Source organism: Marinobacter shunpengi, from assembly GCF_045449715.1.
In the GTDB taxonomy this organism is placed as follows: domain Bacteria; phylum Pseudomonadota; class Gammaproteobacteria; order Pseudomonadales; family Oleiphilaceae; genus Marinobacter.
The window spans coordinates 1-52,725 of sequence record NZ_JBJJLA010000004.1; the positions used below are offsets into that span (position 1 = coordinate 1).

The 52,725-nt window shown below is 60.0% G+C and carries 65 protein-coding genes and 1 tRNA gene (1 of these 66 only partly in view); 41 read left to right on the top strand and 25 right to left on the bottom strand.

Going from position 1 to position 52,725, the window contains the following annotated elements; all coding sequences use genetic code 11:
* The 29 genes from tuf to rplQ all read left to right on the top strand — a co-directional run.
* On the top strand, positions 1–1,196 hold a 1,196-nt coding region (tuf, locus tag ACJO3T_RS01385), incomplete at its 5' end, for an elongation factor Tu (RefSeq protein ID WP_406960789.1).
* 185 nt (positions 1,197–1,381) lie between these two features.
* A complete protein-coding gene (gene rpsJ / locus ACJO3T_RS01390; RefSeq protein ID WP_004580743.1) occupies positions 1,382–1,693 on the top strand; it encodes a 30S ribosomal protein S10 in 312 nt (103 codons plus the stop codon).
* A 76-nt stretch (positions 1,694–1,769) separates the two neighbouring features.
* Complete coding sequence (gene rplC, locus ACJO3T_RS01395) at positions 1,770–2,408, top strand: 50S ribosomal protein L3 (protein WP_406960792.1); 639 nt, start codon at positions 1,770–1,772, stop codon at positions 2,406–2,408.
* An 11-nt stretch (positions 2,409–2,419) separates the two neighbouring features.
* Positions 2,420–3,025, top strand: a complete 606-nt coding sequence (gene rplD / locus ACJO3T_RS01400) for a 50S ribosomal protein L4 (protein WP_328187350.1) — start codon at positions 2,420–2,422, stop codon at positions 3,023–3,025.
* On the top strand, positions 3,022–3,315 hold the full coding sequence (gene rplW / locus ACJO3T_RS01405) for a 50S ribosomal protein L23 (protein ID WP_328187351.1): 294 nt from the start codon (positions 3,022–3,024) through the stop codon (positions 3,313–3,315). Before rplD ends, rplW begins: the two co-directional genes overlap by 4 nt.
* Positions 3,316–3,332: 17 nt before the next feature.
* On the top strand, positions 3,333–4,160 hold the full coding sequence (gene rplB, locus ACJO3T_RS01410) for a 50S ribosomal protein L2 (RefSeq protein WP_406960795.1): 828 nt from the start codon (positions 3,333–3,335) through the stop codon (positions 4,158–4,160).
* A 23-nt stretch (positions 4,161–4,183) separates the two neighbouring features.
* Entirely contained in the window at positions 4,184–4,459 is a 276-nt protein-coding gene (gene rpsS, locus ACJO3T_RS01415) for a 30S ribosomal protein S19 (protein WP_406960797.1), read from the top strand.
* 17 nt (positions 4,460–4,476) lie between these two features.
* Positions 4,477–4,809, top strand: coding sequence for a 50S ribosomal protein L22 (gene rplV / locus ACJO3T_RS01420; protein WP_248236470.1), 333 nt, complete (start codon positions 4,477–4,479; stop codon positions 4,807–4,809).
* An 11-nt stretch (positions 4,810–4,820) separates the two neighbouring features.
* The gene (gene rpsC / locus ACJO3T_RS01425) at positions 4,821–5,504 is read left to right on the top strand and encodes a 30S ribosomal protein S3 (RefSeq protein WP_328187357.1); all 684 of its coding nucleotides are present in this window, start codon (positions 4,821–4,823) and stop codon (positions 5,502–5,504) included.
* Between the two features lie 12 nt (positions 5,505–5,516).
* The gene (gene rplP / locus ACJO3T_RS01430; RefSeq protein ID WP_328187359.1) at positions 5,517–5,930 is read left to right on the top strand and encodes a 50S ribosomal protein L16; all 414 of its coding nucleotides are present in this window, start codon (positions 5,517–5,519) and stop codon (positions 5,928–5,930) included.
* Complete coding sequence (rpmC, locus tag ACJO3T_RS01435; protein ID WP_406960801.1) at positions 5,930–6,121, top strand: 50S ribosomal protein L29; 192 nt, start codon at positions 5,930–5,932, stop codon at positions 6,119–6,121. The genes rplP and rpmC overlap by 1 nt, the downstream gene beginning before the upstream one ends.
* A gap of 1 nt (position 6,122) precedes the next feature.
* Positions 6,123–6,389, top strand: coding sequence for a 30S ribosomal protein S17 (gene rpsQ, locus ACJO3T_RS01440; RefSeq protein WP_328187361.1), 267 nt, complete (start codon positions 6,123–6,125; stop codon positions 6,387–6,389).
* 59 nt (positions 6,390–6,448) lie between these two features.
* Complete coding sequence (gene rplN, locus ACJO3T_RS01445; RefSeq protein ID WP_091854882.1) at positions 6,449–6,817, top strand: 50S ribosomal protein L14; 369 nt, start codon at positions 6,449–6,451, stop codon at positions 6,815–6,817.
* Positions 6,818–6,833: 16 nt separating this feature from the next.
* A complete protein-coding gene (gene rplX / locus ACJO3T_RS01450) occupies positions 6,834–7,154 on the top strand; it encodes a 50S ribosomal protein L24 (RefSeq protein ID WP_092016129.1) in 321 nt (106 codons plus the stop codon).
* A 14-nt stretch (positions 7,155–7,168) separates the two neighbouring features.
* Complete coding sequence (rplE, locus tag ACJO3T_RS01455) at positions 7,169–7,708, top strand: 50S ribosomal protein L5 (RefSeq protein ID WP_406960805.1); 540 nt, start codon at positions 7,169–7,171, stop codon at positions 7,706–7,708.
* A gap of 12 nt (positions 7,709–7,720) precedes the next feature.
* Positions 7,721–8,026: a 30S ribosomal protein S14 gene (gene rpsN, locus ACJO3T_RS01460; protein WP_406960807.1), complete on the top strand. Its 306-nt coding sequence runs from the start codon at positions 7,721–7,723 to the stop codon at positions 8,024–8,026.
* 85 nt (positions 8,027–8,111) lie between these two features.
* On the top strand, positions 8,112–8,504 hold the full coding sequence (gene rpsH, locus ACJO3T_RS01465) for a 30S ribosomal protein S8 (RefSeq protein ID WP_406960809.1): 393 nt from the start codon (positions 8,112–8,114) through the stop codon (positions 8,502–8,504).
* Positions 8,505–8,513: 9 nt separating this feature from the next.
* Positions 8,514–9,047 carry a 50S ribosomal protein L6 gene (gene rplF, locus ACJO3T_RS01470; RefSeq protein ID WP_328187367.1) on the top strand — a complete coding sequence of 178 codons (534 nt, stop codon included), beginning with the start codon at positions 8,514–8,516 and terminating at the stop codon, positions 9,045–9,047.
* A gap of 9 nt (positions 9,048–9,056) precedes the next feature.
* On the top strand, positions 9,057–9,404 hold the full coding sequence (gene rplR / locus ACJO3T_RS01475; RefSeq protein ID WP_328187369.1) for a 50S ribosomal protein L18: 348 nt from the start codon (positions 9,057–9,059) through the stop codon (positions 9,402–9,404).
* Positions 9,405–9,416: 12 nt separating this feature from the next.
* Entirely contained in the window at positions 9,417–9,917 is a 501-nt protein-coding gene (rpsE, locus tag ACJO3T_RS01480) for a 30S ribosomal protein S5 (protein ID WP_328187370.1), read from the top strand.
* 4 nt (positions 9,918–9,921) lie between these two features.
* Entirely contained in the window at positions 9,922–10,107 is a 186-nt protein-coding gene (rpmD, locus tag ACJO3T_RS01485; protein ID WP_092016150.1) for a 50S ribosomal protein L30, read from the top strand.
* Position 10,108: 1 nt separating this feature from the next.
* On the top strand, positions 10,109–10,543 hold the full coding sequence (gene rplO / locus ACJO3T_RS01490; protein ID WP_406960812.1) for a 50S ribosomal protein L15: 435 nt from the start codon (positions 10,109–10,111) through the stop codon (positions 10,541–10,543).
* Positions 10,544–10,560: 17 nt separating this feature from the next.
* On the top strand, positions 10,561–11,880 hold the full coding sequence (gene secY, locus ACJO3T_RS01495; protein WP_328187374.1) for a preprotein translocase subunit SecY: 1,320 nt from the start codon (positions 10,561–10,563) through the stop codon (positions 11,878–11,880).
* 33 nt (positions 11,881–11,913) lie between these two features.
* Complete coding sequence (gene rpmJ, locus ACJO3T_RS01500; protein WP_004580765.1) at positions 11,914–12,027, top strand: 50S ribosomal protein L36; 114 nt, start codon at positions 11,914–11,916, stop codon at positions 12,025–12,027.
* 140 nt (positions 12,028–12,167) lie between these two features.
* On the top strand, positions 12,168–12,524 hold the full coding sequence (gene rpsM / locus ACJO3T_RS01505) for a 30S ribosomal protein S13 (RefSeq protein WP_406960815.1): 357 nt from the start codon (positions 12,168–12,170) through the stop codon (positions 12,522–12,524).
* A 14-nt stretch (positions 12,525–12,538) separates the two neighbouring features.
* Positions 12,539–12,928: a 30S ribosomal protein S11 gene (gene rpsK / locus ACJO3T_RS01510; RefSeq protein WP_007153992.1), complete on the top strand. Its 390-nt coding sequence runs from the start codon at positions 12,539–12,541 to the stop codon at positions 12,926–12,928.
* A gap of 15 nt (positions 12,929–12,943) precedes the next feature.
* Positions 12,944–13,564: a 30S ribosomal protein S4 gene (gene rpsD / locus ACJO3T_RS01515; RefSeq protein ID WP_406960818.1), complete on the top strand. Its 621-nt coding sequence runs from the start codon at positions 12,944–12,946 to the stop codon at positions 13,562–13,564.
* A 34-nt stretch (positions 13,565–13,598) separates the two neighbouring features.
* Positions 13,599–14,603: a DNA-directed RNA polymerase subunit alpha gene (locus tag ACJO3T_RS01520; RefSeq protein ID WP_406960820.1), complete on the top strand. Its 1,005-nt coding sequence runs from the start codon at positions 13,599–13,601 to the stop codon at positions 14,601–14,603.
* A 37-nt stretch (positions 14,604–14,640) separates the two neighbouring features.
* On the top strand, positions 14,641–15,036 hold the full coding sequence (gene rplQ, locus ACJO3T_RS01525) for a 50S ribosomal protein L17 (RefSeq protein ID WP_406960822.1): 396 nt from the start codon (positions 14,641–14,643) through the stop codon (positions 15,034–15,036).
* 122 nt (positions 15,037–15,158) lie between these two features.
* Here rplQ and ACJO3T_RS01530 read toward each other — a convergent pair whose 3' ends face one another.
* The 9 genes from ACJO3T_RS01530 to ACJO3T_RS01570 form a co-directional block, all read right to left on the bottom strand.
* Positions 15,159–16,028 carry an alpha/beta hydrolase gene (locus tag ACJO3T_RS01530; RefSeq protein ID WP_406960824.1) on the bottom strand — a complete coding sequence of 290 codons (870 nt, stop codon included), beginning with the start codon at positions 16,026–16,028 and terminating at the stop codon, positions 15,159–15,161.
* Positions 15,998–17,881, bottom strand: coding sequence for an Lnb N-terminal periplasmic domain-containing protein (locus ACJO3T_RS01535; RefSeq protein ID WP_406960825.1), 1,884 nt, complete (start codon positions 17,879–17,881; stop codon positions 15,998–16,000). The genes ACJO3T_RS01530 and ACJO3T_RS01535 overlap by 31 nt, the downstream gene beginning before the upstream one ends.
* A gap of 98 nt (positions 17,882–17,979) precedes the next feature.
* Positions 17,980–18,441: a DUF3015 domain-containing protein gene (locus tag ACJO3T_RS01540; RefSeq protein WP_406960827.1), complete on the bottom strand. Its 462-nt coding sequence runs from the start codon at positions 18,439–18,441 to the stop codon at positions 17,980–17,982.
* A gap of 242 nt (positions 18,442–18,683) precedes the next feature.
* Positions 18,684–19,385, bottom strand: a complete 702-nt coding sequence (locus tag ACJO3T_RS01545) for an ABC transporter ATP-binding protein (protein WP_406960829.1) — start codon at positions 19,383–19,385, stop codon at positions 18,684–18,686.
* A gap of 3 nt (positions 19,386–19,388) precedes the next feature.
* The gene (livG, locus tag ACJO3T_RS01550) at positions 19,389–20,144 is read right to left on the bottom strand and encodes a high-affinity branched-chain amino acid ABC transporter ATP-binding protein LivG (protein WP_406960831.1); all 756 of its coding nucleotides are present in this window, start codon (positions 20,142–20,144) and stop codon (positions 19,389–19,391) included.
* A 3-nt stretch (positions 20,145–20,147) separates the two neighbouring features.
* Complete coding sequence (locus ACJO3T_RS01555) at positions 20,148–21,419, bottom strand: high-affinity branched-chain amino acid ABC transporter permease LivM (RefSeq protein WP_406977612.1); 1,272 nt, start codon at positions 21,417–21,419, stop codon at positions 20,148–20,150.
* Positions 21,419–22,345 carry a high-affinity branched-chain amino acid ABC transporter permease LivH gene (livH, locus tag ACJO3T_RS01560; RefSeq protein ID WP_406960835.1) on the bottom strand — a complete coding sequence of 309 codons (927 nt, stop codon included), beginning with the start codon at positions 22,343–22,345 and terminating at the stop codon, positions 21,419–21,421. The genes ACJO3T_RS01555 and livH overlap by 1 nt, the downstream gene beginning before the upstream one ends.
* Positions 22,346–22,429: 84 nt before the next feature.
* Positions 22,430–23,545 carry a branched-chain amino acid ABC transporter substrate-binding protein gene (locus tag ACJO3T_RS01565; protein ID WP_406960837.1) on the bottom strand — a complete coding sequence of 372 codons (1,116 nt, stop codon included), beginning with the start codon at positions 23,543–23,545 and terminating at the stop codon, positions 22,430–22,432.
* Positions 23,546–23,830: 285 nt separating this feature from the next.
* Positions 23,831–24,691 (bottom strand): TPR end-of-group domain-containing protein, encoded by an 861-nt coding sequence (locus ACJO3T_RS01570; protein WP_406961207.1) that lies wholly within the window; start codon positions 24,689–24,691, stop codon positions 23,831–23,833.
* 293 nt (positions 24,692–24,984) lie between these two features.
* On the opposite strand from ACJO3T_RS01570, the gene ACJO3T_RS01575 reads away from it, so the two are divergent.
* A complete protein-coding gene (locus ACJO3T_RS01575) occupies positions 24,985–25,530 on the top strand; it encodes a MarR family winged helix-turn-helix transcriptional regulator (protein WP_406960839.1) in 546 nt (181 codons plus the stop codon).
* A gap of 57 nt (positions 25,531–25,587) precedes the next feature.
* On the opposite strand, the gene ACJO3T_RS01580 is transcribed toward ACJO3T_RS01575, so the two are convergent.
* From ACJO3T_RS01580 to sufB, 7 genes are all read right to left on the bottom strand, one after another.
* Entirely contained in the window at positions 25,588–26,046 is a 459-nt protein-coding gene (locus ACJO3T_RS01580; protein ID WP_406960841.1) for a SufE family protein, read from the bottom strand.
* Entirely contained in the window at positions 26,043–26,585 is a 543-nt protein-coding gene (gene sufT, locus ACJO3T_RS01585; protein WP_406960843.1) for a putative Fe-S cluster assembly protein SufT, read from the bottom strand. The genes ACJO3T_RS01580 and sufT overlap by 4 nt, the downstream gene beginning before the upstream one ends.
* 81 nt (positions 26,586–26,666) lie before the next feature.
* Positions 26,667–27,020, bottom strand: a complete 354-nt coding sequence (locus tag ACJO3T_RS01590; protein WP_406960845.1) for a HesB/IscA family protein — start codon at positions 27,018–27,020, stop codon at positions 26,667–26,669.
* A gap of 13 nt (positions 27,021–27,033) precedes the next feature.
* Positions 27,034–28,287: an aminotransferase class V-fold PLP-dependent enzyme gene (locus ACJO3T_RS01595; RefSeq protein WP_406960847.1), complete on the bottom strand. Its 1,254-nt coding sequence runs from the start codon at positions 28,285–28,287 to the stop codon at positions 27,034–27,036.
* 6 nt (positions 28,288–28,293) lie between these two features.
* Entirely contained in the window at positions 28,294–29,577 is a 1,284-nt protein-coding gene (sufD, locus tag ACJO3T_RS01600; protein ID WP_406977613.1) for a Fe-S cluster assembly protein SufD, read from the bottom strand.
* 16 nt (positions 29,578–29,593) lie between these two features.
* Complete coding sequence (sufC, locus tag ACJO3T_RS01605; RefSeq protein ID WP_406960851.1) at positions 29,594–30,358, bottom strand: Fe-S cluster assembly ATPase SufC; 765 nt, start codon at positions 30,356–30,358, stop codon at positions 29,594–29,596.
* Positions 30,359–30,598: 240 nt separating this feature from the next.
* Positions 30,599–32,047 carry a Fe-S cluster assembly protein SufB gene (sufB, locus tag ACJO3T_RS01610; protein WP_406960852.1) on the bottom strand — a complete coding sequence of 483 codons (1,449 nt, stop codon included), beginning with the start codon at positions 32,045–32,047 and terminating at the stop codon, positions 30,599–30,601.
* A gap of 439 nt (positions 32,048–32,486) precedes the next feature.
* Between sufB and ACJO3T_RS01615 the strand changes: the two genes are divergently transcribed.
* Positions 32,487–32,957, top strand: coding sequence for a helix-turn-helix transcriptional regulator (locus tag ACJO3T_RS01615; RefSeq protein ID WP_406960854.1), 471 nt, complete (start codon positions 32,487–32,489; stop codon positions 32,955–32,957).
* A gap of 67 nt (positions 32,958–33,024) precedes the next feature.
* Here the strand turns inward: ACJO3T_RS01615 and fabB are convergent, their stop codons facing one another.
* The 3 genes from fabB to ACJO3T_RS01630 all read right to left on the bottom strand — a co-directional run bounded on the left by fabB (position 33,025) and on the right by ACJO3T_RS01630 (position 36,128).
* Positions 33,025–34,239 (bottom strand): beta-ketoacyl-ACP synthase I, encoded by a 1,215-nt coding sequence (gene fabB / locus ACJO3T_RS01620; protein ID WP_406960856.1) that lies wholly within the window; start codon positions 34,237–34,239, stop codon positions 33,025–33,027.
* 11 nt (positions 34,240–34,250) lie between these two features.
* Complete coding sequence (fabA, locus tag ACJO3T_RS01625; protein ID WP_406960858.1) at positions 34,251–34,760, bottom strand: bifunctional 3-hydroxydecanoyl-ACP dehydratase/trans-2-decenoyl-ACP isomerase; 510 nt, start codon at positions 34,758–34,760, stop codon at positions 34,251–34,253.
* Positions 34,761–34,937: 177 nt separating this feature from the next.
* A complete protein-coding gene (locus tag ACJO3T_RS01630; RefSeq protein ID WP_406960860.1) occupies positions 34,938–36,128 on the bottom strand; it encodes an NnrS family protein in 1,191 nt (396 codons plus the stop codon).
* A gap of 140 nt (positions 36,129–36,268) precedes the next feature.
* Here ACJO3T_RS01630 and ACJO3T_RS01635 point away from each other — a divergent pair, with 140 nt between their 5' ends.
* Positions 36,269–36,643 carry a SirB2 family protein gene (locus tag ACJO3T_RS01635; RefSeq protein WP_406960862.1) on the top strand — a complete coding sequence of 125 codons (375 nt, stop codon included), beginning with the start codon at positions 36,269–36,271 and terminating at the stop codon, positions 36,641–36,643.
* Between the two features lie 34 nt (positions 36,644–36,677).
* Here the strand turns inward: ACJO3T_RS01635 and ACJO3T_RS01640 are convergent, their stop codons facing one another.
* The 5 genes from ACJO3T_RS01640 to ACJO3T_RS01660 form a co-directional block, all read right to left on the bottom strand.
* Positions 36,678–37,505, bottom strand: a complete 828-nt coding sequence (locus ACJO3T_RS01640) for an ion transporter (protein ID WP_406960864.1) — start codon at positions 37,503–37,505, stop codon at positions 36,678–36,680.
* A gap of 96 nt (positions 37,506–37,601) precedes the next feature.
* On the bottom strand, positions 37,602–38,057 hold the full coding sequence (locus tag ACJO3T_RS01645; protein WP_406977614.1) for an EVE domain-containing protein: 456 nt from the start codon (positions 38,055–38,057) through the stop codon (positions 37,602–37,604).
* An 80-nt stretch (positions 38,058–38,137) separates the two neighbouring features.
* Positions 38,138–40,810 (bottom strand): nitrate/nitrite transporter, encoded by a 2,673-nt coding sequence (locus tag ACJO3T_RS01650; protein WP_406977615.1) that lies wholly within the window; start codon positions 40,808–40,810, stop codon positions 38,138–38,140.
* Between the two features lie 278 nt (positions 40,811–41,088).
* On the bottom strand, positions 41,089–41,754 hold the full coding sequence (gene trhA / locus ACJO3T_RS01655; RefSeq protein WP_406960870.1) for a PAQR family membrane homeostasis protein TrhA: 666 nt from the start codon (positions 41,752–41,754) through the stop codon (positions 41,089–41,091).
* A 269-nt stretch (positions 41,755–42,023) separates the two neighbouring features.
* Positions 42,024–42,734 (bottom strand): Crp/Fnr family transcriptional regulator, encoded by a 711-nt coding sequence (locus ACJO3T_RS01660; RefSeq protein WP_406960872.1) that lies wholly within the window; start codon positions 42,732–42,734, stop codon positions 42,024–42,026.
* A 185-nt stretch (positions 42,735–42,919) separates the two neighbouring features.
* On the opposite strand from ACJO3T_RS01660, the gene ACJO3T_RS01665 reads away from it, so the two are divergent.
* The 3 genes from ACJO3T_RS01665 (at position 42,920) to ACJO3T_RS01675 (ending at position 45,569) form a co-directional block, all read left to right on the top strand.
* Complete coding sequence (locus ACJO3T_RS01665) at positions 42,920–43,840, top strand: AEC family transporter (RefSeq protein ID WP_406977616.1); 921 nt, start codon at positions 42,920–42,922, stop codon at positions 43,838–43,840.
* Between the two features lie 134 nt (positions 43,841–43,974).
* Entirely contained in the window at positions 43,975–44,967 is a 993-nt protein-coding gene (locus tag ACJO3T_RS01670; protein ID WP_406977617.1) for a Vgb family protein, read from the top strand.
* A gap of 140 nt (positions 44,968–45,107) precedes the next feature.
* Positions 45,108–45,569: a DUF2147 domain-containing protein gene (locus tag ACJO3T_RS01675; protein ID WP_406977618.1), complete on the top strand. Its 462-nt coding sequence runs from the start codon at positions 45,108–45,110 to the stop codon at positions 45,567–45,569.
* Positions 45,570–45,580: 11 nt separating this feature from the next.
* Here the strand turns inward: ACJO3T_RS01675 and ACJO3T_RS01680 are convergent, their stop codons facing one another.
* Positions 45,581–46,612 (bottom strand): histone deacetylase family protein, encoded by a 1,032-nt coding sequence (locus ACJO3T_RS01680; protein ID WP_406977619.1) that lies wholly within the window; start codon positions 46,610–46,612, stop codon positions 45,581–45,583.
* Positions 46,613–46,777: 165 nt separating this feature from the next.
* Here ACJO3T_RS01680 and ACJO3T_RS01685 point away from each other — a divergent pair, with 165 nt between their 5' ends.
* From ACJO3T_RS01685 to ACJO3T_RS01710, 6 genes are all read left to right on the top strand, one after another.
* Positions 46,778–48,211 carry a thioredoxin family protein gene (locus ACJO3T_RS01685; RefSeq protein ID WP_406977620.1) on the top strand — a complete coding sequence of 478 codons (1,434 nt, stop codon included), beginning with the start codon at positions 46,778–46,780 and terminating at the stop codon, positions 48,209–48,211.
* Positions 48,212–48,225: 14 nt separating this feature from the next.
* Entirely contained in the window at positions 48,226–48,735 is a 510-nt protein-coding gene (locus tag ACJO3T_RS01690) for a UGSC family (seleno)protein (protein WP_504362691.1), read from the top strand.
* Positions 48,736–48,785: 50 nt separating this feature from the next.
* Positions 48,786–50,183: an L-seryl-tRNA(Sec) selenium transferase gene (gene selA / locus ACJO3T_RS01695; RefSeq protein ID WP_406977644.1), complete on the top strand. Its 1,398-nt coding sequence runs from the start codon at positions 48,786–48,788 to the stop codon at positions 50,181–50,183.
* On the top strand, positions 50,180–52,135 hold the full coding sequence (gene selB, locus ACJO3T_RS01700) for a selenocysteine-specific translation elongation factor (protein ID WP_406977621.1): 1,956 nt from the start codon (positions 50,180–50,182) through the stop codon (positions 52,133–52,135). The genes selA and selB overlap by 4 nt, the downstream gene beginning before the upstream one ends.
* 5 nt (positions 52,136–52,140) lie before the next feature.
* A tRNA-Sec gene (locus tag ACJO3T_RS01705) sits at positions 52,141–52,236 on the top strand.
* A gap of 229 nt (positions 52,237–52,465) precedes the next feature.
* On the top strand, positions 52,466–52,725 hold the 5' portion of the coding sequence (locus ACJO3T_RS01710; RefSeq protein ID WP_406960890.1) for a type II toxin-antitoxin system RelE/ParE family toxin. The gene runs 19 nt beyond the window's last position; the window shows 260 of its 279 coding nt (coding positions 1–260); its start codon is at positions 52,466–52,468; its stop codon lies beyond the right edge, outside the window.

Genomic DNA, 52,725 nt, shown 5'->3' on the forward strand with positions numbered 1-52,725 from the left:
TGTCTAAAGAGAAATTTGAACGTAATAAACCGCACCTGAACGTGGGCACCATTGGTCACGTGGACCATGGTAAGACCACTCTGACGGCGGCACTGACTCGCGTATGTCACGAAGTGTGGGGTACAGGTTCTGCCAGCGCATTCGACCAGATCGATAACGCTCCGGAAGAGAAGGCGCGTGGTATCACCATCGCGACGTCTCACGTTGAGTATGATTCCCCGAACCGTCACTATGCGCACGTAGATTGCCCGGGCCACGCTGACTATGTGAAGAACATGATCACTGGTGCGGCGCAGATGGACGGTGCGATCCTGGTATGTTCCGCGGCTGACGGCCCCATGCCGCAGACCCGTGAGCACATCCTGCTGTCCCGTCAGGTTGGCGTTCCTTACATCGTGGTCTTCCTGAACAAGGCTGACATGGTGGATGACGAGGAGCTGCTGGAGCTGGTCGAGATGGAAGTTCGCGACCTGCTGAGCCAGTACGACTTCCCGGGTGACGACACTCCGATCATCACCGGTTCCGCGCTGATGGCGCTGGAAGGCAAGGATGACAACGAGATGGGTACTACCGCTGTGAAGAAGCTGGTAGAAGCCCTGGACGACTACCTGCCGGAGCCGGAGCGTGCCATCGATCAGCCGTTCCTGATGCCGATCGAGGACGTCTTCTCCATCTCCGGTCGTGGTACCGTTGTGACCGGCCGTGTTGAGCGTGGTATTGTCAAGACTGGCGACGAAGTGGAAATTGTAGGTATCAAGGATACCGTCAAGACCACCGTTACCGGTGTTGAGATGTTCCGCAAGCTGCTGGACGAAGGTCGTGCCGGTGAGAACATTGGTGCGCTGCTGCGTGGTACCAAGCGTGACGACGTTGAGCGTGGTCAGGTACTGGCGGTGCCGGGTTCCATCACTCCGCACACCAAGTTCGAGTGCGAAGTGTACGTGCTGAGCAAGGACGAGGGTGGTCGTCATACTCCGTTCTTCAAGGGCTATCGTCCTCAGTTCTACTTCCGGACCACTGACGTGACTGGCTCCTGTGAGCTGCCGGAAGGCGTAGAGATGGTAATGCCGGGTGACAACGTGAAAATGTCTGTGACCCTGATCGCTCCGATCGCCATGGAAGATGGTCTGCGCTTCGCGATTCGCGAAGGTGGCCGTACCGTTGGTGCCGGCGTGGTCTCCAAGATCGTCGAGTAAGTCGCTCCGATGATCCGAAAAAGGGGCTGCTTTGCAGCCCCTTTTTCTGTTCCGCAAGTACGTATGTCCAGCAATGCCGGGCGGCCATATAGCTGCTTGACACTGCTGGGTATTCTGCATACAATGCGGCTCCTTTTTTTGAAGGTCGGCTAACAGTAGCTGCTACGAGTGGAGTTTGGTGCATCATGCAAAGCCAAAAGATTCGAATCCGGTTGAAGGCGTTTGATTACCGCCTGATCGACCAGTCCACGCAGGAGATCGTCGATACCGCCAAGCGGACCGGCGCCCAGGTGCGTGGACCTATCCCTCTGCCGACGCGGAAGGAAAAGTACACCGTTCTGATTTCCCCGCACGTCAACAAGGACGCGCGCGATCAGTACGAAATCCGTACTCATAAGCGTTTGCTCGACATTGTCGAGCCGACGGAAAAGACAGTAGATGCTCTGATGAAGCTGGATCTGGCAGCGGGTGTAGACGTTCAGATCAGCCTCGGCTAGTACCGCCCGGTATTGGTCAGTGTAACTGTCCTAAGGCCATAGAGGGTGCAAGCCCCGTACACTATAGAGGTGAAACATGGCAATTGGTGTAGTCGGCCGTAAGGCCGGGATGACCCGTATTTTTACGGAAGACGGGCAGGCAGTGCCCGTAACGGTAATCGAGGTTGAAGCCAACCGCATTACCCAACTGAAAACCCTCGAAAGCGATGGCTATCGTGCAGTCCAGGTGACTGTCGGCAACCGTCGTCCCTCCCGGGTAACCAAGGCTCAGGCTGGTCATTACGCGAAAGCGGGTGTTGAGGCCGGTCGTGGTCTGTGGGAGTTCCGTCTTGCCGATGGTGAAGGCGACGACCTGCAGGCCGGTGGCGAGATCAACGTCTCCGTCTTCGAAGATGGCCAGATGATTGACGCTACGTCCCAGTCCAAGGGTAAGGGCTTCCAGGGTGGCGTGAAGCGCTGGAACTTCTCCATGCAGGATGCCACTCACGGTAACTCCCTGTCCCACCGTGCTCCGGGTTCCATTGGTCAGAACCAGACCCCGGGCAAGGTATTCAAGGGCAAGAAGATGGCCGGTCAGATGGGCAACAAGCAGGTCACTACCCAGAACCTGGAAGTGGTCCGTGTAGACGCCGAGCGCAATCTGCTGCTGGTCCGTGGCGCTGTTCCCGGTGCTACCGGTGGCGACGTGATCATCAAGCCTGCAGTTAAAGCCTGAGGAGCGGTGCGATGGAATTGACAATTACAGGTAGCGGCCAGGGGATCTCTGTTTCCGACGCCGCGTTCGCCAAAGAATTCAACGAGTCGCTGGTTCACCAGGTCGTCACCGCCTACATGGCTGGTGGTCGTCAGGGTACCCGCGCTCAGAAAACCCGTTCTGAAGTCAGTGGTGGTGGCAAGAAGCCCTGGCGCCAGAAGGGGACCGGCCGTGCTCGTGCAGGTACCATCCGTAGCCCGATCTGGCGCTCCGGTGGCGTAACCTTCGCTGCCAAGCCCCAGAGCTACGAGCAGAAAGTGAACCGGAAAATGTACCGGGCCGCGCTGCAGTCCATCTTTTCCGAGCTGGTTCGTCAGGAGCGTCTGGTCCTGGTTGATGACATCAACGTCGACAGCCCCAAGACCAAGGCGTTCAACGAGAAGCTGAAGGATCTGGGCGTCAGCAATGCCCTGATCCTTGCCGAGAATGTAGAGCAGAACCTTCATCTGGCGTCCCGTAACATCCCGCACGTTGACGTGCGTGACGTTGCAGGCCTTGATCCGGTAAGCCTGGTTGCCTTTGAGAAGGTTGTGGTTACCGTTCCGGCTCTTAAGAAGATCGAGGAGATGCTGGGATGAATCAGGAACGTATCTACAAGGTCCTGCTGGGACCGCACGTATCAGAGAAAGCGTCTCTGGTGGCAGAGCATAACCAGGTGGTCTTTCGAGTAGCGCCTGATGCGACCAAGCCGGAGATCAAGAAAGCCGTTGAGCAACTGTTCAACGTCACCGTCGAAGGTGTTCAGGTTCTGAACCGTAAGGGTAAGCTCAAGCGCACTATCCGCGGGTTCGGCAAGCGCGATGACATTCGCAAGGCTTATGTAAAGCTGGCGGAAGGTCAGGACATCGATTTTCTGGATGTGGAATAAGGTAAAGGGGTCGTAATATGCCGATCGTCAAAACCAAACCAACATCTGCCGGACGCCGTCACGTTGTAAAGCTTTACAACCCGGACCTGCACAAGGGGCGCCCCTACGAGCCGTTGGTTGAGACACTGAGTAAGTCCGGTGGTCGTAACCATTTCGGACGGATCACCACCCGTCACGTTGGTGGTGGACACAAGAAGCACTACCGTGTCATTGATTTCAAGCGGAACAAGGACGGTATTCCGGCGGTCATTGAGCGCCTGGAATACGACCCGAACCGCTCCGCGCACATCGCATTGCTGAAGTATGCCGATGGCGAGCGTCGCTACATTATCGCTCCCAAGGGTATGAGCATCGGTGACCCTGTGCGCTCCGGTATCGACGCGCCGATCAAGGTGGGCTCCACGCTGCCGCTCCGGAACATTCCGGTCGGTTCCGTGATCCACTGCGTCGAACTCAAGCCTGGCAAAGGTGCCCAGCTGGCTCGCTCCGCGGGCGCATCCGTACAGCTGGTCGCAAGGGAAGGGGCTTATGCCACCATCCGCCTGCGCTCAGGTGAAATGCGTAAGGTGCTTGTGGAATGCCGTGCAACGCTGGGTGAAGTATCCAACAGCGAGCACAGCCTCAAGCAGCTTGGTAAAGCGGGTGCATCACGTTGGCGCGGCAAACGGCCAACAGTACGTGGTGTTGCTATGAACCCAGTTGACCACCCGCATGGTGGTGGTGAAGGGCGTACCTCTGGCGGACGTCACCCGGTTACTCCGTGGGGTGTTCCGACCAAAGGGCATAAGACTCGTAAGAACAAGCGTACTGACAAGATGATAGTACGTCGTCGTTCGGCCAAGTAAACGACTACATAGAGGTAATTGCTGTGCCACGTTCTTTGAAGAAAGGTCCTTTTATAGACCTGCATCTGATGAAGAAGGTCGAAGCAGCTCTGGAAGCGAACGACAAGCGGCCGATCAAGACCTGGTCCCGTCGTTCCACGATCTTTCCGGAGTTCGTTGGTTTGACCATCGCTGTCCACAACGGCAAGCAACACGTGCCCGTCTACGTGACCGAAGATATGGTTGGTCACAAGCTGGGCGAGTTCGCGGCAACGCGGACTTACCGTGGTCATGCAGCCGACAAGAAAGCTAAACGCTGATTGTGAGGGGAAACGAAATGGAAGTAGCAGCCAAGTACAAGGGCGCTCGCCTCTCTGCTCAGAAAGCGCGTCTTGTCGCTGACCAGGTACGTGGCAAGGCGGTTGAGGACGCCCTGAACATTCTGACTTTCAGCCCGAAGAAGGCATCGGTGATCATCAAGAAAGCTCTTGAGTCCGCCATTGCCAACGCTGAGCACAACGAAGGTCTGGACGTAGATGATCTGCGGGTTTCCACCATCATGGTGGATGAAGGTCCGACGCTCAAGCGGATTAAAGCTCGAGCCAAGGGGCGCGCTGACCGGATTTTGAAGCGCACCTGTCATATCACCGTCAAGGTCGCCGACAAGTAGGAGATGCTCAGATGGGTCATAAAGTAAATCCGACCGGTATCCGGCTGGGGGTTGTCAAAGAGCACAACTCCGTCTGGTATGCCGAGAAGAAGGACTATGCGAACAAGCTGCTGAATGATATTCAGGTTCGCACATTCCTGGAAAAGCGTCTTGAAAAGGCGTCAGTCAGCAAGATCGTGATCGAGCGCCCTGCTCAGAATGCCCGTATCACGATCCATACCGCCCGTCCCGGTATTGTTATCGGTAAGAAGGGTGAAGATGTTGACCGTCTGCGTCGCGAAGTTGGCGAGCTGATGGGCGTGCCCGTGCACATCAACATCGAGGAAGTCCGCAAGCCGGATCTGGATGCCAAGCTGGTAGCGCAGAACGTTGCCGGTCAGCTCGAGCGTCGTGTGATGTTCCGTCGCGCCATGAAGCGCGCGGTGCAGAACGCCATGCGCCAGGGCGCCAAGGGTATCAAGATCCAGGTTGGCGGTCGTCTCGGGGGAGCCGAAATTGCCCGTTCCGAGTGGTACCGTGAAGGTCGCGTTCCGCTGCACACCCTGCGTGCAGACATTGATTACGCCACCTACGAAGCGAAGACCACCTACGGCATCATCGGCGTAAAGGTATGGATCTTCAAGGGTGAGATTCTTGGTGGTATGGAAGAGGTCCAGGCCAACAAGAATGCCTCTCGCAAGAAAGGTTCCAAGTAAAGGGGCACTCGTATGCTGCAGCCAAAACGCACCAAATTCCGTAAGGTAATGAAAGGCCGTAACACCGGTCTTGCTCACCGCGCCAACAAGGTGAGCTTCGGTGAATACGGATTGAAGGCGACCACTCGTGGACGTATAACGGCACGCCAGATTGAGGCGGCCCGTCGTACCATGACGCGTCGGATCAAGCGGGGTGGAAAAATCTGGATTCGGGTGTTCCCGGACAAGCCGATTTCCAGCAAGCCGCTTGAAGTACGTATGGGTAAAGGTAAGGGTTCTGTCGAGTACTGGGTAGCGGAAATCCAGCCAGGTCGTATGTTGTACGAAATGGAAGGGGTACCCGAAGAAGTGGCGCGTGACGCGTTCACTCTGGCCGCCGCCAAGCTGCCCGTTCAGACCACCTTTGTAACGAGGACGGTGATGTGATGAAAGCAACAGAGCTGCGTGAGAAGTCAGTCGACGAGCTGAACAAAGAGCTGATCGACCTCCTGAAGGAGCAGTTCAACCTGCGTATGCGCAAGGCGACAGGTCAGCTGAATCAGAGTCACCTTCTCGGCAAGGTGAAGCGCGACATTGCTCGCGTGAAAACAGTATTGAACGAAAAGGCAGGACAGTAACATGACTGAAGCTACCAAAACTGCCAGAACCCTTAGCGGCAAGGTCGTGAGCAACAAGGCGGAGAAATCCATTGTTGTTCTGGTGGAGCGTCAGGTGAAGCACCCGCTTTACGGCAAGTACGTAAAGCGCTCCACCAAGATCCAGGCTCATGACGAACAGAACGAGTGCAATATCGGTGATCTGGTAACCATCCAGGAAACCCGCCCGGTCTCCAAGACCAAAAGCTGGGCTCTGGTTGAAGTCACCGAACGCGCTTCCAAGGTGTAACTCGCCCGGACGGGGAGTCTTGTCGAAACTGCAAAAGTGGTTTCTGCTGGAGAATAACCATGATTCAGACTCAAACAATGCTTGAAGTCGCGGACAACAGTGGCGCGCGTCAAGTGCAGTGCATCAAGGTCCTGGGCGGTTCACACCGGCGTTATGCCAGGGTGGGGGATATCATCAAGGTAACCGTCAAGGAAGCCATCCCCCGCGGTAAGGTGAAGAAGGGCCAGGTCCTCAACGCTGTTGTTGTACGGACCCGCAAGGGCGTACGTCGTCCTGACGGATCGCTGATCCGCTTTGACGGTAACGCGGCAGTACTTCTTAACAACCAGGACGCGCCAATCGGTACCCGTATCTTCGGGCCGGTAACCCGCGAACTGCGTAACGAGAAGTTTATGAAAATTATCTCACTGGCACCCGAAGTACTGTAAGGACTAGAGGCCGGTTATGAAAAAGATCAAACGAGATGACGAAGTCATCGTGACCACGGGTAAAGACAAAGGCAAGCGCGGCAAGGTCCTGAAAGTTCAGGACGACGGTCGCGTGGTGGTTTCTGGCATCAACATGATGAAGAAGCACACCAAGCCCAACCCGATGCTGGGTACCCCGGGTGGCATCGTCGAGAAAGAAGCGCCTATTCAGGCTTCCAACGTGGCTATTTTTAATCCGCAGACCGGCAAGGCCGATCGCGTAGGCTTCCAGATCAAGGAAGACGGCGCCAAAGTGCGGATCTTCAAGTCCACGAATGAAGCTGTCGATAACCAGTAAGGGTGGTGGTTACGATGCTTAACATGAAAGAGCAATACGGTAAGGAAGTGGTACCGGCTCTGCAGAAGGAGTTCAGCTACAAGAACCCGATGCAGGTTCCGCGTATCGAAAAGATCACCCTTAACATGGGTGTGGGCGAAGCGGTTGGCGACAAAAAGCTGATCGAGAACGCCGTAGCAGATCTGGAGCGTCTGGCAGGCCAGAAGCCTGTTGTGACCAAGGCACGCAAGTCTGTTGCCGGCTTCAAGATCCGTGAAGGTTGGCCCATCGGTTGTAAGGTGACCCTGCGCGGTGAGCGCATGTGGGACTTCTTTGATCGCCTGGTTCACATCGCGATTCCTCGCGTTCGTGACTTCCGCGGTCTGAACCCGAAGTCCTTCGATGGTCGTGGAAACTACAGCATGGGTGTGCGTGAGCAGATCATCTTCCCGGAAATCGACTACGACAAGGCCGATAAGATCCGGGGTCTGGACATCACCATCACCACTACTGCTGAAACCGATGATGAAGGCCGCGAACTGTTGAAAGCCTTTGGCTTTCCGTTCAAGAAATAAGGAACGAGTGACATGGCAAAGGTTTCCATGAAGAACCGTGAGCTCAAGCGCGAAAAGACGGTAGAGAAGTACGCTGCCAAGCGCGCCGAGCTCAAGGCGATTATCAAGAACCCGAATACCAGCGATGAAGAGCGTTGGGACGCACAGATGAAGCTGCAGAAGCTTCCTCGTGATGCCAGCCCCTCACGTCTTCGCAATCGTTGCCAGGTTACCGGTCGTCCCCATGGCGTCCTGCGCAAGTTCGAGCTTTCACGGATCAAACTCCGTGAGCACGGCATGCGTGGCGATGTTCCGGGCCTGACCAAGTCAAGCTGGTAAGTGTCACCGCGAGTCATCGCGGTGATCGTTGGTAAGCGGTGCGGCAAGCCGCTGCACAACTAAAAAGATCAGGAGCCTCATACCAATGAGTATGCAAGACACGCTTGCGGATATGTTTACCCGTATCCGTAATGCACAGATGGCACAGAAGGCCGACGTGGCCATGCCATCTTCCAAAATGAAGGTCTCAGTAGCCCAGGTCCTGAAGGACGAAGGCTATGTCGAGGATTTTTCCGTCTCAGCTGATGCCAAGCCGGAACTGACCATCACCCTCAGATACTTCGGCGGTAAGCCGGTAATTGAGGAAATTCAGCGTGCCAGCCGTCCCAGCCTGCGCCAGTACAACGGTGCTGGTTCCCTGCCGAAGGTGGCAGGTGGTCTTGGGGTCGCTATCGTGTCTACGTCCAAGGGCGTTATGACCGACCGCGCTGCGCGTGCTGCCGGCGTTGGTGGCGAAGTCATCTGCACCGTATTTTAGGAGAAAGACATGTCCAGGGTTGCCAATAATCCTGTCGTGCTGCCTTCCGGTGTTGAGGTTAAGCTGAACGGACAGGAAATTAACGTAAAGGGCTCCAAGGGAGCGCTTGATTTCACCATTCACCAGGCGGTGGAAGTAACGCAGGAAGAGAACGTACTGCGCTTTGCTCCCCGTGATGGTGCCAAACAGTCCCGCGCTCTTGCTGGTACGACCCGTGCGCTGGTTAACAACATGGTTACCGGCGTCTCCACCGGGTTCGAGCGTAGGCTCAACCTGACCGGCGTTGGTTACCGGGCGCAGGCGCAGGGCAAGAAGCTCAACCTGACTCTGGGTTTCTCCCACCCGGTTGAGTACGAACTGCCCGAGGGGATCACCGCTGAAACTCCGTCCAACACGGAGGTTGTTATCCGCGGGATCGACAAGCAACAGGTTGGCCAGGTCGCTGCTGAAGTTCGCGCGTTCCGTCCGCCCGAGCCTTATAAGGGCAAGGGTGTTCGTTACTCGGACGAGCAGGTCAGACGCAAAGAAGCCAAGAAGAAATAAGGCGGGACTATGAGCGCGAATACTGAAAGATTGCGTCGCGCACGTAAGGTGCGCATGAAGATCCGTAAACTGGGCACTGACCGCCTCTGTGTACATCGTACACCGCGGCACATGTATGCCCAGGTCACCACCGCAGACGGCAGCAAGGTTATCGCTTCTGCCTCGACGCTGGACAAAGACCTGCGTCAGGGTGCTACGGGTAATGTGGACGCAGCCAAGAAGGTGGGCCAGCTGATCGCTGAGCGTGCCAAGGCTGCTGGTGTCGAAAAGGTCGCTTTTGACCGGTCCGGCTACCGTTACCATGGCCGTGTCCAGGCCCTGGCCGACGCCGCCCGTGAAGCTGGCTTGCAATTCTAAGAGGTGGAGAAGATGAGCGTTAACGAACAGAAGGCGCCTGAGCTCCAGGAAAAGCTGGTTCAGGTTAACCGCGTAGCCAAGGTGGTTAAGGGCGGTCGTATCTTTGCCTTTACCGCACTGACCGTGGTGGGTGACGGCAAAGGTCGTGTCGGCTTCGGTCGTGGTAAGGCCCGGGAAGTTCCGGTTGCCATCCAGAAGGCCATGGAAGCTGCGCGCAAAAACATGGTGGACGTTGCCCTCGACGGCAACACTCTGCAGTATCCGGTGAAGGCACAGCATGGCGGCTCCAAGGTCTACATGCAGCCGGCTTCCGAGGGTACCGGTATCATCGCCGGTGGTGCGATGCGTGCGGTACTGGAAGTGGCAGGTGTCCAGAACGTACTGTCCAAGTGTTACGGGTCCACCAACCCGGTGAACGTGGTACGTTCCACCATCAAGGGTCTCCAGGCCATGCAAGCGCCTGAAGACGTTGCAGCCAAGCGCGGCAAGACCGTGGAAGATATTCTGGGTTGAAGTCATGGCGAACAAGACAATCAAGGTTACACTGACCCGCAGCCCGATTAGCTGTCAGCCCAAGCACAAGTTGTGCGTCAAGGGTCTGGGTCTTCGTAAAATCGGTCATACCGTCGAAGTAGAGGACACTCCGTCCATTCGCGGCATGATCAACCGGGTAAACTACCTGGTACGGGTGGAGGAGAACTAAGATGCGTCTGAACGAACTTAGTCCGGAACCGGGTTCACGCCCGGCCGCCAAGCGCGTTGGTCGCGGTATCGGTAGCGGTCTGGGCAAGACCGCCGGCCGTGGTCACAAGGGTCTGAAGGCCCGTTCCGGTGGCTCCGTTGCGCCCGGTTTCGAGGGCGGTCAGCAGCCGCTGGCCCGTCGTCTGCCGAAGTTTGGTTTCACTTCCCGTCAGCAGCGTTACGTGGCTGAGATCCGGCTCAACGAGCTGGCCAAGGTCGACGGCGATGTCGCTGATCTGGAAGCCCTGAAGAAAGCCGACGTGATCCGTGAGGAAATCCGTGCGGCCCGAGTCATTCTGTCCGGGGAGCTGACCCGTCCGGTGACCGTCAAGGGTCTGAAGGTGACCAAGGGCGCTCGTGAGGCAATCACTGCCGCGGGTGGCAAAATCGAAGAATAAGGCGAGTCGAGGACTGCATGGCCAAGACATCATCAATGCCTGCGGGCGCGGGAAAAGGACTGGCAGAGCTGCGTTCGCGGCTCTGGTTTGTGGTCCTGGCGCTGCTGATCTACCGGATCGGCGCGCATATTCCCGTCCCGGGAATCAATCCGGATCGCCTGGCAGCACTGTTTGATCAGAATCAGGGCACCATCCTGAGTCTGTTCAATATGTTTTCCGGTGGTGCGCTTGAGCGGATGAGTATTCTCGCCCTCGGCATCATGCCTTACATCTCGGCGTCCATCATCATGCAGTTGATGACCGCGGTGAGCCCGAAGCTTGAGCAGCTCAAGAAAGAGGGTGAATCCGGACGCCGCAAGATCAGCCAGTACACACGCTACGGCACCGTACTGCTGGCCCTGGTGCAGGGTATGGGTATTTCCATGGGGCTGGCGTCCCAGGGTGTCACCTTCAACGACAGCTTCAGCTTCCACTTCGTGGCCGTGACCTCGTTTGTGGCTGGTGCGGTGTTCATGATGTGGCTGGGTGAGCAGATCACCGAGCGTGGTATTGGCAACGGCATTTCGCTGCTGATCTTCGCCGGTATCGTCGCCGGACTGCCCGGTGCAATCGGGCAGACCCTGGAGCAGGCCCGCAGTGGTGAGATGAGCCTGTTGGTGGTACTTGCCATCGGCGTACTCGCGGTCGCGGTGGTTGGCTTCGTGGTGTTCATGGAGCGGGGTCAGCGTCGCCTGACCATCAACTATGCGAAGCGACAGCAGGGGCGTCGGGTGTTTGCCCAGCAGTCGAGCCATCTGCCCCTGAAAGTGAACATGGCCGGTGTGATTCCGCCCATCTTCGCCTCGTCCATCCTGCTGTTCCCGGCATCCCTGGGGCAGTGGTTCGGTCAGGGTGAAGGCATGGAGTGGCTGAGCTCACTGTCCCAGGCCCTGGCGCCGAGCCAGCCGTTGTACATTATCCTGTTTGCGGCAGCAGTGGTGTTCTTCTGCTTCTTCTACACAGCGCTGATGTACAATCCGAGGGAAGTGGCTGACAACCTGAAGCGGTCCGGTGCCTTTATACCGGGTATCCGTCCGGGTGAGCAGACCGCCAAGTATATCGATGGCGTGCTGACACGCCTGACGCTCTTCGGTGCGATGTATATTGCAGCGGTATCCCTGTTCCCGCAGTTGTTGATGGTGGCAGGTAATGTTCCGTTCTATCTGGGCGGTACGTCGTTGCTGATTGTGGTAGTCGTGGTAATGGATTTCATGGCCCAGGTGCAGTCTCACCTGATGTCCCATCAGTATGAATCACTGATGAAGAAGTCCAACCTCAAGGGCTATGGCCGGGGCTGATCCGTCAGCCCCCCTTGAAATCTGGAGTCGACAATGAAAGTACGCGCTTCGGTAAAGAAAATTTGCCGTAACTGCAAAGTAATTCGTCGCAATGGCTCGGTTCGGGTCATCTGCACGGAGCCTCGTCACAAGCAGCGCCAGGGTTGATTCTTCCCGGAATCGAACCTGGTTACGCACAGGGCTTGACTGATAGCGCTTGACTCCGTACGGGGTCAAGCGCTATTATTTCGCGCCCTTTTTGTGGCGGAAAATTCACACAGCAAAGCTTTGAACGCGGAGTAATCTGAATGGCACGTATAGCCGGTGTCAATATACCCGACAACAAACATGCTGTTATCTCGCTGACCTACATCTTCGGTGTTGGCAAGACAGCAGCCCAGAAGCTTTGTGATGCAGCCGGTGTCCAGCAGGACGCCAAGATCAAGGACCTGACCGACGATCAAGTGGAGTCGCTTCGTACAGAAGTTGGCAAGCTGACCGTTGAAGGTGATCTGCGTCGCGAAGTTCAGATGAACATCAAGCGTTTGAAGGATCTCGGTTGCCACCGTGGTCTGCGTCATCGTCACGGCCTTCCGGTTCGTGGCCAGCGCACCAAGACCAACGCGCGCACCCGTAAAGGTCCTCGCAAACCGATTCGAAAGTAAACAGGTAGGCAAACATGGCAAAGCCAGGTACACGTACCCGTAAAAAGGTGAAAAAGACGGTTGTTGATGGCGTCGCGCACATCCACGCGTCCTTCAACAACACTATCGTGACCATTTCCGACCGTCAGGGCAACGTCCTGTCCTGGGCCACCTCCGGTGGTTCCGGTTTCCGTGGTTCACGCAAGAGCACACCTTTTGCTGCGCAGGTAGCAGCTGAAAGAGCCGGTAATGCGGCTGCTGAATACGGCCTTAAAAACCTGGACGTAGAGGTTAAGGGTCCCGGGCCCGGACGTGAATCTGCAGTTCGTGCGCTCAATGCGTGCGGCTACAAGATTACGAACATTACTGATGTGACGCCGATTCCCCATAACGGCTGTCGTCCGCCCAAGAAGCGCCGCGTTTAAAGGAGACAGTGAGATATGGCACGTTACATAGGTCCGAAATGTAAGCTGTCTCGCCGTGAGGGGACAGATCTTTTCCTGAAAAGTGGTGTTCGCGCACTGGATTCCAAGTGCAACATCGAACAGCCGCCGGGCATGCACGGCGCCCGTCGTGGCCGTCTGTCCGAATATGGCGTACAGCTCCGCGAAAAACAGAAAGTCCGTCGTATCTACGGCGTACTGGAGAAGCAGTTCCGCAATTACTACAAGGAAGCGGCCCGTCTGAAGGGCGCTACCGGCGAGAACCTGCTGCAACTGCTGGAAGCCCGTCTCGACAACGTGGTTTACCGCATGGGCTTTGGCTCTACCCGCGCCGAAGCACGTCAGTTGGTATCCCACAAGGCGGTTCTGGTGAACGACAAGCCGGTGAACATTCCGTCCTACCAGGTTCGTCCTGGCGACGTGGTGAGCATCCGTGAGAAGGCAAAGAACCAGCTGCGCGTTAAAGGCGCCCTGGAACTGTCTGCAAGTCGTGCCCCGGTGGAGTGGGTCGAGGTTGACGCCAACAAGATGACCGGCACCTTCAAGACGGTACCTGAGCGTACCGAGCTGTCGTCGGACATCAACGAGAACCTCATCGTCGAGCTTTACTCCAAGTAAAGTCCATTAGCAACGAGAGCAGATAGGGGCGTCTATGCAGCGTTCAGTACATGAGTTATTGACACCTCGTACCATTGACGTGAAGGAACTGAGCACCACTCGCGCCAAGGTGACCCTGGAGCCGCTCGAACGTGGCTTCGGTCATACCCTGGGCAGTGCCCTGCGTCGTATCCTTTTGTCCTCAATGCCGGGCTGTGCGATCACCGAAGCGCAGATCGACGGTGTGCTGCACGAGTACAGTGCCATTGAGGGTGTCCAGGAGGACGTCATTGAGATTCTTCTGAACCTCAAGGGCGTTGCCTTGAAGATGGGCGGGCGTGACGAAGCTGAGGTGACCCTCAGCAAGAAGGGCGCAGGCGTTGTGACTGCCGGCGATATCGCGCTGGACCACGATGTGGAGGTCACCAACCCGGATCATGTGATCTGTCACCTGAGCGAGAAGGGTGAAGTGAACATGCGTCTGAAGGTGGCCCGTGGCCGCGGTTACGAGCCCGCTGATCAGCGCGGTCTTGACGAGGATGAGACCCGTGCCATTGGACGCCTGCAGCTGGACGCCACGTTCAGCCCGGTACGTCGTGTTGCCTACGCGGTCGAAAGTGCCCGTGTTGAGCAGCGTACCGACCTGGACAAGCTGGTTATTGATCTGGAGACCAATGGTACCATCGACCCGGAAGAAGCCATTCGCCGGGCCGCCACCATCCTCCAGCAGCAGCTGGCCGTGTTTGTCGACTTCGATCATGAGAAAGAGCCGGAGAACGTAGAGGAAGAGGAAGAAATCGATCCCATCCTGCTGCGTCCGGTGGATGATCTGGAGCTGACGGTCCGTTCAGCCAACTGCCTCAAAGCAGAGAACATTTACTACATCGGCGATCTTATCCAGCGGACAGAAGTAGAACTGCTGAAGACGCCTAACCTGGGTAAAAAGTCGCTTACCGAAATCAAGGACGTGCTGGCCTCCCGCGGCCTGTCCCTGGGTATGCGTCTTGACAACTGGCCGCCGGCAAGCCTTCGTGGTGACGACCGGGTTCTGGGCGGTTGATCGCCGTATTGGTAGTTTAAGGTAAGGAATCAGAGCAATGCGTCATCGTAAGAGTGGTCGTAAGTTCAACAGGACCAGTGCGCATCGCAAGGCCATGTTCCGTAACATGACTGCGTCACTGGTTGAACACGAGCTGATCAAGACGACGCTCCCGAAAGCGAAGGAACTTCGCCGGGTAGCGGAGCCGTTGATCACGCTTTCCAAGCAAGATTCGGTTGCCAACCGTCGTCTGGCCTTTGCCCGTCTTCGTAACGACGAAGTCGTGGCCAAGCTGTTCGACGAACTGGGCCCGCGTTACAGCGAGCGTCCGGGTGGCTACCTGCGGATCCTCAAGTGCGGTTTCCGCGCTGGCGACAATGCCCCCATGGCATTTGTAGAGCTGGTCGGCCGCCCTGTGGACCTCGAAGCCGAAGAGATGGACGACGACGAGTAAGTTTTCGTTGTCAGGTCCGGAAAAGCCGGGGGCCGAGAGGCCTCCGGCTTTTTTTATGGACTGGAAGTGACTGGGTCGCAGTCCGATGTGGGGTGTGGCCTGCCTGAAGGAAGGTTACCTGATCAACGTTCCCCCTGGCGGTTAGCGGCGCCTTCCATGAAGTGGAGAACCGCCTCCTGGTACTCCGGTAGCATGAAGGTGCCTGCATGGGGCATATCGGTGCCCAGGAAGTCCTTGGGCTTCTCGGCGGCATCATAGAGCTCCGTGCCATGGTGGAAAGGAATGACGCCATCCCGGACGCTGTGGATCACCAGCACGGGCACAGGGCTGATACGTCCGATCAGGTCCACGCCTTCATAGCCGTCGGTCACGGTCCAGCTCAGGGGGATCTGGAACGGCCAGGTCAGCCAGAAACCATCCAGCTTTTCCCGCGCGATGGCCCGGAAACCGGAAAAGGTGCTATCCACCATAACCGCTGTCAGTGGCGGCTGTTCTCCCCTTGGTACCCATTCGCTGGCCAGGGTGATGGCGAGGGCGCCCCCCAGGCTCTGGCCCAAAAGGTATACGGGCAGTTCCTCGGTCTCTTTCTTTCGGTCCAGCCATCGCAGGCCGGTCTCTACGTCGTGCAGGGCGCCCTCCAGGTCCGGGGCGCCGGTTGACTGGCCGTACCCCCGGTAGTCCAGCAACAGGACGTTATAGCCGGCCTCAGGCAGCCAGGCGACGTTGAGGATATGGCTGCTGATGTTCTGGGCATTGCCATGAAGAAAATAGACGTGACCCTGGGGGTCTCCCTCGGCTGGCAACCACCAGGCATGCAGGGTTTCGCCATCCGGGGTGTCGATCCAGACATCCTCATAGGTGAGTTCCAGCCGGTCTGGGGTGATGTATACCTGTTGGTCCGGGAAAAAGAACAGGCTGGTGCACCCGCCCAGGAGTAGTCCAAGGCAGGTCAGGGGGGCAATCAGAAGTAGGCGTGGAATCCGAGCTTCCATAGGGTTTCGTACCGGTCGTAATGGTGTTTGCGGGACAGGGAGGCCTTGATGCTGTAATCCCGCCCCAGGTGATAAGCCCCCTCAAGGTAAAGGTCGTCCTCCCGATGCTGGTCGCTGACGATCCAGGCCTTGCTGCGAATGCCTGTCATCACGCTGACGCGGTCACCCTGGTGCAGCATCGACAGGTCCAGCCCGGGGGCCATGTCGTAGCCACGGTGGATATGCTTGCTGATCTCCAGGTCTCCGGTCAGGATCGCCAGGGCCTCCAACTGACCACCCAGGCGCCAGGTGCCACCGGCACCGCCCTCCAGGTAGGGCGTGAATATCCGGTTACCATCCGGAAGTTCCGAGCGGCGACCGCCAAAGCCCACCTGCCATGACAATGGACTGAAGAAGGCATTCCTGGGCGTCAGTGAACGGATCTCCACGCCCACCAGCTTCTCAACCTGGAACTCCTGGTTGTCGCTGTAGAGCCGGCTGTCCAGTCGCAGGAACTGGAGTTGCGCACCGGGGCGGTAACCCGCCGGTGGGTCAAGCAGATCATGATAGGCCGGGCGTAGCGACAGCTCGGCGTAGTGACGGTCGCCGGTATAACCGCCGGCGAGCCCCAGTCTCATGGTGTCGTGGCCCTGATCGTCGCGGACCTCCGGTTCCCGGGGAGACCCCAGGGACGGCTGGTCTGTCAACTGGCTGCGGGCCATCAGCAGATCATGGGACAGGGGGGCGGCGAAATCCCGGGGCCAGCCTTCTTCCTGGACCTGGTGGCGGACATAATCGTAGGTGGCATCGAGGATCTTCGCCCTGGAAGCGGGGGGCCGCGACTGGACTTCGGTGTCATCTACCTGGACATAGCCATTGGCGATGGCGGCGGCCAGCTGCTTTTCGTCGCCGTCCAGCTTGCCCAGGGCGTAGTTGACCTGGGTGGCGGCTGATGGCCGATAGGTCACCTCTGCCACCAGGTCCCGGTCCACCACCCAGCGAATGGTGTCCGACGGAATGGCGTGGGTACTCACTTCGTCCAGAAGTCGGGTGCCGGGGCGGGCCACATCGATCAGAGCCAATAGCCGGTAGGCGCAGTTCTCGTCGAAGAAGTAGTAGTCGAAATTGCGGTCCTGCACTTCCCAGGTGTGGGCCAGCATCTGGTCTACCTCATCGGGAGTGAGGTTGAGCCGGTACTCCCAGAGGTCCCGGTTCTCGATGTCGGAATAGACCCGGACCATCTCGTAATAGGGTTGTACCGTGGTGATGCCGGGGTAGCCGCCAAAAATGCCCCGATAGGCGAACAGGATTTCGCTGTCGTGCTCAGCGGCATCGGCGGCGTAGGAAATGGTGTTGGCCAGCAGAAGATTGGTCTCACCGTCCTCTTTCGGCGGATCGAGCCGGAGGAAGGTATGGCCGAACATGGAGGACGGGCTGTTCAGGTAAGAGGCGGCGAAGACCAGGGTGACCGCCCGGGTGTTCAGTTCAGCCTTCCAGTTGCTGAAATCCTCACAGTCGACCTCCGGCTCCGGCAGGTCCAGGTGTGAGCGTATCCAGGTGTCCCGGGCCGGAAACCGGCACCGGGCATGGTTGTTGTCATCACCGGTGACCGGTGCGCTAATGGCTTCGATGGTGGCCCGCAGCTCGGCTTCCGGGTCGGTCTTGCCATTCCCCGCGAAGAAGAAACTGTCGTCATCCGCCTGGCTGGTATGGCCGGAGCCCAGGGTGTCCGGATGGTAGTGTCCCAGCGTGAGCCAGGCATCGGTTGTTGCCAGATCGGCCAGGTTGTCCGGTGTCGGAGGGTTTGCATGGACGTTGATCGAGGCACTTAACAGCAGCCCCAGAGAGAGGCCTGGAACGGTCCGGATTGGCATGAAATGTCAGGTCTTGTGGCTGAAGGGGACGGCACAGGCTGCCGGTCAGGATAGTGACAGCCCGCCACAGGGGCGGGCTGTCTGTGAGTACGGACGTATCAGGCCACGTACTTGCTCAGGCGGTCGTTCTGCTCCAGCAGCGCCACAATGGCGTCAACGGCCTGGTCGGAGGTGGTATCGGAACTCGGGAAGATGGTCGCGAAGTTGTCCTGCAGCAGGCGGTAGAACTCGCCACGATCCGCTTCATCGACGTTCAGCAGGACGGCCAGGGTTTCCAGGTTTTCACCGGAACCACGGGACATGTCACGGGCTACCTTGTCCACGTTGCTGTCCATGTACATGGCCATGGACTGGATGGAGGCGTTGGTGTTACAGCCCAGGGTGCCGGTGGTCATGCCAAAGGTCTGGTTACCGAAAATGCCATTGGTAGTGGCCGCCAGCACGTGAGGTGCAATACCGGACTGTCCCTTGAAGACCATGGCACCGACACCACAGCCCGGCTGTGCAAAGGCCATGCTGGATGCGCCGAGGAGGATGGCACCTGCAATCAGTTTTTTCATGTTCTGCTCCTTGATTATCGTTTTGCGTCGCTCGTTTCCACGGGGAACCATCTGCCGGTTCCCGTAAGACGGTGGACCCTGACCGAAGTCTTAGTGTCCCGTCTGATTAATTCACGTAGTAGGTCGGCGAATTAATCAAACGGGAGGACACTAGAGCCTGACCGTTGCCCTCCAGTATAGCTCAGACCGCACAAAGGCCAAGCTTGTCCATTGATATCCCGACAGAAATCACACTCCTTCGGTCAACCCCCAAGGTAGGCCGCCTGCACATCGGGATTGGCGAGCAGATTGTCGCCGGTGTCATGCAGTCGGATGCGGCCTGTTTCCAGAACATAGCCGCGGTCCGCCAGCTGCAGCGCCTGGTTGGCGTTCTGTTCCACCAGGAACACGGTGATGCCCTCATTCCTGAGCTGGCCGATAATCTCGAAGATCTGTTTGATCACCAGCGGCGCCAGACCCAGGGAAGGCTCATCCAGGATCATCAGGCGCGGCTTGCTCATCAGGGCCCGGCCAATGGCCAGCATCTGCTGCTCGCCACCGGACATGGTGCCGGCCCTCTGGTGTTCCCGTTCCTTAAGTCGCGGGAACAAATGGTAGACATGATCGATGCTGCTCTCGTTCTCGGCGCGGGTGTTGAAGAATCCGCCCATATGGAGGTTCTCCGCCACGGTCAGGCCGGGGAACACCCGGCGGCCCTCCGGTACAATGGATATGCCGGAGCGCATGATTTCCGACGTGGGCAGCCGGGTAACGTCCCGGCCTTCCAGCAGCACCCGGCCCGAGGTAGCCTGGGGCGTGCCGCAGACCGTCATCAGCAGGGTGGTCTTGCCGGCACCATTGGCGCCGATCAGCGATACGATCTCCCCCTTTTTTACCTCGACGGATACGCCATGGAGCGCCTCGATCTTGCCGTAGTGGGTATGAACATCTTCCAGTAACAGCATGGGTCAGGCTTCTCCCAGGTAGGCTTTGATGACATCGTCGTTGTGGCGGATCTCGTCCGGTGTGCCACTGGCCAGGGGGCGGCCCTGACTGATGACGTTGATCCGGTCGGAGATACCCATGACCAGGCTCATGTCGTGTTCAATCAGGACCACGGATACGTTGTAGTCTTCCTTCAGGCTGATAATCAGTTGGTCCAGCTCCCGGGTTTCCGCCGGGTTGAGGCCGGCAGCGGGCTCGTCCAGCATCAGCAGGCGCGGTTCGGTCACCATGCAGCGGGCGATTTCCAGCCGCCGTTGCTGGCCGTAGGCCAGATTGCCGGCCTCGAGGTTGGCCTGAGCCGTCAGACCAACCCGTTCGAGCCAGTAGGCGGCCCGGTCAAGGGCCTTCTGTTCCCGGGTGCGGTAATTGGGGGTGGCAATCAGACCGGCCAGCAGGTTGGTGTTCAGGTGGCGGTGTTGCGCCACCATCAGGTTTTCCACCACCGTCATGCGGCTGAACAGGCGCACATGCTGGAAGGTCCGTACCAGCCCGAGCCGGGAAATCCGGTGATCGGGCTTGCCCTGGATCTCCCGGCCATCAAGCAGTATCTTGCCCCCGGTGGGCCGGTAAAAGCCGCTCATGCAGTTGAACACGGTGGTCTTGCCGGCGCCGTTAGGACCGATAATGGAGACGATTTCCCGTTCCTGGACATCCAGGGACACCTGATCCACCGCCAGCAGGCCGCCAAACCGCATCGACAGGTTCTGTACTTCAAGCATCGACTACGCTCCTGCCTGGAGTTTGATTTGACGGCGTCGCATGGGAAGCAGGCCCTGGGGGCGCCAGACCATCATCAGCACCATGGCCGCCCCGAAAATCAGCATCCGGTACTCGGAGAATTCCCGGGCCAGTTCCGGCAGGATGGTCACCGCGATGGCTGCCAGAATCACGCCCATCTGCGAGCCCATGCCACCCAGGACCACAATGGCCAGGATGATAGCCGATTCCAGGAATACGAACGATTCGGGGCTGATAAAGCCCTGCTTGGAGGCGAAGACGGTACCGGCAAAGCCCGCGAAGAAAGCGCCGATGGTAAATGCCGAAAGCTTGACGGCGGTGCGGCTGAGCCCCAGGGAGCGAGCGGCAATCTCGTCTTCCCGAAGTGCCTCCCAGGATCGGCCCACGGGCATACGCATCAGCCGGCGGATAACAAACGCGGTGAAGATGGCCAGTACCAGCGCAATCAGGTACAGGAAGATCACCTTGTGTTCACCGGCGTAGGCGATCCCAAACGTCTCGTGGAAGGAGGTATTGCCTTCTTCCTTGACCCGGCGGCCGAACTCCATGCCGAACAGTGTGGGGTCGGGAATCCCGCCGATGCCGTTGGGGCCGCCGGTCACATTGGTCCAGTTGTTCAGCAGGATGCGGATGATCTCGCCGAAGCCGAGGGTGACAATGGCCAGGTAGTCGCCCCGTAACCGCAGTACCGGGAAGCCCAGCATCAGGCCAAACAGGGCCGCCAGCAGGGCGCCGATAGGCAACGCCATCCAGAACGAGACGCCCCAGTAGTTGGAGAGCAGGGCAAAGGTATAGGCGCCGACCGCGTAGAAGGCAACATAACCCAGGTCCAGCAGGCCCGCCAGACCCACCACCACGTTTAGGCCCAGGGCCAGCATGATGTAGATCAGTACCAGGGTGGCGAGGTCCACCGAGCCCCGGGAGACAAAGAAGGGCCAGATCAGGGCGATGGCGATCAGGATGCCAAGACCGATGTTCTCCAGGCGGACCCGCTTCTCCTGGGGCATGGGCTCACGGTTGGCCATGGGGTTCAGCGCCGCAACCTGGCTGAAACGTCCCATGATGGAGTCCCGGAAGAGCTGGAACAGGAACACGACCACCGCTGCCACGGCCACGGCAACCCAGGTAAAGGTTCCGGCACCGGTCACGGTGATATCAGTACCTACTGCGGTCAGTTTGAGGCCCAGGATGGGCCAGGCAATGATCAGGGTGATCACAGCGCAAAACAGTGCGTGTCGGAGGTTCTGGGCGACCATCAAATCTTCTCCACTTCCGGTTTGCCCAGCAGCCCGGTGGGCTTGAACAGCAGGATCAGTATCAGCAGGCCGAATGAGATCACGTCCTTGTACTCACCGCTGAGATAGCCGGAGGTCATGGCTTCGGCAATGCCCAGGATCAGGCCGCCCAGCATGGCACCGGGAATGCTGCCGATGCCACCCAGGACGGCGGCGGTGAAGGCCTTAAGGCCGGCAATAAAACCGAACAGCGGGTCCACCGAGCCGTAGTACATGCCCAGCAACAGGCCCGCGACGGCGGCCAGGGCGGCACCGATGACGAAGGTGGCGGAAATGATCCGGTTGGTATCGATGCCCAGCAGGTTGGCCATGCCCAGGTCCTGGGAGACCGCGCGACAGGCCCGGCCGATCCGGGAGCGGGAGATAAACAGGGACAGGGCGGTCATGCAGATAAAAGTGGTTACGAAGATGGTGATCTGTATCCACGAGAGGGACATCTGGAAGCCATCCTCATCGCCGCCGAACTGGAAGCCACCTTCGATCAGCGCCGGAAAACCGATGTTCCGGGAACCCTGGGCCAGGTGCACATAGTTCTGCAGGAAGATGGACATGCCGATAGCGGAAATCAGGGGGATCAGCCGGTGCCGTCCCCGTACCGGGCGGTAGGCCACCCGTTCCACCGCCCAGCCCATGGAGCTGGACACGATGACCGCGCAGATCAGCGCTATCAGGAGTACCAGTGGCAACCAGGCGATGCCCAGCGTGGCGAGGCCGGTAATGGCGATCAGCGCGGTGTAGGCGCCAATCATGTAAATCTCGCCGTGGGCGAAGTTGATCATGCCGATGATGCCATAAACCATGGTGTAGCCGATGGCAATCAGGGCATAGGTGCTGCCGATGGTCAGTCCATTGATCAACTGCTGACAGAAGTAAAGCAGGTCTTGCATGGGTGGGACTCTCCGCCAACCTGACCGCAGGTAAGCAGCCCCGGGCCAGACAAGACCCGGGGCATGGTCACTTCGGTTTGGGGGTTACTGGTTAACGGGAGTCTTGCTGCCGTCGGCGTGCCATTCGTAGACGACGAACTCGAAGGATTCCATATCCCCCTTGTCGTCGTAGCTGACGGTGCCGATGGGGGTTTCAAAGCTGCCTTCGCGCAGGGCGTCGGCCACCTCGAACGGGTCGGTGGAGCCGGCCTGCTCGATGCCCTCGGCAATCAGTTGCACCGCGGTGTAGGAGGTCAGTACGAAGGGCCCGGACGGATCCTCTCCCTTCTCTTCGAACGCCTTGACCAGTTCCTGGTTTTCCGCCTTCTCGTCGAAGCTCGGTGGCAGGGTCACCAGCAGGCCTTCGGCGGCGTCGCCGGCAATGGTGTTGATGTCCTTGTTACCGACGCCCTCAGGCCCCATGAAGGTGGCGTCCAGGTCTGCCTGGCGTGCCTGGCGCAGGATCAGGCCCAATTCCGGGTGGTAGCCGCCGTAGTAGACGTAATCCACATCCGCCTGCTTGAGCTTGGTGACCAGGGAGGAGAAGTCCTTGTCACCGGCGGTAATGCCTTCGAACATGACCACATTGACATCGGCATCTTCCAGGGTGTCGCGGACGGCAGTGGCAATACCTTCACCGTACTGCTGCTTGTCGTGAACCACGGCGACCCGTTGTGGGTCCAGGGAGATCAGGTGGTTGGCTGCCACAGGCCCCTGCATGCTATCGAGGCCGATGGTGCGGAACACCAGTTCGTAGCCGCGCTCGGTGATGGCCGGACTGGTGGAGGCCGGGGTGATCATCAGGATGCCTTCGTCCTCGTAAATGTCGGAGGCGGGCTGGGTCGAGCTGGAACACAGGTGACCCACCACAAAGCTGACGCCGTCATTGACCATGCTGTTGGCCACGGTAACGGCCTGTTTGGGGTCGCACACATCGTCCATTTCCACGGCCTCGAGCATTTCGCCGTCGACACCTCCATTGGCGTTTATCTGCTCAATGGCCATGCGGGCGCCGGCGAACTGCATGTCGCCGTACTGGGCAACAGGGCCGGTCATGGGGCCGGCAATACCAATCTGAATGTCCGCCAGTGCGGAAGCGGGGAGGGCCAGTGCGGCGGACACGCCGGTAGCCAGGGCGAGTTTCGTGAAATTCTTGATCATGGGAAGCTCCTGCCTGTTTAGATTTCTTCTTTATTGACAACGAATTAAACAAATACCACCTGAGCGTCCGTGTCAAGGAAGTCTGATCCCGGGCGCCGGTTTGTCGGTCATTATCGGCGACCATTCACAGTCTCCCGGCTATTGGCGTCCATTGCACCGGAATGATTCTGGATTATGTGATATTCAGAACCGTTTTTCGATGGCCTTGGACGATTTTTCCGGGACGATCACGTGATTGACGACTCAGGTCGGATCCGCAGCAAGACTCGGGCCAGGATACTGCTGTCAGGTATTGTCCTGCTCCGGGTCTATCTCTTCCGGATAGATCAGGTCCCGGAACGCCTGGTGCTCCTGCAGGCGGGCGAAACTGGGATCCACGGACGCATCGTCGCGATAGGCATCGGAGATCTCCACCGCCTTGGCAAGATCGGTCACGGCATCGTCCCAGCGGCCGATTTCGGCGCAGGCGCAGGCAAGCTGATAGTGGGCATGGCCGTTCTCCGGATCAAGCTTCAACGCTCGCTGGCACAGGCTGATGGCCCACAGCGGCTCCTGCATTTCCAGCACCGCATCGGCCTTGAAGCTCAGCGCTTCCACATCGTCGGGGCGCAGGTCCAGGATACGGTCGTAGGAGGCAATCTTGTTCTGTTGCGAGGTCTCCTGACTGGCTTTCAGCCACAGGGAATGCACCTCGTTGGTGCGCTCAATTTCGGCCTGGTTCTTGTGGATGATGTCGGATTTCTGCTGGAGTTGTTCCTCGATGGACTTGAGCCGGGTCTCGTACTCCACCACCAGTTCATTGACCCGTTTCTCGGCAAGGCTGGTGAGCTGGTTACGCATGTCGCGGATCGAGTTCCAGCCGATGACTACCAGGATGGAGGTGGCGCCGGCAATCAGGTAGAAGAAGTAGGTCACCGTATCGGTGGCGTAGGACATGGTCTTGTCCGCCACGGACAGCTCCTTGTCCACCACTTTCTCGATCAGTTCGGCCCGGGTGTTCTGCAGCTCGGTTCTCAGGGCCTTGGTTTCCTCCAGCAGATAGAGTTCCACGAACGGGGTGTACATGGAGTCTTCCAGTTCCGGAATTTCCTGTTCCACATCTTCAGCCGTGGGGCCGCCCCGTTCATCACCGGTGGTTTGTGCCATCGCGGAGACAGGCAATAGCAGCAGGGCGGCGAGGACACTGGAAAGCAGGCGGCGGGAAAGAATCTCTATCTGGTACATCGTGATTCCTGTGACGTGTGTTTTGATGCTGACCATAGCATAACCGCGCGGGTGGCGTACGGTCAGGCTGCCTGCCCAGGGATAGCGCCCGCAATGGTGGTCAGGAGAGTGAGGGAGTAGGGGCGGGAAGGCTGGATACGTGCCAGCCCTACTTGCTTTTCCGGGCGTAAAGACCTCTAATAGTTAGTGGTATAAATAAATGGTGTTGCCGAGTCATGTCCAATCTGAATGAACGCCGCAATAGGGCGGGGTCCCCGTCGTCCGACAGCAAGAGCTATGAACAGGTGCTTGTGGCCCTGCGCCGGGTCATCCGGGCTACTGACCTGCATTCCAAACGACTGAGCAAGCATTCCGGGCTGACCGGGCCCCAACTGCTGATCATGCGCACCATTCGCGACCTGGGTGAGGTGACCATTGGCACCATCGCCGATCATGTCAGCCTGAGCCAGGCTACGGTCACCACCATCCTGGACCGGCTGGAACACCGTAACCTGGTCTACCGGGTGCGCAGTACTCAGGACAAGCGCAAGGTCCATGCCCATCTGACCGATGAGGGGGGGCTGGCCCTGGACAGGGCGCCGCTACCCCTGCAGGATAATTTCATCCGCAAGTTCCAGAACCTGGACCAGTGGGAACAGAGTATGATCGTGGCGTCCCTGCAGCGGGTGGCCAACATGATGGATGCGGATGACATCGATGCCTCACCGGTGCTGGATGTGGGCTCCGTGCTGCGGGAAGACGGCTGGAAAGGAAAGGGGTGATCGACCGGGTCCACCTGGCTGGCGGACCCTGAAAGCAGCGGCGTATGCCGCTGACAGTCAGGCGGCCTGTTTGGCCGCGATGTCCCGGATCTTGCCCACCATGGCCCGGAGGCCGTTACCCCGGGTGGGGGAGATGTGGCGGAACAGGTCCAATTGCTCGAACAGTTCGTCCACGTCCGTGGTCAGCAGGTCCCGGGGGGGCTTGCCATTCAGTGCCACCAGGATGATCGCTGCCAGGCCCCGGACGATCATGGCGTCGGAATCGATCATCAGGTACAGCCTGCCACTGTCCTCGTCAAAGTGGTGGATCAGCCAGACCTGACTCTGGCAGCCGTGGACGTAGTTGTCTTCCACCCGTTCCTCATCCGGGAAGTCGGGTAGCTGCTTGCCCAGGTCAATGATATAGGCGTAGCGGTCCTCCCAGTCGTCCAGGAGTTCGAAAGCGTCCACCACGTCATCCAGGGTGGTGTCCCGGCCCAGCGGGTTGTCGTGAAATTGCTGTGCAGTGGCCGTCATAACATCCCCAGTTCCAGCTTGGCCTCATCGGTGAGCATGTCGTTGTTCCAGGGTGGATCGAAAGTCAGTTCCACCGTCACCTTGTCCACGTTGGGCACATGTTCCACCTTGCGCTTCACATCGTCGGTGATCACCGGCCCCATGCCACAACCGGCGGCGGTGAGGGTCATGCGGATATAGACCTGGTTGCCTTCATCGGTGCCATTCTCAAGGCGACACTCGTAGATCAGGCCCAGGTCCACCACATTCACCGGGATTTCCGGATCGTAGCAGTTGCGCAAAGCTTCCCACACCTGATTCTCGTTGACGGTGCCATCGGCCGGTGTCTCGAAGCTGCTTTCCAGGGGCTGTTTGCCCAGGGCGTCGGCGTCATGACCTTCCACGCGGGCCAGGTTGCCATTGACGGCCACCGTGAAACTGCCCCCCAGTGACTGGGTAATGGTCACGAAGGTATCCGACGGAATCATGATTTCGGTTCCGGAGGGCACCAGGCGTGCTTCCACCTCGCGCTTGGTCAGGACCACTTCCCGTTCTGCCATGCCTGTACTGGCCTCGCTGTTGTCTGGTTGGCTCGAAATCCGGTGCTTTTGCTCCTCTCCCGCCAGGGGGGAAGGGGGATTTCAAACCACGGTGAAACTTTCACCGCAACCACACTCCGCCGTGGCGTTGGGGTTGCGGAATTCAAACATGGAATTGACACCCTGGGTGACAAAGTCGATCTCGGTGCCGTTGACCATGGGCAGGTGCTCCTTCCTGACGTAGATGTCCACGCCATCCACGGAGTACACCTCGTCATCGGCACTGGTTTCTTCCACCCACTGGGTCTCATACTTGAAGCCGGAGCAGCCGCTCTTCCTGATGGACAGGCGAATGCCCAGGGCTTCCGGTTTCTTCTCCAACTGCTTGCGCACGTGCCTGACCGCATCGGGGGTCATGGTGACGCCAACAGTGGGGTTGAAGGTTTCGGCTGTCATGGTTCCACCTCCATCAGGCAAACAGGCGCTGGATTTTTCGCAGACCGGTGAACAACTGGTCCACTTCCTCCAGCGTATTGTAGAACGCAAAGGACGCCCGGGCGGTACCGGGAACCCCGTAGAAGTCCATCAACGGCATGGCGCAGTGGTGGCCGGTGCGGATGGCGATACCCTGCTGGTCCAGCAGGGTTCCTATATCACTGGGGTGCAATCCCTCGATTTTAAAGGACATCACCGGTACTTTGTTGGCGGCGGTGCCGATAACGGCCATGCCCGGAATGGTTTCCACCAGCTCATTGGCCCGGGCCAGCAGGGCATTTTCCGCCGCTTCCATGGCCGGGCGGTCGAGACCGTCCAGGTAGTCGATGGCGGCGCCCAGGCCCACGGCCTCGGCAATGGCTGGTGTGCCTGCCTCGAACTTGTAGGGCAGGGTGTTCCAGGTGGTGCGCTCGAAGGATACCCGCTCGATCATCTCGCCGCCGCCCTGGTAGGGGGGGATCTCCTCAAGCAGTTGTTCCTTGCCGTAGAGCACGCCGATACCGGTGGGTCCGAACAGCTTGTGGGACGAGAAGGCATAGAAGTCACAGCCCAGGGCCTGCACATCCGGCTGGAAGTGGGGCACCGCCTGGGCACCGTCCACTACCGTAATCACACCATGGGCCTTGGCCTGCTCAATCAGCGGCGCAATGGGATTGACCGTTCCCAGCACGTTGGACACATGGGTGATGGCCAGCACCCGGGTGCGCTCGCTCAGCAGGCTGTTGAAGGATTCCAGGTCCAGTTCGCCATTCGGCTGCACCTGGATCGGTACCACCTTCGCGCCGGTGCGCTCCGCCACCATCTGCCAGGGCACGATGTTGGCGTGGTGTTCCATCTGGCTGACCAGGATTTCGTCGCCTTCCTTCAGGCGCGGCGCCAGGCCGTTGGCCACCAGGTTGATGGCTTCGGTGGTGCCCCGGGTCCAGATGATCTGGCGAGTGCTCTCGGCATTCAGGAAGTTGCGTACCGTCTCCCGGGCGCTCTCAAAGGCAACCGTTGCCCGGTCACCCAGGGTATGGGCGCCCCGGTGGACGTTGGAGTGCATCTCACGGTAATAGCGGTCCATGGCATCCAGCACCGCCTGGGGTTTCTGGGCCGAGGCGCCATTGTCCAGGTACACCAGCGGCTTGCCGTTCACCTGTTGGGACAGGATCGGGAAGTCCCGGCGAACGGCATCGACATCAAAGCCGGTCTTGCTGGCGTTGCTTGCCACGGAGAGATCGGTCATACCGGATCAGGCCTCCTCGAAGGTATCATCAAAAAACTGGTTCAGGCGCTCGTTGGCGCTGTCACGAACCTGCTCCACCGGAATCTGGGCCACCAGCTCATTAATGAAGGCCATGGTCAGCAGGACGTTGGCGTCACGGCGGCTGATCCCCCGGGACACCAGGTAGAACAGTGATGTCTCATCCAACTGACCAATGGTGGCGCCGTGGGCGCACTTGACGTCATCGGCGTAGATTTCCAGTTCCGGTTTGGTGTCTATCTCTGCCCCTGTAGACAGCAACAGGTTCTTGTTGTTCATCTCCGCATTGGATTGCTGGGCATCCTGGTGAATATGAATGCGGCCATTGAACACGGCGTGGGACTCGTCCGCGGCAATATTGCGGTAGGTCTCCTCGCTGTTGCAGTGGGGCACCATGTGGTCGATGCAGGTGTGGTTGTCATAGTGCTGCTTGCCCTGGGTGACCACCACGCCATTGAGCTTGCATTCAGCGCCTTCACCTTCGAAGCGGAGTTGCAGGTCATGGCGGCGGAGGGGGCCACCAAAGCCGACACAGTGGCTCTCGAAACGGGAGTCCCGTTGCTGGCGGACACCGGTAGCGCCAATGTGCTGCACGTTCTGGCCTTCCACATTCAGGCGGATGCTGGTGATTCGGGCACCGTCGGCGACCATGAACTCGGTCACGGTATCCACCATGGCGGATTCGTCACCACTGGAAACGTATTCCTCCACCAGCGTCATCTGACTGTGGCGGCCCGCATCCACATAGATCCGCGGGTAGGCGGAACCACTGGCCGTAGCGGTGACTTCATGCACCACGAACAGCGGCTCGCGCAGAACCGTGTCCGGTTTCAGGGTGATCAGCAGGCCATCCTCGAAGCGGGCGGAGTTCAGCCGCGCCATCTGCGTGGCATTGCTGTCCAGGGTGTTGTCCAGGCGCTCGGCCAGTGATGCTGCCTCGTCGTCGGACAGGTCGGCGAAGCGCTGTACGGACAGGCCATCCACCTGAGGCAGGCTGCTGGCGGCGCTGTCGATCACTCCATTACGAAACACCACCCGGTAGCCATCCACCGCCGCAAGGGTGGTCGCGCTGCCGGCGGGCAGGCCGGAGGCCAGCTCGTCGGACAGCTTCAGGTGTTTGCTGGAGTACTTCCAGTTCTCGGTCTTGCGGGTCGGCAGTGGCATATCCACCAGGGCCGTACCCCGTTGTTCGCGCAGCGCCAGCAGCGGTTGCGGCAGGGCTTCACCCGCCGGTTGCAGAAAGGCGCTGGAAAGCGTTGGTGCTGGTTTCATTCCAAGACCTCCCCGATCAGTTGGCGGCTGCTTCTTCGTCTTTAATGCCGAGCCAGCCGTAACCGCGCTCTTCCAGTTCCAGGGCCAGCTCACGGCCACCGGATTTGACGATCTGGCCGCCGGCCAGGACATGCACCTGATCCGGAACGATGTGGTTCAACAGGCGCTGATAGTGGGTCACCATCAGGATGGCGCGGTCCTCGGCACGCAGCGCGTTGACGCCGTCGGACACCACCTTCAGGGCATCGATATCGAGGCCGGAGTCGGTCTCGTCAAGAATAGCCAGCTTCGGCTGCAGCAGCAGTGCCTGCAGGATCTCGTTACGCTTTTTCTCGCCGCCAGAGAAACCTTCGTTCACGCCCCGCTTGAGGAAGGACGGGTCCAGGTCCACCTGCCTGGAGACTTCCTTCGCCAGCTTCATGAATTCGGCGGCGTTCATCTCCTGCTCGCCCCGGTGAGTACGCATGGCGTTCACCGCGGTACGCAGGAACTGCAGGTTGCTGACGCCGGGAATCTCCACCGGATACTGGAATGCCAGGAAGATACCTTCCCGAGCCCGATCCTCGGTCTCCAGGTCCAGCAGGTTCTCGCCGTTCAGGGTGATTTCCCCGGAGGTCACTTCAAATGCCTCATTACCTGCCAGCACCTGGGACAGGGTACTCTTGCCGGAGCCGTTCGGCCCCATGATGGCGTGGACCTCTCCAGCTTTGATCTCAAGGTTGATGCCCTTGAGGATTTCCTTGCCCTCAACGGATGCGTGCAGGTTCTTGATGCTCAGCATTTGTCGGATTCTCTCTCGTCAAAACATTCAGAATTCGTTTCAGTCTGCCCCGCTAATGGCCGCGATGTCGGCAGGCAATACAAATGTATGGGGTCAATGATCGGGCTGGACGTTCCGGGACCTTCAAAAACACGGACGTTTTTGAAGAGCCTCCAGGGATGGATTCACGGCGTGTCCCGGAACGTCCTGCCCGATTGCTGGCCCTTCACCAGGACCAGCAGACAACTCTCCAAAACAAGGTCAGCCAACAGACCCCTCAAGGCTAACCTCAAGCAGCTTCCCGGCCTCGACGGCAAACTCCATCGGCAGCTCCTTGAAGACCTCTTTACAGAAGCCATTCACAATCATGGAAACCGCCTGCTCCGGGTCGATACCCCGCTGCCGGCAGAGGAACATCTGCTCATCACTCACCTTCGAGGTCGTGGCCTCGTGCTCCACAATGGCCGACTTGTTCCTGCTCTCGATGTACGGGAACGTGTGCGCCCCGCAACGATCGCCGATCAGCAGCGAATCACACTGGGTGAAGTTACGGGCGCCTTCCGCGCCGGGCTGGAACTTCACCAGACCACGATAGGCATTGGAACTGCGGCCAGCGGAAATACCCTTGGAAATGATCGTGCTGGACGTGTTCTTGCCCAGATGGATCATCTTGGTACCGGTGTCTGCCTGCTGGTAGTTGTGGGTCAGGGCCACCGAGTAGAACTCGCCGACACTGTTATCGCCCTTCAGGATGCAGCTCGGATACTTCCAGGTGACGGCGGAGCCGGTCTCCACCTGGGTCCAGGAAATCTTTGAGTTCCTGCCCTGGCAGGCGCCCCGCTTGGTCACAAAGTTGTAGATGCCGCCCTTGCCGTGCTCATCACCCGGGTACCAGTTCTGCACCGTGGAGTACTTGATCTGGGCGTCGTCCAGCGCCACCAGCTCAACCACGGCGGCGTGCAACTGGTTCTCGTCCCGCATCGGGGCGGTACAGCCTTCCAGGTAGCTCACGTAACTGCCGGCATCCGCTACGATCAGCGTGCGCTCGAACTGACCGGTATTGGCCGCGTTGATGCGGAAGTAGGTGGACAGTTCCAGCGGGCAGCGAACACCCTTGGGAATGTAGACAAAGGAACCGTCGGAGAAGACCGCAGAGTTCAGGGCCGCGAAGAAGTTGTCCCCTGCCGGTACCACTGAGCCCAGGTATTTCTCAACCAGTTCCGGGTACTTCTGGACCGCCTCGGAAATCGGGCAGAAGATCACGCCTGCCTCGGCCAACTGATCCTTGAAGGTGGTGCCGATGGACACGGAATCGAAGACCGCATCCACCGCTACGCCAGCCAGCTTCTCCCGCTCATGGAGGGGAATGCCCAGCTTCTCGTAGGTGCGCAGCAACTCCGGATCCACGTCGTCCAGACTCTGGGGCATGTCTTCTTTCTTCTTGGGCGCGGAGTAGTAGGAGATCGAGTTGTAGTCGATCCTCGGGTAATCCACGTGCGCCCAGGTGGGGTCATCCATCTCCAGCCAGCGACGGTAGGCTTTCAGGCGCCAATTGAGCATGAACTCCGGCTCCTGCTTGATTTCCGACAGGCGGCGGATGACATCTTCGTTCAGCCCGGGCTCGAACGAATCGGTTTCGATCTCAGTCACGAAACCGTGTTCGTATTCCCGTTTGATCAGCTCTTTCACCTCATTATCGGTGGTCGCCATGATCGTCGCTCCGTAATTCTCTCATCGCGGGCGCGTGGCCCATTGGTGTTGCCTGCAACCGGACGCCATAAAGGCACGGGAGGCAGATTCATACCTGGGGTGTCGCAGTGGTCGCTCGTCCGGTGAGTGCGCCCTGCGATCATTTGTTGGATGACTGGCCGTGCCAGTGCCTTGATGAGGCTATCCTGATGTTTCTGATGACCGATTGTACAATATCAGAGTATTTTAGTCAGGTATTATTTCGTGACAGGCTGAATTATACCCCAATCACTGTTTATAGGCTCGCCAGGCACGGTAATCGCTCATTTTCCGGCCTCAATGTTCATGTCATAAAATTTGAGCTAACATGTGTACGCTCAAATAGAGTCAGGAACGCAATCGAACACAGAGAGGTTTCCAGCCCATGAGGTCGGACGCATTGGGGACGCTGGTCGTCGCCATGGTGCAATTTCTTCAGTCATCGGGGTTTTCCAGGGGGGAACTGGCCCGTTACGCAGGGCTGTCGGCGGAAGAGCTGGCAGAGCCCGAGGCCCGTTTGTCCCCGTCCCAGATGCAGCGTTTGTGGCAACTTATCCAGACGCGGATTTTGCCCACCATTACCTTCAGCCGGCAGGTTCGTCCATTGATTGCCCGTCATCTTGCCCGTGGCAGGGTGAAGGTGGAGTCAGTGGCTGCGGAGCTGAACATGAGCCGTCATACGCTCTACAAGAAGCTCAAGGAGGAGAATCTGACCTTTGCCGGTTTGCTTGAGGATGTGCGTCGGGAGCAGGCGTTGAAGTATCTGCATGACCGGAACCGGACCTTGTCCGAGGTGGCTGAGTTGCTGGGCTTCTCTGAACTCAGTGCGTTCAGTCGGGCGTTCAAGCGGTGGATGGGGAAGTCGCCTGCTGAGTTTCGGGCTGCCTGTTGAACAGTGTCGACCCGGCGCGCGAGGCGCCGGGTCGACAGGCTGATTGATATAGGCTTGGCGGCCTCGATCAGCCCTGGTACTTCCTGAACACCAGGGAAGCGTTAGTCCCGCCAAACCCGAAGCTGTTGCTCATCACCAGCGGAACCTCGGTGTTCTGGACTTCACGCACGATGGGATAACCCTCGGCGCCCTCATCCAGATCCTCGATGTTGGCGGACGGGGTGATGAAATCATTCTTCTGCATCAGCAGGCTGTAGATGGTTTCATGCACGCCAGCGGCCCCCAGGGAGTGGCCGGTCAGCGGCTTGGTTGAGCCCAGGGCCGGAATCCTGTCGCCGAACACCTGCTTCACCGCCTTCAGCTCGGTGATATCACCGGCTGGGGTGGAGGTGCCATGGGTGTTGATGTAGGCAATCTCGCCATCCACGTTTTTCAGTGCCTGCTGCATGCAGCGCACCGCGCCTTCACCGCTCGGTGCCACCATGTCGGCGCCGTCGGACGTGGCGCCAAACCCTACCAGCTCGGCAATAATATTCGCGCCGCGGGCCTTGGCGTGTTCCAGTTCTTCCAGTACGACCACGCCGCCGCCGCCGGAGATCACGAAGCCATCGCGGTTGGCGTCGTAGGTCCGGGAGGCCTTTTCCGGGGTGTCGTTGTACTTGGTGGACAGCGCGCCCATGGCGTCGAACAGCAGGCTCAGGCTCCAGTGCACATCGTCACCGCCGCCGGCGAACATGATATCCTGGCGGCCCATGGCGATCAGGTCGGCCGAGTGGCCGATGCAGTGGGCGCTGGTGGCGCAGGCCGAGGTGATGCTGTAGTTGACACCGGTGATGCCGAAGGCGGTGGACAGCGAGGCGTTGATGGCGCTGCCCATGGTGCGGGGCACCCGATAGGGCCCGACGCGGCGGATGCCCTTCTCACGGTGGGTATCGATGGAATCCATCAGCTCCAGCGTGGAGGCACCACCGGTTCCCATGATTATACCGGTGTTGTTGTCACGGATCTGCTCATCGCTGAGGCCGGACTGCTCAATGGCCTCTTTCATGGCCAGGTAGGCGTAGGCGGAAGCCGGGCACATGAAGCGCAGCAGTTTGCGGTCAATCAGTGACTTGTAGTCGATGTCGATATTGCCGCAGATCTGACTGCGCAGGCCGTTATCGGCGGCTTCCTGGCTGAAGCGGATGCCGGATTTGACCTCCCGCAGGGAGTCGGTGACTTCTTGGGTGTTGTTACCGAGGCTGGAAACAATGCCCATTCCGGTAATGACAACTCGACGCATGGTCCGGGCTCCTAAAAATCGTCTGTTGAGGTGAACAGGCCAACCCGCAGGTCCTTGGCGGTATAGATCTCGCGACCGTCCACTTCCATGCGGGCATCGGCAATGGCCATGGTCAGTTTGCGTTTGACCATCCGTTTAATATCCAGATGATACCGGACCAGCTTGTTTTCTGGCAGCACCTGACCAAAGAATTTTACCTCACCGGCCCCCAGGGCCCGGCCCTTGCCCTGGCCGCCGGACCAGGCCAGGAAGAATCCCACCAGTTGCCACATGGCGTCCAGGCCCAGGCACCCCGGCATCACCGGGTCACCCTGGAAATGGACCTTGAAGAACCAGAGGTCCGGGTCGATGTCCAGTTCGGCGACAAGGCTTCCCTTGCCATAGGCGCCATCGGAGTCGTTGATGTGGGTGATACGGTCCACCATCAGCATTTCGTCGATGGGCAGGCGCATGTCGCCCTCGAACAGGCGGCCATGTCCGCATTCGATCAGTGCGGCTTTATCAAAGTGGTCTGGGTTCATGAGTGCGGGTAGTTCCATTTCTGACTGTAACCCACACTTTACTCGTTACGCGGGAAAAATCTATTGACCGATGGTTGTAGTTTTTTGACTGATGGTTGTTCGGGTTACGCCTGCAGCTCCAAAAAGCGCGACCCGGGAGTGCCCGGGCCGGGGGTGATTGCCGTGCCAGGCGGCGGTTCAGCCAGGTTTACCGTCCACCCGGGGGCTTGCGAGGATACCCGTGTACAGCGCCAGGAAAGTGGCGTAGGCAAATGTCCAGAGCAGAGCGCTGGCAGTGACGCCGGCAGGCCAGGGGAATACCCCGAAGGCAGTGGCGACGCGGACCAGTGCCGCCAGGTGAATGGCGATGAAGGCCAGGACCATTCCGGTGGGCAGTTCCATGGCACGGCCGGTGTGGCCCAGGGACACCCGGGCAATCACGCCAAGGATCAGGCAGGCGACAGCACCGGTGCCGGCGGCGTGGGTCCAGGCGGAGGTTGGCCATCCGGCGACAAGGCTGCCGGCCAGCAGCACCAGGGCCACCGGTACCCAGAGGATGGACAGGTGCAGGATCCAGAGCAGGGGTTCACGATACACCAGCCAGCCTTTCCAGCCGTATAGCCGGATCAGCATCAGCGTGGCCGCCACGATGGCCAGGATCGCCGTGACGGTGATCAGACCGGAGACCAGGGCGCCCAGCAGCAGTATCATGGCAATGACGGACGCCAGGTCCAGGGCGGGAACCACCCGGACGCGGTCAGCGGCCAGCCCCCTCTGCCGCAGCCAGCCGGTGGAGAAAGCGGGGGTAATGCGACCGCCGATAATGCTGATCAGCGCCAGGGCCAGGATCAGCGCCCCCTGGGCAAAGATCATGTCCAGACGCATGACGAAGCCGAGCTGCATCAGCCAGAACAGACCCAGTACCACCAGGATCATCAGCTGGCGCTTCTGGCGTGCCTTGCCGATGCGCCAGCCGGCATCCAGCATGACCAGGGGCAGGAACACCAGGTTCACGCCCTGCACCAGCCAGACGGGCAGGTCTTCACCTACGGTCAGCAGTACGCGTGCGACGACCCAGATACTCCACAGCAGGAACAGGCGAATGCCGTGGGTGCGCTCCGTTCCGGTCCAGACACAGACTGCGGTCAGCAGGAAGCCGGCGATGGCAGCGGACAGGAAGCCGAAAAGCATCTCATGCTGGTGCCAGAGGATCCCCGGCATTGCCAGGGGCAGACTGATGGTGCCGGTAACCTGCAGTACCCAGGCGGGAATCGACACCAGTGACAGCAGCGTCAGCGACAGGAAGAAGATACGGAAGGGATAGCTGAAGAGCTGGCCCGGATGGGCGCCTCGATGCTGTTCGGAATAGGGGGTGGACTGGGCCTGCATGGCAAACCTCCAATAAACATGCATTTTAGATAAATTTTATAGGGTGTGATGCATGACCGCCATACCCGCTTGGAGGTATTTGTCCGCACGATGCCGTACAATGCGCCTATCACTTTGATTCAACGAGAGAATGTAGCCCAATGGCGTATACCATCCTGAAACACCTTCACATGACCACGGCCTACCTGACGGTCACCCTGTTTGCCCTGCGCCTGTTGCTGGATATGGTGGGGCGCCCCGGCTGGCGGCAGACACCGCTACGCTGGATTCCCCACGCCAATGACACCATCCTGCTGGCGGCGGCCATCGGGCTGGTCGTGGTCACCCCCTGGATGCCATTCGTGCATGGCTGGCTGACTCTGAAAGTGCTGCTGCTGGTGGGCTATATCGTGGCGGGGGTGTTCGCCCTCAAACCGGCTTTCGGTAAGCCTGTACGAGTGGTGGCCGCTATCCTGGCGTTGTTGCAGGTGTCGTTCATCTTCCATCTGGCGATGACCAAGACGCTGCCATTCTGATGGGGGCTCCCCGCATCGCGGGGAGCCGGTTTCCTCAGGGCTGCTGGCCCGATCCGATTCGCCTGGACAGCTCCTCCAGCTGACCCTGGATTGCGGTCAGCTTCCGGGTCATCTCATCCCGTTCGTCATGGGCCTTCTGGGCCTCTTTCTGGTTCTGCTCCTCGCTCATCACTTCCAGAATCGCGCCGATCATCATGTTCAGGAACACAAAGGCGGTCAGAAAAATGAACGTCAGGTAGTACAGCCAGCTCAGGGGATAGGCCTCCATGGTGGCGTACATGACGTCGGTCCAGTCCTCGAAGGTGGCGACCCGGAACAGGGTCAGCATGGAGATGGCCACGTCGCCCCACAGGGTTTCATCAACTCCGGCGAAAAACATGGACCCCATGGCGGCATAGATGTAGAAAATGATGAACATCAGCAGGGCGATGTAGCCCATGCGGGGAATGGCCTTGAGCAGTGAGTTGATCAGGAACCTCAGTTCGGGCACCACGGACACCAGTCGCAGCACCCGGAATACCCGCAGCAGGCGCCCCAGCAGCACCGCTTCGGAGTTGTCCAGGGGGATCAGGCTGCCAATGACCACCAGGGTATCGAACAGGTTCCAGCCATCCAGCAGGAAGCGTTTCCTGTTGGGGCAGGCGGCGAAGCGGAACAGGATCTCGACCAGGAAGAACAGGGTAATGGCATTGTCCATGGCGGTCAGGGCACCTTCCACCAGCGGTGGCAGGTCATAGGTCTTCGCCCCGATGGTGAGCGCGGACAGGATGATGATGGTGATGACCACACCCTGGAAGATCTTGCTGGATTCGATTCGGCGCAATTGCTGGAAGCCCGATAGGGGTGTTGATTCGGCAGACATGACGACAGCTCCGGAAGGACAAATCGGGGGAATGATAATGCGGGTTTGGGGCGTGGTACAGACTATCGTGCTGTGATGACTGTGGACGGACTGATGCTATCCCAGGTCGGGGATGGCAGCCCATTCATCGTCGGTAACCGGCATCACCGACAGCCGGTTGCCCTTGCGGACCAGGGGCATGTTTTCCAGGGCCGGGATGGCCTTGAGTTCAGCCAGCGGAATAATGTGCGGCAGTTTGCGGACGAACTGCATGTCCACCGCGTCCCAGCGGGGTTTTTCCAGGGTGGCTTTCGGATCGTGGTAGAGGGATAACGGATCAAACTGGGTCGGGTCCGGATAGGCCGCCCGCACCACGGTCACAACCCCCGCGATACCAATGTGCTGGCAACTGGAGTGGTAGAGGAGCACCTGGTCACCCTCGTCCATCTGGCGGAGGAAGTTACGGGCCTGGTAGTTCCTGACACCGTCCCAGGGGATCACCCGGTCCGGAGCTGTGGCGAAGTCGTCGATGCCACACTCTTCGGGCTCACTTTTCACCAGCCACTTCGCCATGACGCGCTCCTGCCGTTGATCAATGCTTCAGTATAACGTAAAAGCCCCCGTTTCCGGGGGCTGTAGGGCATGGTGTGCGTTCAGCAGGGAGACGGCGCGTTTTTCCTGGCATAGAACCACCAGGTAACCACCAGGCAACTGACGTAGAAGACAATGAATCCGACGAGGGCCGCCGCCACGCCGCCCGTCAGGTCGATGGAGGAACCATAGGCCTTGGGAATGAAGAATCCGCCGTAGGCTGCGAAGGCAGAGATGAAGCCGAGCACCGCCGCGGACTCCCGGTTGGCTGCCTTCTGGGCCTCCTCCGGCTTGCCGGGCATCTCGCGCCCGAGGAGATTGCGGAAGATCACCGGTACCATACGGAAGGTGGATCCATTGCCAATGCCGGTGGCCACGAAAAGTACCAGGAAGCAGCCGAAGAAGCCCCAGAAGCTGCCAGGTGTCAGGTCGTTTGGCAGGAAGAACATCACCCCGAAAACGCCGGCGATCATCACTGCGAAGGTCCACAGGGTGACCCGGGCACCGCCCAGCCGGTCAGCCAGCACGCCACCGACCGGTCGTGCCAGAGCGCCGACCAGGGGGCCGAGGAAGGCGTACTTCACCGGATCCACATCCGGAAACTGCATGCCCGAGAGCAGCGGGAAACCAGCGGCAAAGCCGATAAAGCTGCCGAACATGCCCAGGTAGAGCCAGCACATCAGCCAATTGTCCTTGCGCCTGAAGATCACCGCCTGCTCCCTGAAGCTGGCCCTGGCGTCGGCGATATCGTTCATGCCGAACCAGGCGGCCACGCTGCCCAGGATGATCAGCGGCACCCACAGGAAGGCGGCGTTCTGCAGCCAGAGTGGTTCGCCGGCGCTGGCCCCCTGCTGGATGATCAGCGGCTCGCCGCCAATGGGGCCGAACAGGCTGATGGCGATCACCAGTGGCCCCAGCAGTTGCATACCGGATACGCCCAGGTTGCCCAGCCCGGCATTCATGCCCATGGCGCCACCCTTCCGGGCCTGTGGATAGAAGAAGCTGATATTCGACATGCTGGAGGCGAAGTTACCGCCACCGAAACCGCATAGCAGTGCCAGGATCAGCATGATCAGGTACGGCGTGTCGGTATTCTGGATGGCAAAGCCGATCCACAGGCAGGGCAGCAGTAGCGAGGCTGTGGAAATGGCGGTCCAGCGGCGCCCCCCGAATATCGGCACCATAAAGCTGTAGAAGATCCTCAGGGTGGCGCCGGACAGTGCCGGCAGGGCCGCCAGCCAGAATAGCTGGTTGGAGCTGTATTCGAAGCCCAGCTGGGGCATCTTCACCACCAGGATGCTCCAGATGGTCCACACCGCGAAGGCCAGGAACAGGTTGGGAATGGAAATCCAGAGATTGCGCTTGGCAATCCGCTTGCCCTTTGTCTCCCAGAAGTCCGGATCTTCCGGGCGCCAGTCTTCAAGCACCAGGGCGTTGGGAGTGGACAGCTCCGGCAGGTCGGTTTTCTCTTCCCGGGCGGTCCATTCGATGCGTTCGGCGCTGCGGATGGCGTAGTGCATCCAGGCCAGGGCACCGGCGACAATCACGAACAGCAGCATGAACGTGCTCTGGTAGACGCCGACCACATCGTTGAGCATGCCAAAGGTGAGGGGCAGGAAGAAGCCGCCGAGGCCGCCGATCATGCCGACCACGCCACCGACAGCGCCCACGCTCTTCGGGTAGTAGACCGGAATATGCTTGAATACCGCGGCCTTGCCCAGGGACATGAAGAAGCCCAGTACGAACGTCAACACCACAAAACCGGCCAGGTTCATGGACAGACTGAAACTGATATCGCCGTGAATGCCGTGCACCACGTACTCGGTGGGAGGGTAGCTGAGCAGGAAGGTGCAGATGGCCGACGCGATAAAGGTCCAGTACATCACCCGGCGGGCGCCGTACCTGTCGGACATCCAGCCCCCCAGGATGCGGAACAGGGAGGCGGGAATGGTATACAGGGCGGCAATGATACCGGCGGTCTTGATATCCAGGCCGTACACCTGGATCAGGTAGTGGGGAAGCCACAGGGCCAGGGCCACGAAGGCTCCGAACACGAAGAAGTAGTAGAATGAGAAACGCCACACCCGCATGTCGGACAGGGGTTCGAGCTGGGCTATGAACGACTGCTTACGGCGCTCCGCCCGTTCCTCCGCCAGTGGGTCCTCCTTCGCCAGGAACAGGAATGCCACCCCCATTACTGCCATGACGGTGGCATAGACCAGGGCGGTGTTCTGCCAGCCCAGTGCCACCAGCAGGAAGGGCGCGCCGAAGTTGGTAATGGCCGCGCCCACGTTGCCGGCGCCGAAGATGCCCAGGGCCGTGCCCTGTTTGCCGGGCTCGAACCAGGCGGAGGTATAGGTTACCCCCACAATGAAACCACCGCCGGCCAGGCCGACGCCCAGGGCACCGACCAGTAGCAGGTAGTAGCTGTTGGCAAAGGTGAGCAGATAGACACAGGCGGCGGTGATCAGCATCAGCACGCTGAATACCTTGCGACCTCCGAAACGATCGGTCCAGATGCCCAGGAATAACCGGCTGATGGAGCCGGTCAGGATGGGGGTGGCCATCAGCAGGCCGAGTTGGGTATCGGACAGTCCGAAATCCTGCTTGAGCTTGATGCCGATGATGGAAAAGATGGTCCACACCGCAAAACACAGGGTGAAGGCGAATGTGGATATGGCCAGGGCCCGATTCTGGCCCCGCCTGTCCAGCGCGTCCGATGTCACCATATTCATGCACTCCAGGTGGCTGTTTTGATAGGGTCTGTGGAGACTCTAGTCAGACCCTGGAGTACTGAAATTGATAAATAACAAGGATGATTGGCGCTACCTGGTGTTGACCATGAGAACGCCGGCAGGGGAGGCTGCTTGGTCATTTTAGTCTTTTAATAACAGTGGCTTATAGGGTGTACCCCGGTAGGGGTAGCCAGTCCGGTGTATCGGGGAATAAGAGGTAGCCACTCATAGCCGTGGTCCGGAAGCCCGCGCGTGGTCCGCATAAGACCACTCCGGGGTCAGGTGGTATGGGGCAGGACGCCAAGGTACACGGCGCTGAAATGACAGGCGCTGCCGCCAATCACGAACAGGTGCCACACCGCATGCATGTAGGGGATGCGGTCCATCAGGTAGAAGATCACCCCGATGGTATAGGCCAGCCCGCCGGCAATGATCAGCCTCAGTCCGGTCTCGCTGAGATTGTTTATCAGGTCGGTGGAGGCGAACACGATCAGCCAGCCCATGGCCAGGTAGATTCCCACCCGAACCAGCCTGAACCGGTGTTTGAAGATCATCTTCAGGACCACGCCGGTAACGGCCAGCGACCAGATAATGGAAAAGAAGGTCCAGCCCATGGTTCCCCGCATGTTGACCAGTAGGAAGGGTGTATAGGTACCCGCGATCAGCAGGAAAATGGCGCAGTGGTCCAGGGTCTTGAAGGTGGACCTGAGCTTGGGGTTGCGACTGCCGTGGTAGAAGGCGGACGCCACGTAGAGCAGGATCAGGGTGGCGCCGAAGATACTGAAACTCACCACCTTCCAGGCATCGCCCAACTGGCCGGCAGCGATGATCAGGGCCGCCGTTCCGATGACACTGAGGACGGCACCGATGCCATGGGTGGCACTGTTGAGCCATTCCTCGATGCGGTCATGGATAGTTGTGGGTCGGGCTTCGATGACTGTCATGGAGCTGTCTTACCGGGCTGCACGAGTGCGAAATGTTTTAAATGAGGTTATCACAGTTCGCGCAGCGTACACCGGTTTGGCGGCGAAGTGTTGTCCCTTCTGTTGCGACAGGTATCCTCCCGCTGATATTACCACGTCTCGATAATGCATATTATTTACAGCGCTTTAGGTATCTGCCAGCGGCGTGATTATTTCAGGGCGGTTAAAAAATCGTCAGCCACCGCGGCGTGATCCGGTTCGCGGTTAACCCGATGGTCATTTGAGTTGGCTTACCTGCTGGCGTTCTTTAGCCGTGAAAAGGTCGCTGGTACCACCCCCAGCCACGCCGCCAGTTGATTGTCCGGCACCCTCCGCACCAGCTCCGGATATTCCTCCAGCAACAGCTGGTAGCGGTCCTTTGCCGGCATGGTCTGCTTGCGGAACTCCCGCATGCTGGTCAGTTCCGCCAGTTCTTCGGTCAGCGACAGGGCAAAGCGGGCCCAGGCACCCTCGCCACGGCTGGTGACGGCGGAACGGAACGCCGGGAAGCTGGCCATCCACAGGGTGCAGTGGGTAACGGAGGTCAGGCACAGGGTATTGCGCCTGGTCCGGGTACGACCGAACACCGGCCACACCAGGTCACCTTCCGAGAAGAAATGATGCACGGCGATACGGCCGCTCGGCGCCTCACGATACAGGCGCATGACGCCGTGCTGGATCAGGTAGACGTGTGCCCAGGGGCTGTCATGCTGCTCCAGGGTGGTCTCCGGATCCACCCGGCGAACCTGGAACAGCCGGGCCAGGTCCTCCAGGTAACGGCGCTCCGGCGAGTCCGGGTGTCTGCTATCCAGGCGGATACCAAACACCCGGCTCAGGCTGTTCAGCAGTGCAAGGGATGGTTGGGGGTTGGCCTGCCGGACAAATTCCGGCTGGCATGAATCCAGCAGACAGGGGGAGGACGCCGGCGGGTTGCGATCAGCGTGCTCGTGGGGATCGCTCATGGTTCGCATCAGCCTGATCAGGAATAAGACTGGATTATTCCATTATGCCCGGGTTGTGTGAAATGACATAGGTCATGTCGGCCTTCTTGCCTTTTCCTGCCAGGGTACGGGGTGTGCCGGCGCGGCAACGGTGTTTCCCGTTCACGGGCAGGGGTACAATGGCGTCTTCCCAGACCGGAGACATCATGACCGCAGCCCTGGCCCTCCTATACAAACTCCTCCCGCTTTATATCACCGTTGCCCTGGGCTGGCTGGCCGGTCGTTACCTGGAGGCCAGTGGCCGCCATATTGCCGGCATCATGCTGTACATCGTGACACCGTCCGTGGTGTTCTCCGGTGTCTTGGCGGCACCCCTGTCGCCTTCCGTCATCCTGTTGCCGTTTATCGTGTTCCTGATCTGTTCGGCCATCGGTATTGTCCACCTGTGGCTGGCCCGGCGGCTACTGCACGACGGTAGTGCCAGTATCATTCCCCTGTCCGTAGGCACCGGCAATACCGGCTATTTCGGTATACCAGTCGCCTTGCTATTGTTCGGCGAGCAGGGCCTGGCGCTGTACATCGTCTGCATGCTGGGCACTACCCTGTTTGAGAATTCCGTGGGCTTTTACCTGGCGGCCCGTGGTCGCTATGGTATCCGCGACGCCCTGGTAAGGGTGGCCCGGTTGCCTTCCGTGTATGCCTTCCTGCTGGCGGTGGTGCTGAACCTGTCCGGTATCGGGATTCCCGAGGTACTGGTGCCCCTGTTCGACAACCTGCGGGGCGCCTACAGCATCCTCGGTATGATGATCATTGGCATGGGCATACTCAGTTTCCGGGGGCTGGCGGGCAATATCCGCTTCACCGGGCTGGCCTTTTTTGGCAAGTTCCTGATCTGGCCACTGGTGGCCCTGGGCCTGTGGTGGCTGGATGCCAGCGTGCTGGGGATCTACGATACGGCGGTCCACCAGGCCATCTTCCTGATCTCCATTACCCCCATTGCCGCCAATACCGTGGTGATTGCCACCCTGCTGGACACCGCGCCACGGCAGGCGGCCGGCACGGCATTGCTGAGTACGCTGTTTGCGCTGGTGATTATTCCGGTGATGGTGGCGGTGATTATGCCCTGACCAGCTGAGGGAAGGGGAACTTGCCCGCCATCCTTCAGCCAGACCTTTCGTACTATAGTGAAGCGAACCAAAGTTAGTGCAGCGAACCCAAGATAGTGGAGTGAACCAAAGAGCCTGCTCCAGGGAGAACGATGATGAAACGTACACTCTGTGTTCTTGCCATGATAACGGCGGCCTGGTCGGTACTGCCGGCGCAGGCGGAAACCCCGGCCACCCCGGCGCTCAAGGAATGGGAGGTTCCCTGGGACAATACCCGCCCCCGGGACCCCTGGGTGGGCCCGCGGGAGAACACCGTCTGGTTCGTGGGGCAGGCCGGTGATTACGTGGCCACCCTGAACCCGGAAACCGGTGACCTGAAACGCTACCGTCTGGATCCGGGCACCGGCCCCCACAACGTCATCGCCGATGAACGTGGCGCCTTTTATGCCGGCAACCAGGCGGAACATATCGGCCTGATTGATCCGGAAACCGGCGAGATACGCAAGTTCAAACTGGAAGGGGAGGGACCAAAGGACGTCCATACCATGGCCTTCGATTCCAACGGCGATATCTTCTTCACCGAGCAGGGCGGCAACCGGATTGGCTGGCTGGACGTGGATCAGCACGACTTTCGCATGTTCGAGGTCGAAACCGAATGGGCCCGCCCCTACGGCATTGTCGTCAGCCAGGATAACCGTCCCTGGGTGGCCCTGTTTGGCACCAACAAGCTGGCAACCATAGACCGGAAGGGCCGCCTGCACGAAGTCACGCTGCCCCGGGAAAAGTCCCGGCCCCGGCGCCTGGATATTACCGACGATGGCCAGGTGTGGTACGTGGACTATGCCCAGGGCTTCCTGGGTCGGCTGGAGATCGACAGCGGAGATATCCAGGAGTGGCCGATTCCCGGCGGTTCCGACGCTCGCCCCTATGCCATGGCACTGGATGACCAGGGAAGGCCGTGGTTTGTCGAGACCGGCGCCAACCCCAACCGCCTGATCGGTTTTGACCCGCAAACAGAGACCTTTTCCGAACCTGCCACCATTCCCAGCGGTGGCGGTACCGTGAGGCATATGGTATTTGATCCCGACAAGCGTGCTTTCTGGTTCGGTACCGATACCAACACGGTGGTGCGGGCAACGCTGCAATAACGTCGCCGTTAACGGGGCAGGCGGGTTGTCTGCCCCTGATTCCGGTTGTGCGAATCGGGTCTGGAAATTTTCCGGCGTGCCCGATATTCTTGCTCCACTCCCGCTACGACGGGAATAACAAAAACAATGAGATCCGCACCATGAAGACCAAACTGAATGTGCTGACCGCCATGGCGGTTGTATTGTCTTTCCTCGCCGTTCGCGAAGCCTACGCGGCAGATCCACAAGGCCTCTGGAATACCGAAGACGACAGTGCCCAGGTCCAGCTGGAATCCTGTGGTGATGAGCTGTGCGGCCATATCGTCTGGCTGGAGGAGCCTCTGGATGATGAGGGTAACCCCAAAGTCGACGCCGAAAACCCGGAGCCGGAACTCCGCGACCGTCCCATCAAGGGCCTGAAGATTGTCTGGGGTCTCAAGGCCAGTGGCGATGGCGAAACCTGGGAAGACGGCCAGGTCTACGACCCGGAAAGTGGCAAGACCTACAACGCTAAAGTCTCCCTGGAAGAACCGGATACCCTTGAACTGAGGGGCTATGTGGGTGTGCCGTTGTTTGGACGGACATCCACCTGGACGCGGGCTGAACAGGCTCGTGGCGAGTAATGACTGTCCCTTCAGCGTGCGTGATCAAAGCCTTTCAGCACGTTGGCGACATTCACGCCAATGGCTTCCACATCATATCCCCCTTCCATGGTAAACAGGGTCGGCAGGCCAAGCTGGCCCAGACGTTCGCCAACCGCCAGGTAATCCTCTGATTTCAGTTTGAAGAAGGAAATCGGGTCCCCCTCGAAGGTATCCACGCCCAGCGGCACCACCAGCGCGTCCGGCCTGAAGGCGGCGATGCGCTGGCAGACGGTGTCCAGTCCGTCCCGCCATTGACTGAATGGTGTGCCCGGTGGATAGACGATGTTCAGGTTATGGCCTTCACCGGCGCCTTCACCCGTTTCGTCCTCATAGCCCAGGAAGTGGGGGAACACCAGGTCCGGATCGCCGTGGAGGCTGATGGTCAGCACGTCATTGCGGTGATAGAAAATACTCTGGGTGCCGTTGCCGTGGTGGAAGTCCACATCCAGGATGGCCACTCGTTTCGCGCCCTGGTCCAGGAAGGCCTGGGTGGCGATAGCGGCGTTGTTGAAGAAGCAGTAGCCGCCGAACAGGTCCGCTGCTGCATGGTGGCCCGGTGGGCGGCATAGCGCGAAGGCAGCGCGTTCGCCATTGGCTACCAGTTTCTGGGCGGTGAGGGCGACGTCCACCGATGCCCGGGCGGCTTCCCAGGTGCCTTCGGTGATGGACGTATCGGCCCCCAGGGCGTAGTAGCCAAGCTTGCCGTCAATATCCGAGGTGGGGCGCTGGCGCATGCCCCGGGCGGGCCAGAACTGGGGAATGGCCTCGCCGGGCTTGCCGGCAGCTACCCACTCTTCCCAGCAGTGCTCCAGAAATTCGACGTACTCCGGCGTATGCACTCGCAGGATCGGCTCCACACCAAACGGTTCCGGATCCAAGATCTCACCCAGGGCCTGATCCTTCACCCGCCCCAGGATGGTTTCCGCGCGGGAGGGGCGCTCGTGGGGATCGATCAGCATGCCGCCATCCAGTTCCGAGGTGGCGGTACGGCGATGGTGCAGGGGCGAGTAGATGGTCTTCATGGGCCTTCCTGTCGGTTTTCATTGGAAGATACTGTTTCACAGGCCCGGCCCGATCTCAATTGGGTTAATTTTTCGGACAAGCGCTCGATTTTTGGCGGGTGCTTGCTATGCTGTGGTCCTATACGAATGGACAACAAGACCCGGAAACCGGGCGGAAACCTGACTATGCCCCTATTACCCGATGGCCTGATTGTGGTCGCCAAGCGTGACTGCCCTACGTGCCAACTGATCGAACCCCTGCTGGCGGACATCGACCGCGAGGCCGGGCCGCTGACCGTCTATTCCCAGGATGACCCGGCCTTTGCCGCCGGTGTCCGTGGAGCCCAACACGATGCCACGCTGGAACACTCGTTTCGCCTGCAAACCGAATTCGTGCCCACCCTGATCCGTGTCGAGAACGGACAGGAAGTGGAGCGCACCTACGGCTGGCACCGGGAAGACTGGCAAAAGCTGACCGGAATGGCTGGGCTGGGCGACGACCTTCCCCTGATGCGCCCCGGCTGCGGCTCGAAAACCCTGGAGCCGGGCATTGCCGAGAAACTGGAGCTGCAGTTCGGCGATACCCGTCTGAGTGCCCGTGAGATCGACACCGACGCCGAAGACCTGATCGAGGCCTGCTACGAGCGAGGCTGGAGTGACGGCCTGCCGGTGGTGCCGCCAACCCCGGAACGTGTGCTGAGGATGCTTAAGGGAACCGACCGGGATCCGGCTGAGGAAATCGGCCTGGTGCCGCCGGATCTGGCTCCCTGTACCGTGGAGAAGGTCGCCATCAACGCGGTGATGGCAGGCTGCAAGCCGGAGTACATGCCGGTGCTGCTGGCGGCCCTGGAAGCGGCGCTGACCGACGAATTCGGGCTTCACGGCCTGCTGTGCACCACCATGTTTGCCGGCCCCATGATCATCGCCAATGGCCCCGTTACCAAGGCCATCGGCATGAACTCCGGCGGCAACGCCCTGGGGCAGGGCAACCGGGCCAACGCCACCATCGGCCGGGCCCTGCAGCTCATTGTCCGCAATGTGGGCGGCGGCCGCCCGGGGGAGATCGACCGGGCCACCCTGGGCACCCCGGGCAAATACACCTTCTGCTTTGCCGAGGCCGAAGACAGCGAATGGCTACCGCTGGCGGAAGAGCGGGGCGTGCCGTCCGGTAACTCCGCCGTCACCCTGTTTGCGGGCGAGGGCGTCCAGGGCATCGTGGACCAGAAATCCCGCACGCCCGAATCCCTGGCGAAGTCCTTTGCCCTGGCCCTGCGAGCGGTGGACCATCCGAAAATGGCCATGGCCGGAGATGCCGTGCTGGTGGTCTCGCCGGAGCACAGCCGCGTGTTTATCGAGGCGGGCTGGACCAAGGCCCGTTTACTGGAGGAGCTGGAAACCCTGCTCCAGTTCCCCGGGGAAGAAATGGTGGTCGGCGCTGGCGGTATTGCCGAAGGCATCCCGGAGCAGTTCCGGGACAAGACCGTGCCCAAGTTCCGCCCCGGCGGTTTACTGATTGTCCGGGCTGGCGGTACCGCCGGCCTGTTTTCTGCCGTCATTGCCGGCTGGGCCGCTTCCGGCCCGGTCGGTTCCAGTCCTGTAACCAGAGAGGTGAAGGTATGACACACACAAGCGTGATGCTCGACCCCACGGGCGAGCTGTCACCGGCGGTGAGGGCCAGGCTGGCCCGCCCCGACAGTCTGGCGGGCAAGACCGTCGGGCTGCTGGATATCTCCAAGCCCCGGGGCGATGTGTTCCTGGATCGTATCGAGGAGCGCCTGACCGCCATGGAAGTGAGGGTCAAACGCTACCGCAAGCCCACATTCACCCGGGTCGCCCCCACCGAGCTGAAACAGCAGATGGCCGGTGAAGTGGACCTGGTGGTGGAAGGGCTGGCCGACTGAGGATCCTGCACGTCGTGTTGTACACATGACATCGCAGACCTTGAAGGTCGCAACATTCCGGGCGTAGGCGTTGCCTCCAGCGAGTTCATCCAGGCCGCGGCGGCCCAGTCGAAAACCCTGGGTTTCGAGCCGGCCATGGTGTTCGTGGGCCACCCGATCCAGGACCGCACCGATGACGAGATGCGGGCGCTGGCGGATGAGGCCCTGGAGGAGATCGTCCGGCTACTGACACATACGGAGTAGGCGTCCCTGGTCCGCCAGGGATGGCGGAACTCATGACTTCATCTGAACCAATGTCTGCGCAGGGCACCCGGCCAAGGCCACCCTCCGTGGACCTTATCCTTGCCTGGCCATTGATGGCCAGGCTCTGTGCCATCCATGGCCGACCGGTGGTACTGGAGGCTATCCGCGATCGGCTGGACCACTGGCGCCAGCAACCGGAACCCTTTGACGACGCCCACTTCGCTGTTGCCGTGGAGCGATCCGTCCTGTCGACGGTGGCCCCGTCACTGCGCCGGGTGTTCAACCTGACCGGCACCGTGCTGCACACCAACCTCGGCCGCGCGCCGCTGCCCCAGGAGGCCATCGAGGCCATGGTGGCGGTGGCGTCCGGCGCCTCCAGCCTGGAGTTCGACCTGGAGAAAGGCAAACGTGGCGACCGGGACGACCATGTGGAAGCCTGGATCTGCCGCCTGACCGGCGCCGAGGCCGCTACCGTGGTCAATAACAACGCCGCCGCCGTGCTGCTGGTGCTCAATTCCCTGGCGCGACGCAAGGAAGTGATTGTGTCCCGGGGCGAGCTGATCGAGATCGGTGGCGCTTTCCGCCTGCCGGACATCATGGCCCGGGCCGGCTGCAAGCTGCATGAGGTCGGCACCACCAATCGTACCCATCCCCACGATTTCGAGAACGCAGTCAGCGCCCGCACTGGCCTGCTGATGAAAGCCCACACCAGCAATTACCGCATCGAGGGATTTACCGCAGAGGTGGCGGAAGCCGATCTGGCCGCCATTGCCCACGCCCACCAGATACCCCTGGCGGTGGATCTGGGCAGCGGCAGCCTGCTGGACATGACGGCACTGGGCCTGCCCGCCGAACCCACGGTACGGGAAACCCTGGAGAAGGGCACCGATGTGGTTACCTTCAGCGGCGACAAACTGCTGGGTGGCCCCCAGGCCGGCATCATCGCCGGCCGCGCCGACCTGATCAGCAAAATCCGCAAGAATCCCCTGAAACGGGCCCTGCGATGCGACAAGCAGACCCTGGCGGCGCTGGAGGCGGTGCTGCGGCTGTACGGCAACCCGGACATCGTCGTCGAGCGGGTGCCGGCCCTGCGGTTGCTGACTCGCCCCGAAGCGGTGATCCGGCAGACCGCAGAAACCATCGCCGGGCCGCTGGCGGCGTGGGCAGGGGAAGAGTGGCAAGCTGATGTAGCGCCGGTTAAAAGCCAGATCGGCAGTGGCTCCCTGCCACTGGACCTGCTGTCCAGCGCCGCCCTTCGCCTGACCCCTGCCGGGGGCAACAGGCGCCAGCGCAGCCGTCAGCTCAAGGCGCTGTCCGAACGTCTGCGACGCCTGCCCCTGCCGGTGATAGGACGGATTTCCGAAGACGCCCTGCTACTGGACTGCCGCTGCCTGGAAGATTCCGGCGCTTTCCTGGCTCAGCTTGAGGTGGAGGGAAGCGAGCCGTGATCATCGCCACCGCCGGCCATGTGGACCATGGCAAGACCACCCTGATCAAGGCGCTGACCGGCGAGGATACGGACCGTCTGGCGGAGGAGAAACGCCGGGGCCTCACCATCGACCTGGGCTTCGCCTGGACCCGCACGGAGCAGGGGCACTGGCTCGGTTTTGTGGATGTGCCCGGCCACGAAAAATTCATCCGCAACATGGTCGCCGGCGTGGCGGCGGTGGATGCAGTGATGCTGGTGGTGGCCGCCGACGACGGCCCCATGCCCCAGACCCGGGAGCACCTGGCCATCCTGGAGTTACTGGGCGTCACCAAAGGCCTGGTGGCACTGACCCGGGCGGATCGGGTGGACCCCGGGCGTCTTGAGGAGGTTCGGGCCGAGGTGACGACACTGCTGGCCGGCACTGGCCTGTCGGAGGCGCCGATATTTCCGGTGTCCGGCATTACCGGCGCTGGCGTGCCGGCATTGAGCCATTGGCTCGCGGAGCAGGCCGTTGACAGAATGAAGCAACCGGCGCCGCCACAGGCAGGTGTGCGGCTGGTGGTGGACCGCAGTTTTACCGTCAAGGGAAGCGGCTGCGTCGTGACCGGAACCCTGACCGACGGCTGCCTGAACCGGGAGGATACCCTGACCGTCGCACCGTCCGGAACCAAGGTACGTGTCCGGGGGCTCCAGATGCACGGTGCGGATGTGGACCGGGTGCCTGCCGGCCGGCGCTGTGCCGTGAACCTGTCCGGCGATATCGACCGAAACGCGATCAGCCGGGGCGACTGGCTTGTGGCACCCTGGCTGTATCAGCCGACGGACCGGCTGGATGTGCGGCTGACGTTGCAGCCCGGGGCCCGGTTACATCGTGGGGCGCTTGTGATCCATATAGGCGCTGCCGCCGTCAGTGGTCGGGTGGTGGTACTGGCGTCAAGTGACGACGGTTCGCCGTTGCTGGCCCAACTGATGCTGGCTGCCCCGGTGCAGGCCTGTGTCGGGGACCGTGTCATCGTGCGGGACCCGGCCATGAACGTAACGCTGGGCGGCGGCGAGGTGCTGGACCCGTTCGGCCTGCGGCGGGGGCGTTCAGCGGACAGCCGGACAGACCTGCTGGCGGCACTGTCAGCCAGCCGGGACGCAGCCGGGAGCCTGAACACCCGCTTGCAGGCGCAGGCACAGGGTGTGGACCTGGACCCGTTCGCCAGGGCGCACAACCTGACCGACGACCGCCTGGATGAGTTGCTGGGGCGGCTGCGTCCGGTGGTGCTCCGGGCGGGGGCTCAGCGTCTTGCCTTTGCAGCGGCCCACTGGACGCAGTGGCAGTCACGCCTGCTGGGGCGTCTGGACCAATGGCACCAGGACTACCCGGACCGGATCGGTCCCACCGAAGCGGAACTGACCCGTCTGCCGGGGCCCCATCTGGATCAGCCGGTACGTCATCGCCTGCTGCAGGCCCTGATTGATCAAGGTGAACTGAGCCGAAGCGGTTTCCGGTTCCGCCGGCCGGGGCACAGGCCCAGGCTTGATCCCACCGACCAGGCCCTGCTGGAGCAGGTTCTGCGGCAACTGGAGGGCACCGGCCTGAAACCGCCGATTGCCGGTGAACTGGCCGAGGCCCTGGGCCTGGCGCGGGACGACATGCTGGCCTTCCTGGAGCGAATGGACCGACTGGGCCAGCTGGTCGCCGTGGCACCCAACCGGTTCTACCGACCGGAATCCGTGGCAGAACTGGCGGCCATCGCGGTGGAACTGGCGGAGCAATCGCCCACCGGCGCCTTCGACGCCCGCGCCTACCGGGACCGCTCAGGCATCGGCCGCCGGCTGACGGTCAGCGTACTGGAATACCTGGACCGGGCCGGTGTCACCGCATTTATCAACGAGGAACGCCGGCTACAACCGGCCTACCGCCAACGGCAGGCGGTAACTCTCTCAAATAACGAGGAAAACGGTTACACTGCCAAACCCTGAATAATGGAAGGGGATCGCTTCCCGGTGGAGCGCCCGGACTTCAAATCCGGTGAGGTGCGCAACGCGCGCCTGGTGGGTTCGACTCCCATACCCTTCCGCCATTTATTGCCTCGTTCACGAATTCCCGCTTCCTCTAACAGACCACTGATTGAGCTGGAGCAGAAAGGAGCCGTTTCCATACAATGCGCTTAAGGCTGTTTCCGGCCTGACGGCCGTCCACCGGACGCCCTTGTCAGGGCGCCGCTTAGCTTCGCGTTATGCCCCTCTCTCAGCCTACTTTGCCGCCTAATAACGCTTGACGTTATTGACGAGCTGCGTCATCATTTCTTTATGATCATATCGTTCAGGTGTAAGGATACCGAGAAGCTGGCAAGCGGACGCCGCGTCAGACGCTTCGTCAATTTTGAGCGGGTTGCCTTGAGGAAAATTCGGCAACTTCAGGCTGCAAGCCGGTTGGATGATCTTAAAGTACCGCCCGGCAATATGTTGGAGCCATTGCATGGTGACCGCCAAGGTCAGCACAGTATTCGAATCAACAGGCAGTTCCGGGTTTGCTTCCGCTGGACCAAGGCTGGTGCGGAAGATGTTGA

What these genes read in the sequence shown, in the direction of transcription:
- rpsD (WP_406960818.1), top strand. Translation starts at nt 12,944, where the DNA reads ATGGCACGTTACATAGGTCCGAAATGTAAGCTGTCTCGCCGTGAGGGG.
- sufD (WP_406977613.1), bottom strand. Translation starts at nt 29,577, where the DNA reads ATGAAACCAGCACCAACGCTTTCCAGCGCCTTTCTGCAACCGGCGGGT.
- rplW (WP_328187351.1), top strand. Translation starts at nt 3,022, where the DNA reads ATGAATCAGGAACGTATCTACAAGGTCCTGCTGGGACCGCACGTATCA.
- sufC (WP_406960851.1), bottom strand. Translation starts at nt 30,358, where the DNA reads ATGCTGAGCATCAAGAACCTGCACGCATCCGTTGAGGGCAAGGAAATC.
- rpmC (WP_406960801.1), top strand. Translation starts at nt 5,930, where the DNA reads ATGAAAGCAACAGAGCTGCGTGAGAAGTCAGTCGACGAGCTGAACAAA.
- ACJO3T_RS01680 (WP_406977619.1), bottom strand. Translation starts at nt 46,612, where the DNA reads ATGAAGACCATCTACTCGCCCCTGCACCATCGCCGTACCGCCACCTCG.
- secY (WP_328187374.1), top strand. Translation starts at nt 10,561, where the DNA reads ATGGCCAAGACATCATCAATGCCTGCGGGCGCGGGAAAAGGACTGGCA.
- ACJO3T_RS01575 (WP_406960839.1), top strand. Translation starts at nt 24,985, where the DNA reads ATGTCCAATCTGAATGAACGCCGCAATAGGGCGGGGTCCCCGTCGTCC.
- trhA (WP_406960870.1), bottom strand. Translation starts at nt 41,754, where the DNA reads ATGACAGTCATCGAAGCCCGACCCACAACTATCCATGACCGCATCGAG.
- rplE (WP_406960805.1), top strand. Translation starts at nt 7,169, where the DNA reads ATGCTTAACATGAAAGAGCAATACGGTAAGGAAGTGGTACCGGCTCTG.
- rpsH (WP_406960809.1), top strand. Translation starts at nt 8,112, where the DNA reads ATGAGTATGCAAGACACGCTTGCGGATATGTTTACCCGTATCCGTAAT.
- rplF (WP_328187367.1), top strand. Translation starts at nt 8,514, where the DNA reads ATGTCCAGGGTTGCCAATAATCCTGTCGTGCTGCCTTCCGGTGTTGAG.
- rplV (WP_248236470.1), top strand. Translation starts at nt 4,477, where the DNA reads ATGGAAGTAGCAGCCAAGTACAAGGGCGCTCGCCTCTCTGCTCAGAAA.
- ACJO3T_RS01650 (WP_406977615.1), bottom strand. Translation starts at nt 40,810, where the DNA reads ATGAATATGGTGACATCGGACGCGCTGGACAGGCGGGGCCAGAATCGG.
- rplN (WP_091854882.1), top strand. Translation starts at nt 6,449, where the DNA reads ATGATTCAGACTCAAACAATGCTTGAAGTCGCGGACAACAGTGGCGCG.
- ACJO3T_RS01675 (WP_406977618.1), top strand. Translation starts at nt 45,108, where the DNA reads ATGAAGACCAAACTGAATGTGCTGACCGCCATGGCGGTTGTATTGTCT.
- rpsQ (WP_328187361.1), top strand. Translation starts at nt 6,123, where the DNA reads ATGACTGAAGCTACCAAAACTGCCAGAACCCTTAGCGGCAAGGTCGTG.
- ACJO3T_RS01660 (WP_406960872.1), bottom strand. Translation starts at nt 42,734, where the DNA reads ATGAGCGATCCCCACGAGCACGCTGATCGCAACCCGCCGGCGTCCTCC.
- rplR (WP_328187369.1), top strand. Translation starts at nt 9,057, where the DNA reads ATGAGCGCGAATACTGAAAGATTGCGTCGCGCACGTAAGGTGCGCATG.
- livG (WP_406960831.1), bottom strand. Translation starts at nt 20,144, where the DNA reads ATGCTTGAAGTACAGAACCTGTCGATGCGGTTTGGCGGCCTGCTGGCG.
- ACJO3T_RS01570 (WP_406961207.1), bottom strand. Translation starts at nt 24,691, where the DNA reads ATGGCACAAACCACCGGTGATGAACGGGGCGGCCCCACGGCTGAAGAT.
- sufB (WP_406960852.1), bottom strand. Translation starts at nt 32,047, where the DNA reads ATGGCGACCACCGATAATGAGGTGAAAGAGCTGATCAAACGGGAATAC.
- ACJO3T_RS01520 (WP_406960820.1), top strand. Translation starts at nt 13,599, where the DNA reads ATGCAGCGTTCAGTACATGAGTTATTGACACCTCGTACCATTGACGTG.
- ACJO3T_RS01670 (WP_406977617.1), top strand. Translation starts at nt 43,975, where the DNA reads ATGAAACGTACACTCTGTGTTCTTGCCATGATAACGGCGGCCTGGTCG.
- sufT (WP_406960843.1), bottom strand. Translation starts at nt 26,585, where the DNA reads ATGGCAGAACGGGAAGTGGTCCTGACCAAGCGCGAGGTGGAAGCACGC.
- ACJO3T_RS01595 (WP_406960847.1), bottom strand. Translation starts at nt 28,287, where the DNA reads ATGACCGATCTCTCCGTGGCAAGCAACGCCAGCAAGACCGGCTTTGAT.
- rplD (WP_328187350.1), top strand. Translation starts at nt 2,420, where the DNA reads ATGGAATTGACAATTACAGGTAGCGGCCAGGGGATCTCTGTTTCCGAC.
- rplB (WP_406960795.1), top strand. Translation starts at nt 3,333, where the DNA reads ATGCCGATCGTCAAAACCAAACCAACATCTGCCGGACGCCGTCACGTT.
- ACJO3T_RS01630 (WP_406960860.1), bottom strand. Translation starts at nt 36,128, where the DNA reads ATGCAGGCCCAGTCCACCCCCTATTCCGAACAGCATCGAGGCGCCCAT.
- rplO (WP_406960812.1), top strand. Translation starts at nt 10,109, where the DNA reads ATGCGTCTGAACGAACTTAGTCCGGAACCGGGTTCACGCCCGGCCGCC.
- ACJO3T_RS01685 (WP_406977620.1), top strand. Translation starts at nt 46,778, where the DNA reads ATGCCCCTATTACCCGATGGCCTGATTGTGGTCGCCAAGCGTGACTGC.
- ACJO3T_RS01530 (WP_406960824.1), bottom strand. Translation starts at nt 16,028, where the DNA reads ATGGAAGCTCGGATTCCACGCCTACTTCTGATTGCCCCCCTGACCTGC.
- rpsM (WP_406960815.1), top strand. Translation starts at nt 12,168, where the DNA reads ATGGCACGTATAGCCGGTGTCAATATACCCGACAACAAACATGCTGTT.
- fabB (WP_406960856.1), bottom strand. Translation starts at nt 34,239, where the DNA reads ATGCGTCGAGTTGTCATTACCGGAATGGGCATTGTTTCCAGCCTCGGT.
- livH (WP_406960835.1), bottom strand. Translation starts at nt 22,345, where the DNA reads ATGCAAGACCTGCTTTACTTCTGTCAGCAGTTGATCAATGGACTGACC.
- ACJO3T_RS01645 (WP_406977614.1), bottom strand. Translation starts at nt 38,057, where the DNA reads ATGGCGAAGTGGCTGGTGAAAAGTGAGCCCGAAGAGTGTGGCATCGAC.
- ACJO3T_RS01580 (WP_406960841.1), bottom strand. Translation starts at nt 26,046, where the DNA reads ATGACGGCCACTGCACAGCAATTTCACGACAACCCGCTGGGCCGGGAC.
- rpsE (WP_328187370.1), top strand. Translation starts at nt 9,417, where the DNA reads ATGAGCGTTAACGAACAGAAGGCGCCTGAGCTCCAGGAAAAGCTGGTT.
- ACJO3T_RS01555 (WP_406977612.1), bottom strand. Translation starts at nt 21,419, where the DNA reads ATGGTCGCCCAGAACCTCCGACACGCACTGTTTTGCGCTGTGATCACC.
- ACJO3T_RS01640 (WP_406960864.1), bottom strand. Translation starts at nt 37,505, where the DNA reads ATGTCTGCCGAATCAACACCCCTATCGGGCTTCCAGCAATTGCGCCGA.
- ACJO3T_RS01540 (WP_406960827.1), bottom strand. Translation starts at nt 18,441, where the DNA reads ATGAAAAAACTGATTGCAGGTGCCATCCTCCTCGGCGCATCCAGCATG.
- ACJO3T_RS01665 (WP_406977616.1), top strand. Translation starts at nt 42,920, where the DNA reads ATGACCGCAGCCCTGGCCCTCCTATACAAACTCCTCCCGCTTTATATC.
- rpsN (WP_406960807.1), top strand. Translation starts at nt 7,721, where the DNA reads ATGGCAAAGGTTTCCATGAAGAACCGTGAGCTCAAGCGCGAAAAGACG.
- ACJO3T_RS01545 (WP_406960829.1), bottom strand. Translation starts at nt 19,385, where the DNA reads ATGCTGTTACTGGAAGATGTTCATACCCACTACGGCAAGATCGAGGCG.
- rplQ (WP_406960822.1), top strand. Translation starts at nt 14,641, where the DNA reads ATGCGTCATCGTAAGAGTGGTCGTAAGTTCAACAGGACCAGTGCGCAT.
- selA (WP_406977644.1), top strand. Translation starts at nt 48,786, where the DNA reads ATGTCTGCGCAGGGCACCCGGCCAAGGCCACCCTCCGTGGACCTTATC.
- rpsK (WP_007153992.1), top strand. Translation starts at nt 12,539, where the DNA reads ATGGCAAAGCCAGGTACACGTACCCGTAAAAAGGTGAAAAAGACGGTT.
- ACJO3T_RS01590 (WP_406960845.1), bottom strand. Translation starts at nt 27,020, where the DNA reads ATGACAGCCGAAACCTTCAACCCCACTGTTGGCGTCACCATGACCCCC.
- rpmD (WP_092016150.1), top strand. Translation starts at nt 9,922, where the DNA reads ATGGCGAACAAGACAATCAAGGTTACACTGACCCGCAGCCCGATTAGC.
- rpmJ (WP_004580765.1), top strand. Translation starts at nt 11,914, where the DNA reads ATGAAAGTACGCGCTTCGGTAAAGAAAATTTGCCGTAACTGCAAAGTA.
- rpsC (WP_328187357.1), top strand. Translation starts at nt 4,821, where the DNA reads ATGGGTCATAAAGTAAATCCGACCGGTATCCGGCTGGGGGTTGTCAAA.
- ACJO3T_RS01635 (WP_406960862.1), top strand. Translation starts at nt 36,269, where the DNA reads ATGGCGTATACCATCCTGAAACACCTTCACATGACCACGGCCTACCTG.
- rplC (WP_406960792.1), top strand. Translation starts at nt 1,770, where the DNA reads ATGGCAATTGGTGTAGTCGGCCGTAAGGCCGGGATGACCCGTATTTTT.
- rplP (WP_328187359.1), top strand. Translation starts at nt 5,517, where the DNA reads ATGCTGCAGCCAAAACGCACCAAATTCCGTAAGGTAATGAAAGGCCGT.
- ACJO3T_RS01615 (WP_406960854.1), top strand. Translation starts at nt 32,487, where the DNA reads ATGGTGCAATTTCTTCAGTCATCGGGGTTTTCCAGGGGGGAACTGGCC.
- rplX (WP_092016129.1), top strand. Translation starts at nt 6,834, where the DNA reads ATGAAAAAGATCAAACGAGATGACGAAGTCATCGTGACCACGGGTAAA.
- ACJO3T_RS01535 (WP_406960825.1), bottom strand. Translation starts at nt 17,881, where the DNA reads ATGCCAATCCGGACCGTTCCAGGCCTCTCTCTGGGGCTGCTGTTAAGT.
- fabA (WP_406960858.1), bottom strand. Translation starts at nt 34,760, where the DNA reads ATGAACCCAGACCACTTTGATAAAGCCGCACTGATCGAATGCGGACAT.
- ACJO3T_RS01565 (WP_406960837.1), bottom strand. Translation starts at nt 23,545, where the DNA reads ATGATCAAGAATTTCACGAAACTCGCCCTGGCTACCGGCGTGTCCGCC.
- rpsJ (WP_004580743.1), top strand. Translation starts at nt 1,382, where the DNA reads ATGCAAAGCCAAAAGATTCGAATCCGGTTGAAGGCGTTTGATTACCGC.